Source organism: Pseudomonas sp. HMSC057H01, from assembly GCF_001836405.1.
Lineage (GTDB): Bacteria > Pseudomonadota > Gammaproteobacteria > Pseudomonadales > Pseudomonadaceae > Pseudomonas > Pseudomonas aeruginosa.
The window spans coordinates 115,274-170,769 of record NZ_KV828511.1 but is presented as its reverse complement, the minus strand read 5'-3'; the positions used below and the strand labels follow the sequence as shown (position 1 = coordinate 170,769).

The window sequence follows — 55,496 nt, the reverse complement described above, 5'->3', positions numbered from 1 at the left end:
TGCGCGGCCGTTGTAGCGGGCGCTCACCGGCGTGCGCGGGACCGGCGGGGCATAGTCGCGCAGCCGCCTGGGGCCCGCCGGGGCGCGCCATTCGCGCAGGTCGCTGTCGATGCGCTCGGCGATGAAGCGTGCGGGGCCGGCGGCCAGGTTGAAGCATCCCTGGACCTCGTCCAGTAGCTGGCTGGACAACTGCTCGATGCGCAGTTGACGAAACAACAGGAACAGCGGGATGGACGGCGCGACCTGGCGGAGTTCATCGAGGGCCGACAATTGTGCGGCCTCGTTCTCGCCTGTCGGCTCCGCGACGAGCAGGAGGATGCCGGCGGGGTGCGCGGCGTTGCCGAGAAAATCCAGGGCGACCTTGCGGCTTGGCGCCTGGAAGAGCCGATAGCCGCGTATTTCCAGTTGTCGACAAAGCTCGGAAAGACGATTCGCATCATTGGCCGCGTTTATGTTGGAAGTGACGAGTATTGAATGACGCGAAGGATTGTTTCGAGACATGCTGTTGTCCTTGTCCATTCGAACCGCTCGGTTTTGCCGGCAAAAGCGTCGCCCGGCACGCCGAAGGCTCTCGCGAGGCGCGACTAGTGATTGATGATGTACTTGGCGCTGGCGAAGGTCGGCGGGATATAGAAGTTCCACTTCTTTTGCCGGGCGAGTGCCTTGAAGGCGCCGATGCAACTGCAACCGACCTTCTGGAAGATGTTGCTCTTGTGAAACTTGACGGTACTCAGGGAGCGGCTGATCTGTTCGGCTATTTCTTTTTCCGAGAGACCGGAAAGCAGCAGGTAGATCACGTCCCATTCGCGCGAGGTGAACAACTCCGAGGGGGGCGTGAAGGTGAAGGTACCGATGCCGTCGGTGGCGATGAAGCCGCGCGGGGCGACCGAGGTCAGGGTCTTGGCATGGGCGATCACCCCGGTGCGGTTGCCGCGCCGGTCATACAGCGGCATGCGTTCGAAATACAGGCAGCAGGGCGCCGGATGATCGTCCGGCCTGAGCAGCGCCAGGGCCTCGATGCGCTTGCCGGTCTGGATGACCAGCTTGTCGTGCTCTTCGATGCTGGCACTGAAGGGGGATAGCAGGGAGTTCTTCTGGCCGAACCGCGGGGTGATCAGTTCGGTATAGCGACGATTGACATAGACGAAGTTGAGACAGTTGTCTTTCACACTCCAGGCCTCTTCGCTCTGCTCCCAGGAAATGATCAGTTCGATGGGAATGTGCACCGACATGTGGTGAGTCATGTCCAGCAGCTTTTCGATATCCAATAGCGTCATTGGCTACTCCACTCATTTACATGTGGGCGGGTCTTTGAATGGAAGAAAGATGGCGAGGCGAGTGCGTGCCGGGATGTTCGTTGGGTCCTGCGGAAGTTTCTCTGGCAAGTGCTATCTTCTTTTCGGTGGCGTTCGACTCCTGCGTCTGCGAAGTGTTACCGGAGCAACTACGCCGGAGCGCAATTCGATTTCAGGTTATATCCGCGACCTCATGCCCAGGCTGTACTTTTGATCGAGTTTTTTTGCGCTGTTCTAATAGGGGGCGGGCGCGTTGTTCGAAAAGTCGATTGACAGCTGACGGAGGTGGCCAGGGTCCTATCGAACAATTCCAGGAATTCCCTTTTTCCAATGCGCGATGCCGCTGGTCCGTACTTCGCTCGCCGGGGCCGTTGCGCGGCTATGGTGGAAGTCCCGAGGCCTATCGAGGCTTTGTCATGTCGCGTGTGCTTTTCCTGCTCCTGGCCATGGTGCTCGCCGGCCTGGGCCAACCGACCCTCGCCGCGCCCCTGCCGGACGAGCTGCCGGCAGCCTTGCCCGCCGCGCCGCCGGTCGCGCCGTTGCCCATGGGCGGCGCGCCACAGCCGCAACCGGAGGCCGCCGAGCCGGACCTGCCGGGCAGCGACGCGGCCAGCGCCGACGGGGAGGCGACGACCAAGGACGGCTTGAAGATCGGCAACGGCAGTCTCCGCCTGCGCCAGGACGATCCCGGGCCGACCCGGGAAAGCCCGCTGCGCGATCCCCGCCTGAATCCCTACGCACCGCGCCAGCCCTGACCGACGGCTCGCGCCCGGTGGCCGGGCGGGTCTAGGCTTGTGCTGCGGTCGGCGGCGTTCCACGGCGAGCGCCGACCGTTCGTCCGCGCCGCGGGCTTTTTTCCCCGCCGCTGTCGAAAGGCGCCCTCGCCGGGCGACTACCGAACGAACGGATCGTCGATCCGCACCAGGAGCCCACCGCCATGAAATACCTCTGCCTGATCTATTTCGACGAAGCGAAGCTGGCCGCCGTGCCGGCCGAGGAGCTTGCCGCCATCGTCGACGAGTGCATGACCTACTCCGACCAGTTGGGCAAGGCCGGCCACTACATCGCCTCGCACGCCCTGCAGTCGGTGCAGACCGCCACCACCCTGCGCCACCAGGGCGGGCGGCTGGCGATGACCGACGGGCCGTTCGCCGAGACCAAGGAGCAACTCGGCGGTTTCTACCTGATCGAGGCGCGCGACCTCAACCAGGCCCTGCAGATCGCCGCGAAGATTCCGCCGGGACGGCTCGGCTGCGTCGAAGTGCGACCGGTCAAGGAATGGGAGTGAGGGCGCCCGGCGCCGGAGGTGAAGCATGTGCCCCCTTTGCATCGCATCCCTGTCCCTGCTGTGCGCCGGCGGCGCTTCGCTGGCCGGCTTCGCCCTGGCGACCGGGCGCCGGCGCCGCTGGCGGAACGACCCCGGGCAGGCTGGAAAACCGAGAATTTCCGTGGAGAATCGGCAATGAATCCTTCTTTGCAGGACCACCCGGTGAGCAACCGGGAACAATGGCTGGACGCCCGTCGCCGTCTGCTGGCGCGGGAAAAGCAACTCACCCGCCTGCGCGACCAGGTCGCCGCCGAACGACGCGAACTGCCCTGGGTCAGGGTGGACAAGGACTACCGCTTCCAGGGCGAGCGCGGCGAGCGTTCGCTGGCCGAGTTGTTCGGCGGCAATAGCCAGCTAATCGTCTACCACTTCATGTTCGCGCCGGGCTGGAGCGAAGGCTGCGTCGGCTGTTCGTTCCTCGCCGACCACATCGACGGCGCCAACCGGCACCTGGCGCACCACGACGTCAGCCTGGTGGCGGTATCGCGCGCGCCCCTGGAGGAGTTCCAGGCGTTCCGCCGGCGCATGGGCTGGCGTTTCGACTGGTACTCCTCGTACGGCAGCGATTTCAACCGTGACTTCGGGGTGTCCTTCGACAAGGCGCAACTGGCCGCCGGCAGCGTCGACTACAACTACCAGCCGACCCCCGACGCCGGCGAGGAAATGCCGGGTGCCAGCGTGTTCCTGCGCAATCCGGCGGGCGAGGTGTTCCACACCTATTCGGCCTATGCGCGCGGCCTCGACATCCTGCTCACCACCTACACCTTCCTCGACCTGACGCCCAAGGGGCGCAACGAGGACGCGATCATGGACTGGCTGCGTCACCACGACCGCTACGACGAGGCGCCGAAAAGCGCCTGCTGCCACGCGCAGGCCAGCCATTGAGGGAGCACGGCGAGCCGTTGCGCAGCCGCATCGAGGCGCTGTACCGCGAGGAGTCGCGGCGCGTGCTGGCGACCCTGATCCGCCTGCTCGGCGATTTCGAGCTGGCCGAGGAAGCCTTGCACGACGCCTTCATCGCCGCCGTCGAGCAGTGGCCGCGCGACGGTATCCCGCGTAACCCGCGCGCCTGGCTGGTTTCCGCCGGGCGCTTCAAGGCCATCGACAACCTGCGCCGGCGAGCGCGCTTCGACGCCTCGCAGCGGCTGCTCGCCGAGCAACTGGAAGAGCAGGCCGAGGCGCCGGCGGAGGAGGGCGATGCGGTGGAAGACGACCGGCTACGCCTGATCTTCACCTGCTGCCACCCGGCGCTGACCCCCGAGGCACAGGTGGCGCTGACCCTGCGCGAGGTCTGCGACCTGCGCACCGAGGAGATCGCCCGCGCCTTCCTCGCCGCGCCCAGCGCCATCGCCCAACGCATCGTGCGGGCCAAGAACAAGATCCGCGAGGCCCGGATTCCCTACCAGGTACCGACCCTGGAGGAACTCCCCGAGCGGCTGGGCAACGTCCTGCAAGTGATCTACCTGGTGTTCAACGAGGGCTACTCGGCCTCCACCGGCACCAGCCTGACCCGCGCCGATCTCAGCGGCGAGGCGATCCGCGTCGGCCGCCTGCTGGTCGAACTGCTGCCCGACCCCGAGGCCCTCGGCCTGCTCGCCCTGATGTTGCTGCACGACTCGCGGCGCCAGGCGCGGACCTCGGCCAGCGGCGAACTGGTGCGGCTCGACGAGCAGGACCGCGCGCTGTGGGATCGTGGACTGATCGTCGAGGGGCTCGGCCTGGTCGAGCGGGCCCTGGCCAGCCGCCGTTTCGGGGCCTACACCCTGCAGGCGGCCATCGTCGCGGTGCACGCCCAGGCGCCGCGCGCCGAGGACACCGACTGGGCACGGATCGTCGCCCTCTACGACGCGCTACTGCGCCTGGCGCCATCGCCGGTGATCGAACTCAACCGCGCCGTGGCCTTGGCCATGTGCGATGGCGTCGAGGTCGGGCTGGCCGCGGTCGATGCGTTGCTGGCGCGGGGTGAACTGGCCGATTACCACCTGGTGCACTCGGCGCGCGCCGACTTCTGCCGCCGTCTCGGTCGCCGCCGCGAGGCCCGCGAGGCCTACCGCGCGGCGCTGGCCCTGGCGCGCCAGGAGCCGGAGCGGCGCTTCATCGAGCAGCGCCTGCGCGAACTCGATTGAGGCCGGCTCAGGCGCCGTTGGCGCAGGCCGTCCGCGCTTCGCCGCCAACGCCGCGGGTGAACCACCAGAACGCCAGGGCCGCCAGGCTGATCGCTGCGCCGAGCAGGCTCACCGCGTCCCAGCCGGCCCAGGCGTACATGGCGGTGCCGGCGCTGGCGCCGAGGCCGCTGCCGGCGGCGTAGAACAGCATGTAGCAACCCACCAGGCGGCTGTGGGCGCGCGGGTCGATGGCGAAGACCAGGCTCTGGTTGAGCACATGGATCGCCTGGCCGGCGAGATCGAGCAGCAGCACGCCGAGAATCAGCGCCGCCAGCGAATGCGCGCCGAGGGCGAGCGGCAGCCAGGACAGCAGCAACAGCAGCAGGGCGCCGCCGCTGAGCGCCTGGGCGTGGCCGCGATCGGCGAGGCTGCCGGCCCGCGCCGCGCCCAGCGCGCCGAGCGCGCCGACCAGGCCGAAGGCGCCGATGGCGCTGTGCGACAGCGAATACGGCGGCGCGCCGAGCAGCAATACCAGGCTGCTCCAGAACACCCCGAAGGCGGCGAACATCAACAGCCCGAGCAGGCCGCGCACCTGCAGCACGCGCTGGCTCGCCAGCAGGCCGAACATCGAGCCGAGCAGCTGCCGGTAGGACAGCCCCAGTTCGTTGCTCGGCTCCGCCGGCAGTACCCGCCAGAGCAGCAGGCCAAGCCCGCCCATGCTCGCTGCCGAGACCAGATAGACGCTGCGCCAGCCGCCGAGGTCGGCGAGCAGCCCGGCCAGGCTGCGCGCCAGCAGCAGGCCGATCACCACGCCGCCCTGCGCCGCGCCGACCACCCGCCCGCGCTCGCCAGGCGCCGCCAGCGCCGCGGCGTAGGCCAGCAGTCCCTGGGTCATGGCGGTGCCGAGCAGGCCCAGTCCGAGCAGCCCCAGCGCCAGGCCGAGGGTATCGCCGGCGAAGCCCACCAGCAGCAGCGACAGCACCAGCAGCAGGAGCTGGACGAACATCAGCCGGCGCCGCTCCAGCAGGTCGCCCAGCGGCACCACCAGCAGCAGCGCCAGGGCGCAACCGGCTTGGGTCGCGCCGAACAGCAGGCCGACCCCGGCCTGGCTGATGGCGAACTCGGCACCGAGGACGTCCAGCAGCGGCTGGGCGTAATAGACGTTGGCCACGCTGAGACCGCAGGCGACGGCGAACAGCAGCACCAGCGCGGAGGGGAGGGAGGATGGCGAGGATGGCATGCGAAGCGCTCCGTAAGGTTTCAATATGAAACTATGCGGAGGCTAGGAATTTTGGTTTTAAAATGCAACTTAAATTATCGCGGCAGTGCGTCTATCGATCGCGACTCGCGCACAGCGGAACGCGGGCCCGCCGCCGATTCACACCTGGCGGCGGGCCCGCGTAGCGGACGCTACCGGTCCTGCTCGCAGTTGACCATCCAGGCCACGCCGAAGCGGTCGGTGAACATGCCGAAGCTCGCCGCCCAGAAGGTCGGGCCCAGCGGCATCTGGACCGAGCCGCCCTCGGCGAGGGCGTTGAACAGGCGCTCGGCCTCGGCCTTGCTGTCGACGTTGAGGCTGATGGAACAGCCCTTGATGCCTTCGTAGGGATAGGCCGGGTGATTGTCCGAGGCCATCAGGGCGAAGCTGCCGACCACCAGCCGTGCGTGCATGATCTTGTCTTTCCAGTCGGCCGGGATGTCGCCGCACTCGGGGCTGTCGCCGAACGGCAGCATGGCCTCCAGGGTGCCGCCCAGGTGCTGGTGGTAGCAGCTGAAGGCCTCCCGGCAATTACCGTTGAAGATCAGGTAGGGGACGATTTGCATGGCGCTTTCCTCGTTCTTGGCGGAGTGCGGGGCGGTTCAGTTGCGTTTTTCCAGCTCGGCGCGCAGGCGCTCCTCGCGCTCGCGCAGTTCCGGGGTGAACTCCTCGCCGAAGTCCTCGGCCTCGAAGACCTGGCGGATCTCGATCTCGGATTCGCCGTCGAATGGGTTCGGGCATCGCTTGACCCACTCGATGGCCTCTTCCAGGGAGGCCACCTGGAACATCCAGAAACCGGCGATCAGCTCGCGGGTCTCGGCGAAGGGGCCGTCGATCACCGTCCGCGCGTTGCCGGAGAAACGCACCCGGGCGCCCTTGGCGCTGGGCTGTAGCCCTTCGCCGGCGAGCATCACCCCGGCCTTGACCAGTTCCTCGTTGTAGCGGCCCATCGCCGCGAGCAGTTCCTCGCTGGGCATCTCGCCGGCTTCGGAAGCCTGGGTGGCCTTGACGATCACCATGAATCTCATCTGCGTTCTCCTTGTTGTTCTGCGCAATGACGGCCCGTTCTGGCCCGCCTCCCGAACTGGTCGAACGGCGGGCCGGCGGATCGACAGGCGACGGCGGTTTTTTCGCTGGCCGGGGCAGTATAGGAGGCCCGCGCCGAGCGGCCGGGATGGGCGACGAGCGTCGCTGCGGAGTGTGCCGACCGCTGGGCGGGCCGCGCCAGCCGTGGCCTGCAGGGCTTCTACACTGTTCCAGCAGAACCATTTCCGCGAGCCTCGGCATGCCCCGTATCGTCTTCGCCCCGGCCATCCAGCGGCATGTCGCCATGCCCGCGCTGGATGTCGGCGCCGCCACCGTCGCCGCCGCCTTGCAGGCGGCCTTCGCCCGCGAGCCGCGCTTGCGCGGCTACCTGCTCGACGACCAGGGCAGCCTGCGCCGGCATGTGGCGCTGTTCGTCGATGGCGTGCAGGTCCGCGATCGCCGGGGATTGGGCGATCCGCTCCAAGACGATAGCGAGATCTACGTGGTGCAGGCGCTGAGCGGCGGTTGACCATGACAGAGGAGGACATCCGGTGAGCGAGCGACTCTATGTCGGCACCCGCAAGGGCCTGTTCGAGCTGCGGCGCAACGCGGCGGGCCAGTGGCTGCCGATGGCCAGCCACTTCCTCGGCGAGCCGTTGAGCATGCTCCTCGCCGACCCGCGCGACGGCGCGCTCTACGCGGCGCTGAACCTCGGCCATTTCGGCGTCAAGCTGTGGCGTCGCGACGCCGGCGCGACGGACTGGATGGAATGCGCGGTGCCGGTCTATCCGCCGCAGCCGCCAGCGGCCGAACCGCTGGAAGGCCAGGCGGCGGAGCCACCCTGGTCGCTACAGCAGTTGTGGATCCTCGAGCCAGGCGGCGCCGACCGGCCCGGCACGCTGTGGGCCGGGACCATCCCCGGCGGCCTGTTCCGCTCCGACGACCGTGGCGCCAGCTGGCGCCTCAACCGCGAACTCTGGGAACGACCCGAGCGCGCCCAGTGGTTCGGCGGCGGCTACGACCATCCCGGCATCCACTCCATCTGCGTCGACCCACGCGACAGTCGCCACCTCACTGTCGCGGTGTCCTGCGGCGGCGTCTGGCAGAGCCACGACGACGGCCGCAGCTGGACCTGCACCACCAAAGGCATGCGCGCCGACTACATGCCGCCGGAGCAGAGCGAGGAGGCGGCGATCCAGGACCCGCACCGCCTGGTGCAGTGCCAGGCGCGCCCGGAGTTCCTCTGGGTGCAGCACCACAACGGCATCTTCCGTTCCCGCGACGGCGGCCTGCATTGGCAGGGCGTGGTCGCCGAGCCGTCCAGCTTCGGCTTCGCCGTCGCCGTGCATCCGCGGCAGCCGGACACGGCCTGGTTCGTCCCGGCGACCAAGGACGAATGCCGCATTCCCAGGGACGCCCGTTTCGTGGTCACCCGCACCCGCGACGGCGGCCGCAGCTTCGAGACCCTCGAGCGCGGCCTGCCCGATGGCCCGGCCTACGACCTGGTCTACCGCCACGGCCTGGACATCGACCCCAGCGGCGAGCGCCTGGCCATGGGCTCGACCACCGGCGGCCTGTGGCTTAGCGAGAACGGCGGGGAGGACTGGCAGCAGCTCTCCGCCAACCTGCCGCCGATCTACTGCGTGCGCTTCGCCTGAGCGCGCGGCGCTGGACAGCCTCGGCGCGCTTGCATAAGTTCGTGGGTTTTCGCCAAGGAGCCCACCCCATGAGCCTCGAATCCGTCCGGCGGTTCTTCGCCGAGAAAGCCCCGGACCTGCGCATCATCGAGCTGGAAACCAGCACCGCCACCGTCGCCCTGGCCGCCGAGGCCCATGGCGTGGAGCCGGGGCGGATCGCCAAGACCCTGTCGCTGCGGGTCGGCGAGCGCACCGTACTGGTAGTGGCGCGCGGCGACGCGCGGCTGGACAACCGCAAGATCAAGGCCGCCTTCGGCGGCAAGGCGAAGATGCTCGGCGCCGAGGACGTGGTCGAGCTGACCGGGCACCCGGTCGGCGGAGTCTGCCCGTTCGGCCTGGCGACGCCGCTGGCGGTGTACTGCGACGTCTCGCTGCAAGCCTTCGACGAAGTGCTGCCGGCCGCCGGGGCGGTGCACAGCGCGGTCCGCATCGCCCCGCAACGGATGGCCGAGCTGGTGGATGCGCAGTGGGTCGATGTGTGCCAGGAAGTCCTCCAGGAAGCCTGACGGCAACTGCCGGGCTCAGGCCAGGTTGAGCTGCCAGGACACCCCGAAGCGGTCGGCCAGCCAGGCGAAACGCTGGCTGAAGCCGTAGTCGCCGAGCGGCATCAGGGCCTTGCCGCCGTCGCCCAGGGCTTCGGCCAGGCGCTCGATCTGCGCGTTGCTCTCGCAGTCGACGAAGAAGGAGAACGCCGGGGTGAAATCGAAGGCGTGCCGCACATGGCTGTCGATGCAATGCACGCTCTGGTCGCCGAGGCGGAACAGCGCCTTCAGCACCGAGCCCTCCGGGCCCGGCCCCTCGGCGCCGTAGCGCTGGATCTGGAGGATCTCGGCGTCGTCGAACAGCGACAGGTAGAAGTTCATGGCCGCCTCGGCCTGGACCCCCTGGAACATCAGGAAGGGGCGTACGCGTGTGCTCATCGCGGTCTCCTCTGGAAGGCTGGCTCGAGGCTAGAGCCTAGCTCACCACGTTGCGGGTGAAACGCACCACCTCGTCCCCATCGTTGACGTAGGCGTACGGCTGGTCGCTGGCGAAGGCATGGAAGTCGCCGGCCTCGATGCGCCGTTCGCCGTCGGCCAGTTCCAGGCGCAGGCGACCTTCGATGACCAGAACCATCTCCCGCCAGCCGGCGGCGTCGGGTTCCGATACGTAGCGCTCGCCCGGTCCCAGCGACCAGGCCCAGAGTTCCACCTCGCGCCGCGCCGGTGCGCTGGCGAGGAGGGTGGCGCGGCTCTCGGGGTGGTGGCCGACCCAGGCCACCGCATTGATCCGCGAGCGGTCGGTGGCCGGGGCCTGGACCAGGTCGGGGAACAGCACGCCGAGGGCGGCGGCGATACGGTCGAGGGTCGACAGGCTGACATTGACGTCGCCGCTCTCGATGCCCACCAGCATCCGCCGGCTGACACTGGCCGCGCGGGCCAGCGCTTCCTGGCTGAGGCCGGCTTGCAGGCGCAGGCGGCGGACGTTGCCGGAGACATGTTCGAGGACGCTGGGGCGTTCGGTAGGGCTGGGCAATATATTGCTCACTGTCGCGGTTTTGCGCATTATAGTGCACATCCCGTTTCCCGCAGTCCATCGGGCTGCTTCCCACTGCCGGACCTCTTCCATGACCTCCACCTCCCGCGGCCTCGCCGGAACGCTGTTGCCGGTCGGCCTGCTATTGATCGCCATGGCCTCGATCCAGAGCGGCGCCTCCCTGGCGAAAAGCATGTTCCCCCTGGTCGGCGCCCAGGGCACCACGGCCCTGCGGCTGTTCTTCGCCGCGCTGATCCTGCTGCTGCTCCTGCGTCCCTGGCGCAAGCGCCTGAGCCTGCAATCGCTGCGCTCGGTGGTGGTCTACGGCATCGCCCTGGGCGGCATGAACCTGCTGTTCTATCTCTCGGTGCGCACCGTGCCGCTGGGCATCGCGGTGGCCCTGGAGTTCACCGGGCCGCTGCTGGTGGCGATCCTCTCCTCGCGGCGCCTGCTGGACTTCCTCTGGATCGGCCTGGCGGTGTTCGGCATCTGGCTGTTGCTGCCGCTGGGCAACAGCGCCGAGCCGCTCGACCTGGTCGGTGCTGCCTATGCCCTCGGCGCCGGCGTGTGCTGGGCGCTGTACATCCTCTTCGGCCAGCGCGCCGGCGCCGACCATGGCGCCCAGGGCGCCGCGCTGGGGGTGCTGGTGGCGGCGATCCTGGTTGTGCCGATCGGCGTCGCCCACGCCGGCGCCGACCTCCTCGACCCGGCGCTGATCCCGTTGGCGCTGGGCGTCGCGGTGCTCTCCACGGCCTTGCCCTACACCCTGGAAATGGTCGCGCTGACCCGCCTGCCGGCGCGCACCTTCGGCACCCTGATGAGCATCGAGCCGGCCTTCGGCGCGCTCTCCGGGCTGCTGTTCCTCGGCGAGCGGCTGAGCCCGACCCAATGGCTGGCCATCGGCGCGATCATCCTCGCCTCGGTCGGCACTACCCTCAGCGTCAAGTCGCGTGGCGCCGCCCCGGCGCTACCGGCCAAGGACTGAGGCGGCCGCCGCGTCCTCCCGCTGCAGGCGCTCGTGCTGGCGGATGAAGCGCCGCGCGCTGCGCGCCAGGCGGATGCAGAGCATGATCGCCGCGCCGGTCAGGCCCACCACCAGGCCTTGCCACAGGCCGCGCGGTCCGGTGGGTTCCTGGAACCAGTCGGTGAGGCCGAGGCTGTAGCCCACCGGCAGGCCGATGCCCCAGTAGGCGAACAGGGTCATGATCATCGTCACCCGGGTGTCCTGGTAGCCGCGCAGGGCCCCGGCGGCGGTGACCTGCAGGGCGTCGGAGAACTGGAACAGCGCGGAGAACACGATCAGCGAGGCGGCGATGGCGATCACCGCCGGGTCCGGCGAATACATCGCGGCGATCTGCTCGCGCAGCAACAGCATCAGGCTCGCCGAGACGCAGGCGTAGCCCAGCGCCGCGGCCATCCCCACGCCGGCGGCGAAGCGCGCGTCGCGCGGCAGGCCGGCGCCGAGGTTGTGGCCGACCCGCACGGTCACCGCCATCCCCAGCGAATAGGGAATCATGAACACCAGCGCGCTGAAGTTCAGGGCGATCTGGTGGCCGGCCACCACGTTCTCGTCGAGCCCGCCGATCAGCAGGGCGATCACCGAGAAGATGCTCGACTCGGCGAACACCGCGATGCCGATCGGCAGGCCGACCGCCACCAGCGGGCCGATGGTCGCGCGATCCGGCCACTCCCAGCGCGAGAACAACTGGCTGGCGCGGTAGATCGAGGCCTTGTTCACCCAGAACAGCATGCCGAGGAACATGAACCACATCACCGAGCCGGTGGCCCAGCCGCAGCCGGGGCCGCCCATCTTCGGCATGCCGAAGTGGCCGTAGATCAGCGCGTAGTTGATCGGGATGTTCAGCAGCAGCCCGCCGATCCCCAGCACCATGCTCGGCCGGGTCCGTCCCAGGCCGTTGGTGTAGCAGCGTAGTACGTGGTACAGCGCCGCCGCCGGGAAGCCCAGGGCGATGCCCTTGAGGTACAGCAGGCTCGGCCCGATCAGTTCCGGGCGCACTTTCATCAAGCCGAGGATCGGCTCCGACAACCACCACAGCACCGCCCCCGACAGCGGTCCGATCAGCAGCGCCAGCCACAGCGCCTGGCGCACCAGCGGCCCGGTGCCGGGCTGGTCGCCGGCGCCGTAGCGCTGGGCGACCTTGGCCGTGGTGGCGAGCAGGGTGCCGGTCATCAGCAGGAACATCGGGATCCAGATCGAGTTGCCCAGCGCCACCGCTGCCAGGTCGTGCGGACTGGCGCGCCCGGCCATCACCGCATCGACGAAGCCCATGGCGGTGGTCGCCAGTTGCGCGATCATGATCGGCGCGGCGAGGGTCAGCAGTTCCTTGAGTTCGGCGCGGATGCGCAAGCCACGGGAAAGGGGCAGGGCGGGGCTGTTCACGGCAGTCCTTGTCTGGGCAGGGGAACCGCGTAGTTTACGGGTTGACGGAGTGGTCAGGAAGGGTCAGCAGGGTCGTGCCGATTACCCATGGCAGCGGCGGATAACGCCCATGGCGTCATTCGCCCCACCACCGCGCTACGCGCAGGCAAACGCCCCCGCGCTGCCCGCTTGAGGCCCGACCCCGTAGGGCGAATAACCGCCTAGCGGTTATCCGCCACATACCCGTGACAGCGGCGGATGACATGCCCTGGAAACGCCGGACATCTCCCCCAGACTTTTCCGCAGCCTCTCTCAGACGCCCAGGAATTGGATAAAAAACCAGTAGGAGGAAGATGGAGGGGTCGCCAAGTCCATCTGTTTTCTTGGGGGCAGAAAAGACGCGGGCCGCAGGTGCAGGAACACCTACGACCCGCTAACCAGAGACCAGCTTAAAAGGAGCTGACCCATGGCTAAGGCCGATGATACGTCGAATCCCGCAATAACCGCACAGTCCCCTTCCACCTTCATCCCCCTGCGACGCACCTCGCAATGCAACCAGCATCCCGGCTGCGCCACCCTCTACCTGGACTGCAGCGCAGCCAGCGAAGACCTGTTCGACACCGCCCGCCGCCGGCTGGAGTCGGCGATCGGAACGCTGAGCGTCCTCGACCTGCTCGACGAAACCGAAGAGCCCGGCGAAAGCATCTGCCGCATCACCGGTTCCCTGCTGTCGTTGCTCAGCGACGCCCTGTCGCTGTTCGAGGCGGAATACGCACGCAGACACCGATAACCGACGGAGGCGGTGCCCCCCGGCAAGGCCGGGGGGGGGAGTAGCGGGGCGAAAAGGGGATCCCTCTCCGCCCTGGCTCGGCAGTTGCGCGGGCGGGCGAAAGCCACCTGCCCGCTACGCACGCCAACCCAGGCAATCCCTGACGATGACCGGTCTTTCATCTGCGACTGTTTCTCATTTACACTCGTCCCCCATTCTTCGGAGCCAGGCTCCTTTCCTGGGTGCATCGTGCCGTTCGATCCCGCCAAGCCGACGCTGTTGTCCACATTGGTTCGTCACTACGAGGAACTGGTCGACCATGTTCGCCGGCGCTTCGGCGACCGGGGCATGGCGCGCGAAGTGGTGCACGACGTGTGCGTGCAGTTGCTCGAACGCGACGAGAAGGAGGACGTGCACACGCCCCTGGCCCTGCTGCGGAAAATCTCCCACGACACCGCCGTGAGCCGCTATCGTAGCGACCGTCGTCGAACCGCCTGGGTAGAAGCCGTCGCCGAGCTTCCGGAAGTCGCCTGCATGGCGGCGACGCCCATGGGTCGCCATGAGGCCGAGCGCGAGTTCCAGGCACTGGTCGACGCCATCGCCACGCTTCCTCCTCGCTGCCAGGCCGTTTTCGTCATGCACAAGATCCACGAAATTCCCCAGGCGCAAGTCGCCGACCGCCTCGGCATCTCCGTCAAGACCGTGGAAAAGCACCTGCGCCTCGGACTGGCGGCCTGCCGGGAACGGCTCGGCCGCGGCGAGGCACGGCCATGACCCAGCCCTCGAAACGGAATGGGCAGGTTCCGCTGGACGACGCCCTGGAGCGCCATCGCGACGCGCTGAAGGACCTGTTCCCGCTGCCGCCCTCCCGGCCGAAATCGCGCAAGGCAAGCAAGGCGGCCGGCGTCGCGCTATTGCTGGCGCTGGCCATCGGCGCCCTGACCTGGCTGGACCCGGCCTACAAGCGCGAGCGCTTCGCCACCGCCATCGGTGAGCGGCGCGACGTGACCCTGGCCGACGGCAGCCAGCTCCTGCTCGACAGCGGCAGCCAGATCGAGGTCAGTTGGCACCCGCTCAGCCGCCGGGTCGCGTTGCGCGCGGGGCAGGTGCTTTTCGAGGTATCCCCGGCGCGCTATCGGCCCTTCGTGGTGTCCGCGGGGTCGACCGACGTCCGCGTGCTCGGCACCCGGTTCAACGTGCGCCGCCTGGACGACGACGTCCGCGTGACCCTGGAGCGTGGCCGGGTGGAGGTCGGCACCTCGGCTACGGCGCAAGCGCCAGTCGTGCTCCTGCCGGGCCAGCAGGTCGATGCCATTGGCGGGCAACTGATGCCGCTGGCCAAGGTCGATGCCGCCACGGCGATGGCCTGGAAAGACGACCGCCTGGTCTTCGAGCGCACGCCCCTGGGCGAAGCCGTCGCGCTGCTACGCCATTACCGCAAGGCGCCCATTCTCCTGGACGACCCCAGCCTGGCCTCCCTCCGGCTGACCGGCGTCTTCGCCGCGCACAACGTCGACCGGCTGCTCGACCTGCTGCCGAGCATCCTTCCCGTGGCCGTGTCGCGGCAGGAGGACGGCAGTGTCGAGATCCAACGCAAATCGACTCGAAAATAATTCTCGGACGCAGGTAGGGTTTCCCGCGCGCCATGGCGGCTATCCAGGAAAAGCCAACCTGCATAGGAAATCGAGACGTGCATTTTTCCCTCCGCAGTCGCCACCTGCGTCCTTCATTGCTCGCCAGCAGCCTGCTCCTGGCGGTGTCGGCCCAGGGCCAGGAAAAGCTCGACGTGGATCTGCCCGCCGCGCCGCTCGGCCAGGCGATCAACGCCCTCGCGCAACAATCCTCGGTACAGATCCTTTTCGCCGGCGATCTCGGCGCCGGCCGCCAGGCGCCCGCGCTGAAGGGGCGTTTCACCCCCGAAGAGGCATTGCGCCAGTTGCTCAGGGACAGCGGCCTGAAGGCGCAGGCCAGGGACGAACATACCTTCATCGTCGTTCCGGCCAGCGAAGCCGCCGTGCCCGCTACGCAAGCCCGCAGCGAACCGCTGGACATGGAGCAGATGGAAATCACCGCCTCGCGCACCAGCAGCGACCTGGTCTCCGCCACGCGCCAGTCCACCGTCATCGAGCATGCCCAGCTGGAGGAGCTGCGCCAGGGCTCCGACAGCCTGGCCACCGTGCTGGCCAAGGCGGTGCCGGGGATGTCCGATTCCAGCCGCACCATCACCGAATACGGCCAGACCCTGCGCGGGCGCAGCATGCTGGTGATGGTCGATGGCGTGCCGCTGAACACCAATCGCGACTCCTCGCGCAACCTGGCCAACATTGACCCGGCACTGATCGAGCGGATCGAGGTGATCCGTGGCAGCAGCGCCATCTACGGCAGCGGCGCCACCGGCGGGATCATCTCCATCACCACGCGTCCGGCCGGCGGCGAGAACCGCGCGGAAACCCGCCTCAGCGCCACCTCGCCGCTGACCCGGCTGGGCAGCGATGGCCTCGGCGGCCAGTTCCAGCAATACTTCGCCGGCTCCCTGGGGGCGCTCGACTATTCGTTCGACTTCGGCACCCGCCACGTCGGCGCTTCCTACGACGCCCATGGCGACCGCATCGCCCCGGAACCCAGCCAGGGCGACCTGTTCGACTCGAACGTCTACAACATCGGCGGCAAGCTCGGCCTGCGCATCGACGAGAACCAGCGCGTGCAGCTCGCCCTCAGCCACTACGACGCCCGCCAGGACACCGACTACGCCACCGACCCGAGGGTCGCCAGGCTGCCGCCGGGCTCGGTCCCGGCCAACGCGATCAAGGGCCTGGAGCTGGACGAGCAGAACCGCATCCGCAACACCCTGGCGAACCTCGAGTACGAGAACCTCGACATCCTCGGCAGCCGGCTCTCCGCGCAGCTCTACTACCGCGACTACTTCACCCGCTTCACCCCGTTCGACGCCCGCGCCGTCTCCACCCGCGGCGGCAACGTCGACCAGATCATGCAGAACAGCGAAGTGTTCGGCAGCCGCCTGACCCTGCGCACGCCGCTGGGCGAAAGCGGCAATACCGAACTGGTCTGGGGCGGCGACTACAACCAGGAACGCAGCGACATGCCGCTCGACGTGTTCGACCCGGCGGCCTACGACGCCAGCGGCGGGCTGGTCTTCGACAAGATCGGCAAGCTCACCTACATGCCGCCGCTACGCACCCGCAGCGCCGGCGCGTTCGCCCAGTTGCAGCATCGCTTCGACGAACACTGGTCGATCGACGGCGGCCTGCGCTACGAATACTCCACCGCCGAATTCGACGACTTCATCCCGCTCTCCGAGTCCAAGGCCGCCTCGCCGGTGACCGTCAAGGGCGGCGACCTCGACTACGACGCGGTGCTGTCGAACCTCGGCATCGTCTATTCGCCGGTGGCTGGCCAGGAAATCTATGCCTCCTTCAGCCAGGGCTTCCAGCTGCCCGACGTCGGCATCCAGCTGCGCAACGCCCGCCGTGGCTTCGATATCGGCTCCTCGAACCTCGAACCGGTGAAGACCAACAACTACGAACTCGGCTGGCGCGGCGCCATCGGCGGCAACACCCTGGGCAGCCTGGCGCTGTTCTACACCACCTCCAAGCTGGGCGACGTGCAGAGCTTCAACAACGGCCTGATCCTCACCCGCACCAAGGAGCGCATCTACGGCGTCGAGGCCAGCGCCGACTGGCTCAGCGACGACGAAGTCTGGGGCGCGGGCGGCAGCGCCACCTGGATGCGCGGACGCGAGAAGCCGGACGGCAAGGACTGGCAGGACATGACCGGCTACCGCGTGCCGCCGCTGAAGCTGACCGCCTACCTGCAATACAAGCCGGATGCCGACTGGAACAACCGCCTGCAGGCCACCTTCTTCGACTCCAAGGACTACCGTCTCGACGGCGTGGAAAGCTTCGGCCGGCGCCAGGTCAGCACCTACACCACGGTCGACCTGGTCAGCCAGTACCGCATCACCCCCGACGACCAGTTGAGCCTGGGCATCCAGAACCTGTTCAACCGCGACTACTACCCGCTCTACAGCCAGTTGCTGCGCAACAACAACAACACCAGCCACCTGCCGGCGCCGGGCACGGTGCTGACGGCGAGCTATACGCACAACTGGTGAGGGGAGGGCGGAGCCACCGGGCCTGGGCGGCCCGGTGGGCAGGAAGGGTGCTTCCAGAGGAAAGGCGGCCCCGTTGTCATGGGCAGGCATTTCCGTCCAATGCCGGACGCCGATCCAGGTCGGCCAGGTAATGGGGAAGGACAGGGTACGCCGTCCCGCTCAGAACACGACCTGCCCCGACATGCCCGGCTGCACCTCACCGCCGATCCAGATATCGCCGCCGATCTGCTCGACGCTTATCCGCCCCCGGCGACCCAAGGCCGTGCCCTGGCTCGCCGTGTAGCGCCCGGGCATGACTCCCGTGCCGATCAGCCATTGCGCCAGGCTCGCGTTGAGGCTGCCGGTGACGGGGTCTTCATTGAGTTCCTCGCCCATGAAGGCGCGCACTTCCACATCCGCCTCCGCCTGGGGACCTTGCCAGGGTGCGACCACGCCCACGTTGAGCCCGTCGAGCTGCGCGTAGTCCGGGCGAATGGCCAGGACCTCGTCACGCGTGGCCAGCCGAACGGCGACCCAGCCGGGTCCGTTGTCCACCCATTGGCTGCCGAGTACCTGCCCCGGGGAAAGGCCAAGCCCGCTCTCGATCCGTCGCAACACCTCGTCTTCGACCGCTCCGCCACGAAGCAGGGGAGGCGCCGCGAACGACAGCAAGGCGCCCTTGCGGCGGATACGGATCAGGCCCGCCAGACACTCCTGGACGATCTCGTCAGCAGCATTGCCGCCCCCCTGGTTCAGCCAGACCTGGCAGCTCCCCAGCGTCGGATGCCCGGCAAAGGGCAACTCCCGCAGCGGGGTGAAGATTCTTACGCGGTAGTCTGCTTCGGCAGTGGTCGGCCGCAGCAGGAAGGTCGTCTCGCTCAATTGGGTCCAGGCGGCGAACTCGAGCATTTGCTGGCTGCTCAGGCGGTCGGCGCCAATCACCACGGCAACGGCGTTGCCTTTGAAGGGCTGTTCGGAGAAGACATCGACTTGCTCGAAGGGTAACGAAACCGGCATGGCGCCTCCTGGGGTTGTGGCGGGGGAGGATAGGGCAGGGGGCGGATGTCTGAAACCGGGGTGCGGACTTTCGAGGGGGCTTGGGGGCTCTCGTCAGGGGCTGCAATCGGCCAATAGCAGCCGCTCCTGGCCAGAGACAGCAGCTTGAAGGAGTCGACGAATCTATGGTCGATTCAGGCTACGATGTTGAGCACTTGCGCCAGTACTGCGACAGTTATCGGACGCAGCCTGTGATTCCGCTGCGGCCCCTAAAGCGCAAACACAAGCCTGGACCGAGCTGCCCCGGAGCAATTAAATGCTTATCCACCCGCGTGGTCGCTGCGACCGTGCGCGGCGATGAACATGGCGACGGCCGACCGGCAATAGGATTCTATTTCGTCCTCTGCTCTCGCCTGATCGAATCGGGCGATCATCAATAGATCGGAGCCTTTGAAGAGCGCGGCAAACAAGCGGGCGGCTTGGAGGGGATCGGGCACGTTGAGAAGCGCCTTCGCGTGAAGTTGGCGCAACAAGGCATCGATGTCGGCGATGACATGAGCGGCGCCGGCTTCGTAGTGGCACTTGCTCAGGGCGTTTTGACTCGTTTTATCGGCCATGACCATGGCTTCGATACTGCTGACGTCTGGTCTCAATAGCGTGCGCAGCAGTGATGTTCCCACCGCCATAAGTTGGTCTTCGACCGAACCTTCGACACCTTCAAGCAGGGCCTGTGGTGCAAACGACTGCTGGCAGCCGGCCGCGATGGCTGCGCTGAACAGCGCCTCCTTGTTCTCGAAACGTCTATAGATGCTGAGCTTGGATATCTTCGCCCGCTGGGCGACCTTGTCCAACGTCGTCGCTTGAAAACCCAATTCCACAAAAAGTTCGCTCGCGGCGTCGAGTATCGTTTGGGCAAGCGCCTCGTTGGTGGGCCGACCGCGCCGTGCCTGTATGGTTTCGGTCATGATATTGGTACTTTACAGTATCTTAATTTAAGATTTAGGATACCACTCAGTGTCTTAAATGAGCAATCCAAGGGCTTGGCTACAACCTGCCCTCCAGCGGAGCCCATCACCATGAATGACGTCATCATCATCGGCGGAAGTTTTGCAGGTCTCGCCGCCGCTTTGCAGCTCGGCCGTGCCCGTCGCAAGGTCATCGTTCTCGATACCGGTCGGCCGCGTAACCGCTTTGCCGGCCATTCGCATGGTCTGCTCGGTCACGATCACACGCCGCCGCTGGACATCCTGGCCGCGGCGCGGCAGCAGTTGACGCGCTATCCAACGGTCAGGCTAGTCAATGCCCGGGCAGAGAAGATTTCTGGCGTAATAGACGATTTCTGCGTTGTCACTGACGATCACGAAAGCCTAAAGGCCCGCCGCGTGATCCTGAGCTATGGCGTTGCCGATCAGATGCCTGATGTTCCAGGCTTTGCCGAGAGTTGGGGCACGTCCATCGTCCCCTGCCCCTATTGCGACGGCTTTGAAGCCGCCGGCCAGCATTGGGGCCTCGTGTGGTCCGGCCCGCAATCGCACAACCAGGTCAGGCTGTTCCTCGATTGGACCGACAGGTTGACTGTCTTTGCCGATGGTCACGACATTACACCTGATATCCAGGCCGATCTGGCGCACCGCAACATACCTGTCGTCGACGGACGGATCGTCGAGATCGCCCATCACCAGGGGCATATCGCTACCGTCAATCTCGACACTGGCTCCACTGTCGCGGTCGACATCCTGTTTGCTCATCCGCGCAACAAGCCGTCCGCAAACCTGCATGAATCGTTGGGCCTTGCCACGATGGATACGCCCACCGGCGTCGTGCTCAAGGTCGACGAGCGCCGCCAAACCAGCACGCCTGGCATCTATGCCGCCGGCGATCTCACCACCCCCATATTGCCCTCGGTCACCCAGGCATCATCGCAGGGCGCGATGGCGGGTATTTTCGCCCAGCAGTCGATGCTGGCTTGAGCCCATAGAGAGGAGATGAACATGGCCGTCGAGCCGGACAGCGCGGGGGTGCGCTTCCCTCCGCCCTTCATCTATCTGGGAGCGCTGCTGTTGGGGCTGGCGGCGGAGCGGTTCGTCGCCCTGCACTCTTTCGGCATCGATTGGTGGTTGCTGATCGCAATGGGCGCGCTGCCGTTCGCTGCCGGCGCGGTAATGATGCTTGCGGCGGCGGGGCTGTTCCGGCGTCTGGGCACCAACATTCCGCCGTCGCGACCAACGACCCTCATCGCAACGACCGGTCCCTATCGGTGGACCCGCAATCCCATGTATCTCGGCATGGCGCTTATCTATGCAGGCCTTGCGGTCGGCTTCGACGGACCGATCGCCTTCGCGTTGCTTCCGTTGGTGTTGGTCGCGATCCAGACGCAGGTGATCGCCCGCGAGGAGCGCTATCTCGAAGCAAAGTTCGGCGACGACTACCTCCGCTACAAGGCCGAGGTTCGCCGCTGGCTCTGACTATTCCGCAACTGCCGCCTGCGGGATTTTCTGATAACCAACACCGACTTTCTTGCCACGGCTACTGAATGGGCCCTGAGTTCGTAGATAACCAAGGGTCGCTTCTGGCCGGAAGCTGACACTAGTGGCGGGCAGCTACGGCCGTAATCGGACGCTCCAACCAATGTCAGAATCTAAGCTGACATCGCAAGTAGAGCGATAAAATGAAGTTCGTCTTCGCTTTGGGCACTTAGAGTTTCGATGTCTTAGACACGTCCAAATGGCCTATGCATAGACTTGGGCGAAGATTTCGACGGCTGCAGCTAGCCGCGCTTTGCTAACTGCCGAGGGGCTGCTGCAGTCTAGGCCCGAGTGGCCGGCCTGCAGGCGCGTCCATACCGTCTCGCTGCCACAGCATAGAGGGCTGACGATGCCCAGGCCGGTAACGACGATACGTGTGCTGTGTTCTCTGTGCATGGTGTGGTCTCGTACGTGAAGAGGTGAATCAGCCGAGGCCGAAGGTCTTGCGCAGGCCCGAGTCGACTGGGCCTGCCGGCATAAAGCGGCGCAGGCGTCTGAGCAGGGTGGCCTCGCCTTTGGGGGTGTGGCGCATTTTCCACGCGCCCAGGGCGGCCTCGACGATGGTCGCGGCGACCGCATCGGGCAAAGGTGCCTTCTGCACGTTCATCTGGATGGCCTGGGAGACGGTTGCCCGCTCGCTGTCGTAGGTAGCGATACGCAGGGCGGCCTGTGGCGCGTTGAGGTCGAGGCTGGTCTTGGTGAACGAAGGCTCGACCAACGCGACGCGAATGCCGAAGCGCCGCACCTCGTGATCCAGGGTCTCGGACAAACCCTCCACTGCATGTTTGGAAGCCGAGTACAGGCCCATGTAGGGTGCTGGCAGGAAGCCGAGCACCGAACTGACGTTGACGATGCGCCCTGCGCTTTGCTTGCGCATCTGCGGCAGTACCGCCTGGGTAACGCGCAGGACGCCGAAGACGTTGGTGTCGAACAGCGCCTGGGCCTCGTCGATGGCGGTTTCCTCTGTCGCACCGAGCAGTGTGGTGCCAGCATTGTTGACCAGTACGTCGATGCGCCCAGCTTCTGCAATCACATGTTCGATGCTCTGGCGAATCGAGGCTTCGTCACGAATATCCAGGTGAATCAGCTCGACACCGGGGATGGCCTGCGCAGTGGCCGGGTTGCGCACGCTGCCGAACACGCGGCAACCGCGTCCGGCGAACTGTTCGGCCGCCGTGCGACCGATGCCTGATGACACGCCGGTTATGACGACCACTGGGAAGTTGGGCATGGCAGTTACTCTCGATCAGGGAAGGGCTGTTCATGCAGGTTGTGCCTGCGCGAGTGGCTCGTGGGGGATGGGGCGGATGCCGAACCAGATGGCGTACATGGTCGGCAGGAACACCAGGGTCAGCACGGTGCCGGCGAAGGTGCCGCCGATCAGGGTGTAGGCGAGGGTGCCCCAGAACACGGAATGCGTAAGTGGGATGAACGCCAGGATCGCCGCCAGCGCGGTGAGGATCACCGGCCGAGCGCGTTGCACGGTGGCTTCGACCACGGCGCGGAACGGATCGAGACCCGCCGCTTCGTTCTGGCGAATCTGCCCGATCAGGATCAGCGTGTTACGCATGAGGATGCCGGACAGCGCGATCAGCCCGACCAGCGCGTTGATGCCGAACGGCTGCTGGAACAGGATCAGCGTCGGCACTACGCCGATCAGCCCCAGCGGGCTGGTGAGAAAGACCATGATCATCGCGGCGATCGAGCGCACCTGCAGGATGATGATGATCAACGTGACGGCCAGCATGATCGGGAACAGCGGCAGCATGGCCTTGCTGGCTTTGCCCGATTCCTCGATGGAGCCCGCTTGCTCGATGCGATAGCCGCTCGGCAGCCTGTCGATGATGGGTTGCAACTGCTGGCTGATGGCGGTCGACACGTCTGGCGGTTGCAAGCCTTCGGCGATATCGCCACGCACTGTGATAGTCGGCACCCGGTCGCGCCAGCGCATGATCGGCTCTTCCATGCGTACCTCCACTTCGCCAATCTGCGACAGCGGGATGCGCTGACCATTGGCGCCGGCCAGGGTGAAATCCATCACCCGTGCCGGGTCGAGGCGAATATCGCCAGCGGCACGGGCCATGACCTGCACCGTGCGGATGTCTTCGCGTACGGCGGTGACGGGCACGCCGCTGAGCAAAAACTGCAGCTGCTGCGCAACGGCACTGGAGGTTAGCCCCACCGCTTGCAGGCGATCTTGCTGCAGATTGAAGTGCAGCGTGGGAGCGCGGGTGCCCCAGTCGGTATTGACCGTCCGCATCAGCGGGCTGGCATCCATCACTTGGCGCACCTCGCTGGCGATCTCGCGCAGGCGTTGCGGATCCGGGCCGCTAATCCGGTAGGCCACCGGGTAGGGCGAGTAGGGGCCGAACACCAATTGACTGACGCGCACCTGCGCCTCGCTGGCCAGACCCTCGGCAATCGCCTTGCGCAGCCTGTGCTTGAGTGCCTCGCGCTCATCCGGGTTGTCGGTGCGTACGACGATCTTGGCGAACGACGGATCCGGCAGTTCCGGGCTCATGGCCATGAAGAAGCGCGGTGCGCCCTGGCCGATGTACGCCGTGACGATCTTCGCCTCTGCCTGCTGGGCCAGCCAGGCTTCGACTTTTTCCGCAGCTGCGCTGGTCTGGAGGATCGAGGTGCCATAAGGCATCTGTACCTCGACCATGACTTCGGGGCGGTCGGAGATGGGGAAGAACTGTTTCTTGACCAGCGCCATGCCGAGCACGGCCGTCACGAACAGCCCTATCACTGAACCTGCGACCAGCCACTTGTGGGCGATCACCTTACCCAGAATCCGACGAAAGTGGTTGTAGCGCGGAGTGTCGTAGATGGCGTCGTGACCGCCCTCGACCTTCTTGATCTCGGGCAGCAGCTTGACGCCGAAGTACGGCGTGAAGATCACCGCGACCAGCCAGGAAGCGATCAGCGCGATGCCGACGATCCAGAACATGTTGCTGGTGTATTCGCCGGCCGTGGAGCGGGCGAAGCCGTTGGGCATGAAGCCGACGGCGGTAACCAGGGTGCCGGAGAGCATCGGCGCCGCTGTGTGGCTCCAGGCATAGGCGGAGGCCCGCACACGGTCGTAGCCTTCCTCCATCTTCACCACCATTATCTCGATGGCGATGATGGCGTCGTCTACCAGCAGGCCAAGGGCGAGGATCAGCGAGCCCAGGGTTATGCGGTCGAAGTTCTTGCCAGTGGCGGCCATCACCACGAAGACCATCGCCAGGGTCAGCGGCACTGCCACCGCGACTACCACGCCGACGCGCCAGCCCATGCTGACGAAGCACACCAGCATCACCACCAGCAGCGCGACGAAGAACTTGATCATGAACTCGTCGACGGACGCGCTGATGTTGACGGCCTGGTCGGTGACCTTGCTCAGGCTCATGCCCAGCGGCAGCTCAGCGTTGATCTGCTGCACTTCATCGTTCAAGGCCTTGCCCAGGTCGAGCCCGTTCCAGCCTTCACGCATGATGATGCCGAGCAACAGGGCCGGTTCGCCGCCGTTGCGAATCAGAAAGGTGGCCGGGTCTTCGTAGCCGCGCTTGACCGTGGCAACATCGGAAAGCTTCAAGGTGCGGCCTTGGGCGATGATCGGAGTGTCACGAATCTTCTCTAGCTCATCGAAGGCACCGTCCAGACGCAGGAACACGTCGGGGCCACGGGTTTCCACGGAGCCGGCCGGGGTCAGGGCGTTCTGCCCGTTGAGCGCGGCGAACACGTCCTGGGGACCGATGCCCAGGGTGGCCAGGCGCTCGTGGGAGAACTCGACGAAGATGCGCTCGGCCTGTTCGCCGATGATGTTGACCTTCTTCACGCCCGGTACATGCAGCAGGCGCTGACGCAGGGTCTCGGCGTCGCGCACCAGGTGGCGTTGCGGCTCGCCCCTGGCTTTGAGCGCGAACAGGGCGAAGGTGACGTCCGAATACTCATCGTTGACCAGCGGGCCGATCACCCCGGTAGGCAGCGTCTTGGCCTCGTCGCTGATCTTCTTGCGCGCCTGGTAGAACTCCTCGAGCACCTCCGAGGGTGGGGTGGTGTCGAGCAGCGACAGGGTGGTGAAGGCCAGCCCCGGGCGTGTATAGGTTTCGCTGCGGTCGTACCAGCGCAGTTCCTGCAGGCGCTTCTCGATCTTCTCGGCGACCTGATCCTGCATTTCCTGGGCGGTGGCGCCCGGCCAGGCGGTGACGATGGTCATGACCTTGATGGTGAAGGCCGGGTCTTCGGCACGCCCCAGCTTGAAGAAGGCGACGAGACCCGCCAGGGAGATCAGGCAGACCAGGAACAGGGTGACGGAGCGCTCGCGCACGGCGAGGGCGGAGAGGTTGAAACGACTTTCGCTCATGGCTGGCCTTTCTCGACTGCCGCCACGGTGGCCGGCTCGGCCAGGCGAACGGCCTGGCCGTCGTGCAGCAGGTGCGCGCCCAGGGCGACGATCTGGTCGCCCGGCTTGATCGCGCCGCTGATGCGGGCGCTCTCATCATCCAGCGACTGAACGTTTACGGGCGTCCACGCCACCTCTACGGGCTCTCCGCGAATCATCCAGATGCCAGGCCCGTTGCCTGCGTCGTACAGCGCGGCGATGGGCACCTGCACTGTGCTTGGTGAAGCAGTTTGCGGATCGCTGATTTGCACGGTGATGGTGGTGCCCAGCGGCGCGTCGGACAGCTCGCCTTCGAGCACGTAACGCGCCTCGAAAGTGCGGGTCTGGCGGTCGGCGACATCCGACAGCTGGCGCAGTCGGGTGGCGACGCTGACGTCTTGCCTGCCGAAGAGCTTGGCCTCAGCGCTGGAACCGACTGCTGGACGCAGGGTTTCCGGCAGTTGCACCAGGGCTTCGCGTGGGCCGGCATGTGCAAGCCGTACCACGGCCTGGCCGGCGCTGACCACCTGGCCTGGCTCGGCCAGTGTCTCCATGACGATACCGTCGGCATCGGCGAGCAGCTCGGCGTAGCGGGTGGCGTTACCGGCAACCTTGGCTTGGGCCTCGGCTGCACTGAGTTGCGCGCGAGCCGCATCCGCCGCTGCCTTGTATTGGTCGTAGGCAGATGCCGATACCGCGCCAGTGCCGCGCAGGGCGCGGTAACGAGCTTCGTCATCGCTGGCCTGCTGAGCCCGTGCCCGCGCTGCGGTCACCGCCTCGCGCTGGGCATGGGCGGCGAGTTGCAGGTCGATAGGATCGAGGCGCAAAAGCACCTGGCCACGCTTGACGGTCTGGCCGGTATCGACCAGGCGCTGCAACACCTTGCCGGACACGCGGAAACCCAGGTCGCTCTGCACCCTGGCCGCGACGATGCCGGTGAAGGCGCGCGATGTAGCGGTTGCCGACTGGATGGTGGTGATGCGAACCAGTGGCGCGTCAGTGCGGGGATCGGGGGGCGTCTGGTCGCTACAGGCGAGCAGCACGAACGGAATTACACCGACCAGGGGGGACAGAAGGAGGTTGCGCCGGCGCATGAGGAACCCGTTGCGAAGCCGTAGGGAGCCTCACTTTGATTCTTGTGACCAATTTAGTCAATAGTCACTAATCAGGGTGACAGACTGCGCAACACCAGGCTGGACAGCAGGGCCGGCGCTTCATCGGTGGTTTCGAGCCCGTACTGGAGCAGCAGCGGGTTGAAATAGGGGCGCATGATCAGGTGGATCGCGCGGGTGGTTTCATCCAGAGGCGTCTTGCGCTCGAAGTCGCCGCTCTGCCGGCCCTGCTGCAGGATCTCGCGAAGGGTCTGCTCGATGAAGCCTTCGTAGAGCAGGGTTGCCGGCCAGCGCCCGGAGGCGGCGGAGGCGGCGATTTCGTAGAGTTTGCGATCCTGGAAGAACAGCCGCAGGCAGGCTTCCATCAGCACCTTGAGCATGCGCCTCAGCTTCTCCGGCGGGCTGTCCACCTCATGGATGGCAGCATTCACCTCGGTCTGTATCTGCTGCAGGCAGCTCGAGCAGATCATCTCGCCGATGGCCTGCTTGGACTCGAAGAACTTGTAGATATAGGCCTTGGAAAAACCGATGGCCTTGGCCAGGTCGGAAACCGTGGTCTTCTCGTAGCCATACAGGCGGAAGTGCTCGGTCGCCGCTGCCACGATCTGATCACGCACCTCGTGATCCACCGGACCACGTGCTGCAACTTTGGGGGAGGGGGTCTTGTTCATGGGGGATAGCCTACAGAGCGGCAGGGTGATAGACAATTAGTGACCAAAAAGTATTATGGTCACAATTTCTGCAATCTCCTCCCTTGCCCTGGAAGAACATCCATGCTGTCGAAGCGACTCCTCGTTGTACTGATCAGTACCGACCTGGTGGCAGGCTGCGCGGTTGGCCCCGATTACCAGCGTCCCGAGATTTCCCTGTCCGAGCGCTTCCTGGGGCAGGAGGCTGTCGAGCAGCGGCCTGTGAGTTCCATGGGCGATTTGATCGATTGGTGTGCTGGGGCTGCGTTGGCGCCTGTTTGACTTCGGCCGCATCGATGCCCAGATCGACCTGGCCAAAGGGCAGGAAGCCGAGCAACTGGCGGCTTACCGCCTCGCCGTGCTGCGCGCCACCGAGGACGTGGAAAACGCCTTCTCGGCACTGGTCAAGCGTGAGCAGCAGGCCAACGTGCTTGAGCAGGGCGTGGATTCGCTCAGCCGCGCGCGGCAGGCATCGTTCGAGGCCTACCAGCAGGGCGTCGTCAGCTTGATCGAAGTGCTGCAGGCCGACGACAACCTGCTGCGCGCCGCCGATGCCCGAGCCCAGGCGCAAACCGAGTCGGCCCGCACTGGCGTTGCGGCATTCAAAGCGTTGGGCGGTGGCTGGAAGGTGCCCGAGGCGCTTGCGGCCAAGTGATTGCAATGCTGTATCAGGTAGTTGCTTTGTGCTGATCTTCAGTAACTAGTGATGGCGATGCCGACAGTCCGTTATTGGCCGTAGCTGCCCGCCACTAGTGTCAGCTTCCGGCCAGAAGCGGACAGTCGAAGAACTTATCAGATGTCAAAAAACTAGCGAGCGTTACTCCAGCGGTGGGCAACTCATTGGAGTGAAGTTCACGTCGTAGCAGACGTAGAACTCGTTGCCGTCGATCTGGATCTCCTTGTCCGCAAGAGAGGGATTCTTTTCCTTGAGCCACTGGAGCAGCTCCTTGTCTGGTAGCCGGCTTTCGGGTAAGGAAAGGTCTGCGAAAAGCTGGCCTTGTCTCGAGAAGTATTCCGACGCCGATGCGAAGTTACATGCTCCGTGTTTTTCCCACTCTCCCTGCAGGAGCGCCGCCCCCGGGGATTGGCATAGGTGGCTTTTGATCTCCTCGTAATCGACAGCAGGAAGGTCGCCTCGGCATAGCCGTGGATGGGTCTGGATTGCCTTCCAGTCCCGGCAGTCTTCCCAGTTTTTACCATTGCAGGTCTGTGCCCAAAGCCCATGGAGGATCCACCCAAACTTGTTATTGGAAAAGCATTGGAATGCGTTCCTATTACGGACGGTTTCAGCAGCTTCAAACTTCCCCTTCTTCTTTAGGTTTTCGATCTCCTTCGCCTTTTCCGCACAGTGGGCTCCTGACCAGTTTATGGCGAGCTTGTAGTAGTCAGTCGTCGCGGAGTCATTTTTCCCGTAACTGTCCCGGTTCGTGTTGTAGTCGTAGCCGCTTTCGGCCTTTTCAGGAAGGATACAACTGGGAGCAGCGTGCGCGACGAAGACCATATGCGCCATAACGAAGCCGAGGAGGAATTGAGGAACTCTGATCATTGCGCCCTCCTTGGTGGGAGCCTGAATGGCTTATTCCAATCTATATCCGTTCCGCATGTAAGCGGGGACTACCATGCTCACTGAGTTGAGCGTCACGATCCTGCCATGTTGAATTCCACCAGCCCGGGTCAAGCGCTACCGGTTCTAACCGTCAGCAGGTTCAAAGCTCTCGCCACAAGCCGCGGCAGCCCAGAAGAAGTACAGCAGATCAGAGACGACCACATTGGTATTTTTCATGGATGCGAGGGCGAAACTCTCACCTCGGCCTGGGTCAGAAGCAGTCAGGCGGTAACGAGTGACTGCCCGTCTCGTAAACGACGATTCGCTAGGTCGTCGAAGATATCTACTTTCGTCTGTCGCCTCCGCAACTAAGGCGCTCTCAACGCTATTACCCGTTCGAGGTCGGTGCGCAAGCCGTCCATGGCTCCCCAGTTCTCAATGGAGAGGTGGAAGCAGGACGGGCTTCCGCTGCTACTGACTGAACAGCTTGCGATCCCGTTCCTTGTGGTGCCCCTTTCTGTAGTAAGAGGCGAACCATGGATCCTCTCCCTCAGTTGGTGGTTTTGCCAAGTGTATTGGGGGGGCATTCTCGCCAGGCTTGGTCTTTACCCTGAAATGGAAATGGTCGAAGAGGCGCAGTGCTTCGATTGCGTAGACGATAGCAATCCGGCGGTCCTCGATGCATATCAGGTGATCACCATTCTCCTTCTCGCCGCCGGCTGCCAGATTCGACGAGCCGGTGAAAACGACAGGGCGCTTTCCATTGAAGTCCGTCACGACGAACTTGTGATGGACCATATTGGAAAATTCAGTTGTGTCGCCGTTCCACTCCGATTTGAAAGGCTCTGGAGCGGTTTCTCCGAGGTATGCAAAGGGAAGCAGGCCGACACTTCCATCAGGCTTCGTGACGGAGAGACCACCTGTTCGCTGCGCAACACCATAGGAGAACAAGGAGCGCTGCATAAGCGCCTCAAGCTCATTGCGCACTGTGCCTTTGAGGATGTTCAGGAATACCACCGAATACAGAACTGAGCTGTCGGCTTGCGCAATTGCATCAGCGACCGGGTCTAGTGACAGGCCACTATCCGTGTGTGGAGAGAAGCATAGGGACACTCGCGATTCGGGTTCATCACGAACGACCCACCATTGCTTCGATAGCTGGTTTTCTCTGAAATCTTTAGAGGTGTTCCAGTACGCATCAAACAGCTCGCTGAATTTTTCGGATACCGTTGCATCCTCGAACAAGAGTGCGTTGTTTGCCTGGATGTAGAGGCCGCGCATGGCGAAGTTGGTCGAACCGGCCAGCACCTTCGCGGCCGAGCCGTCTGCTCGGCGCACGAGGAGCACCTTGTTGTGCTGTTGGCGACGGAAGTGCATGCGCTTCACTTGTGCGCCCTTCTGTTTTAGGCGGTTAGCGCTGATGGTCTCGCAAGAATCTGGATCTCCCTGCTCATCATGGTCGTCGATGATTACCCGGAGGCGATTACCAAGACGCTCCAAGCGCTGGAGGATGTCTGGCTCCTTGCATTCGTACACGAGCGCGTCCAGGCGGAGGCCCGGATCATGCTCAACCTCCTCGAGCGTTTGCAGGATCAACCGGCGAGCTTCAAAACCCAGCCACTCATAGTGCTTCTGGAATGGGGTCATGTCGTGGTTGAGGTACTTTTCTGCTGGCGTCCCACGCGGTGGGAGGATCCCTTTGTCGTTCTCGAAACGATCTGCGTAGGCTTGTGAGCTAGCGAAGCCGCGAGTAAACCCTACGTTCACAAAGTCCTCAATCGTCTGTGGTGACAGCGAGATTTTTCCCGTCACTTGCGGTCCGTTGTGCAGCGTCTCGTTTTCAGACATGTACCGTGCTGTAACGCGGTATTCGAAGTTGCCCTCCGGAGTTTCGGTGGGAACGTGTATCCAGCGGAATTTCTGGAGCGGTGCTTCAGTGGACTTATAGGTCCGCTCTCTATGCTCAGTCGGTGGGTATTCGAAATGCAGGCGATTTCGGATTGCCCCCCACTTCAGGGAACCTGGGTATCGCACCTCGATGGTGAAGCCAACGAAATCTCGGGTAGCCCTCTCTTCATCGAGATCGAATGCGAGCAGAGCCGCTCCTTCGCCGCGATACAGTTTCAGAGTAAGGCCATCTGACGTGTTCTTGCTTTCGTAGCTGGAAACCATGACCACACCCACCTCGAGTCCACTCGACGAGTTAGGTCTAGCACAATTTTGATCAACCTTTTCTGCCCAACCTACCTATGTTGACAAACGGAAAGAACCGTCTAAACAAAGTGAAGGCAGATTGACACTACGAACACGGAGGTTCTCAAATGCATCGTGCACTTTCGTCCGTGGCGCTAGTTTGCGTAGCATTTTTCTACGCCTTTTCGGCTCAAGCGATGGTGCGTGTCGATCAGCGCTTCAATCAAGCATTTCAGCTTGATGAGTACAGCTGTCTCTCATTCCAGATCAACTTCCCTCAAAATCAGGGTATGCCGTATCGGGACCGGACGGGGCAGTGTTACATGCGCCTTCCGGCAGCGAATCCCATGGCGGAGGCCTACTTTGCTGCCTGGAGCGACCAGCTAGTTCTGCTGAATATAAATGCCCCCGGACCGCAGGTTATTGGTCTCTGCCAGCAACAGGCGGCGATGCCTGCTCCTCCCCAGCCCAGGATGCACAATCTTCAACCAAGCAACTATCAGGTAGTGGGGCACCGCAGGGAGCGGCTACATCATGCCTGCGCTTGCAACTAGGTAGCACTCGGCAGCGCTTGACCGTGAGTCGATGAACAAACCCACCTGGGAGAACGGCTTCATGCGAAACATAACCATGGTTGTTGCGGCGGCTTACTTCTGCAGTGGCTGCGCCGGCGTCACTGTGCATTCACTGGGATCATCATCCAGTGCGGACTCACAGGCACGCGGCTTCCGCTACTGGCAGACGGCCCCTTTCCTCTTTGTTCGATCAGATGGGCAGGGCGGGCTCTCGGGTGAAATCAAGTGGCTTCCCGACACGACACAGAAGATGTCCGCGCGGCCATTCGCCATCTTTTCAAGCAACGAATCGAAGTTGGATTTCACCAACGGCGTGCTGACAAGTGCAACGATCAAGGCCAATGAGACGGAAGTCGTCAATGCGTCGCTGACGGCCCTCAGCAAGGTATTCGTGGCTGCTGCAGATGGTTCTGCACACACACCTCCGGGCAGGCTGCCCCTTCCGCACGTCTACAAGATCGTCATCGAAGGGGGCAAGATCAGCCTGATCGGAGGTGCCGCAAAAAGCATGGATGGCATTACGGACGCTGTCATCCTTGCGACTCCCGAGAAAGGGGGGCAGCAATGAAACGGCACACAACCTTGGCCCGCTATTTCGGGTGTGCCCTGCTGACGCTCAGTGTCCAAGGATGCGTGACCTGGGTTGATGTGGAGAAATTCAAGCAACCTGCGCCTGACCCCAGGACTCCCAGCGAAGTGCCATCATCGAGCCAGAAGGGGTTTCGGTACTCGATGCCGGAGCCCTACCTGTTGGTCAAGCCCAAGGCCGATGGCACTGCAACCTACGAGTGGGTCTTCCTGCCTGACCGGAACAACGAGTACGTGGTAGCACCCAAGTCCCTCTTTGCCACCTACAAGATGACGGTCGCGACCGAGAACGGCTTTCTAACGTCCGCCAGCTTTGATGGCACGGCGAACGAGGTGGCGAGCAAGCTGGCTAGCGTCGTTGGCGACGTGAATGCAGCAAACAAGACATCGGAGTCGGCTGCCCAGAAGGCCATTGAGCAAGCAGCCCAGACCAAGGCAGCAGCGGATGAGACGGCTTTCAACACCAAGCTGGCGGCTGCGCAAAAGGCAGTGGCCGATGCGGAGGCTACACAAACAAGTGCCGAGGCCGAACTTAAGTTTTACGAGTCGGACGCTGGCAAGGGCGCAAAGGACGAGGTGAAGCTGGCGGCCCAGCTCGCGAAGCAGAAAGCGGACGCAACGCTCGCTTTGATGAACAAACGCCTCCAGGACTTGCTTGTCAGCAGCAGTGGCGCAAAGGACGCCGGCGCTGCCGAGCCAGGCATTAAGCACGCCATGGGGCCGGTACTGTTCAAGCTCGTGCAGACGGCGAACTCGGTCTCCCTAGTGCAGGTCGACATCCAGCGCACCTTCGAGACTTCCGGCACGCCGGCCAAGGAGACTTCACCACCCGCTGGAGCAGCGCCTACGCTCACCGCGAAGAATGTGAGCAATACCGCAGGAACAACGGTTGTCGACTTCTCGGCATCGGCCGCAATCGAGATCGTCAACGACGCTTTGCTAACTTTAAACAAGGGGAATGTCGCCTACGACAAGTCCAAGGTTGTCTACAAGAAGGGAGCCGGGGACAAACAGTACCAGGCCACCTTCAAGCCCACGCTGCCTGCGGGCAAATACACGCTGCTGGTCGTGTACGACAAGGACAAGTCGGCGCAGCTGGAGTTCACCGTCAAGTGATCTCCTACGGTCTAAGGCTTGGGGCCGTCAACGCGGGGTACGACGGGCTGGATCCTCTGGGCAACTACGTCGCCAAGCACATCGGGCGAGGGTCGGCAGGTGTCATCCGGTTGCTGCCTTCAGCACTATCCACAGTGCCGCAGGCTGTTGCGCAAGGGCAGCCCGTGACCCCGCTACGTCTGCATCAGGCGCTGGCACAGGTTCTTGGCAACACCACGCAGCTTCCGGTGCAGAACATCGGGCTGTTGTTCGCACATAGCTATCAGCCGGCCCCGCGCATTTTCGGACTCATGTTTGACCTGGGCTTCCGCACCCCCGAGGATCAGGCCGTCGACATGTTCACGCAGGTTCCGCGGCAAGGCTGCGTCGTATTCCTTGGGGCCATCGCGGCGGCCCGAGCCGGCGCTGAGTTTGATCGGCAAGTGGCGTTCACTAGCGTGCATGAGGTTGGCCACGTCTTCAACCTGATCCACCAGACCTCCCCGTTGACGTTCATGGCGAGCAGCAAGAAAGACGCCACCTATGGCGATGGCGCGTATTTTTTTGGCCCGAACCAAACGAACTGGCTGATGAGGTGCGCCACCGACGTGGATGTGATGCCAGGCGGATCGATCTTTCGCGACTTTGGATATCAAGACAAGAGGGCGGGAAGGGCTGCCGCCAGCGGCCAACTGGCCTTGGATGTGAGCACAAGCAGCGACGAGTTTTGGCCGATGGAGCCGATCATGCTTAACATCCGGCTGAGCGTTACCGGGACGTCAAAAGCAGTGGTCCCTGCGGAAGTCGATCCTGGGTACAAACGGTTCCGGGTCATGATTCGGGATCCTGACGGAAGCGTGCGACTGTATCGGTCGCCTTTGAGGTTTTGCTCGCAGGGAGCATCCATCGAGATATCTGCCGAAAGTCCATTCGTCCGAGATCTGCCGCTCTTCGGGCAAGCAGGCGGCTATACATTCAAGGCTGCCGGTCTTCATCAGGTGTGGGCAGAGTTGGACGTCACGGGCCGCAAGCTGCTTCGCTCCAACGTATGCGAGATCAACGTCCTCCCGGAGTTTCGTCGGCGGCCCAAGTGGGCTGAGATTGCCTCCCCCAGCAACGCGCGGACGCTGTTCTACCGAGCCGGTGGGATCGACGAGTTTTCATCGATCTTGCACTCTGCAAGATTGGCCCGACCGATGACTCGGGCCATGGCGCTGTATGTCTGCTCAAGGGCGGCGTTGTCGGCGGGCTGCATAGATCGGCGGCGGAATGAGTGGGCCCGCGAACATTTGCAGCGGTGCCTGGATCTGGCGGTACTTCCTCCCCATCAACAATCGCGAGCGGAACAGTCATTGGCACTGATATCTTCAGCCTGAAGGTATCGCCTAAGATGGGGACGCATCCGCTTTTCTTCTGGGCAATCCACTCAGCCGGTACTGCTCACTGCACCACAAGCACCCCTCTCCTGTGGCACTGGCAGCCCCCCTCCGATCCAGCCGGCAGGCTTCGTCGCCAATCTCCGCAATGGGTTGAATACGGTCATGCATAACAGACTGCTTCTGGCCGAAAGCGGTCATTGAACGCCCACTCCACAAGCAATTGCCCCACGAATCCAGATCGCGCCTAGACCATCACGACGCAGTTACAGCATAGGAAAAACCACACGCTCTGGGGCAATGCGACATGAGTGGCTTCCCCTCCGCCAGCGTGCTCAGGAACGACTGGCAGAGGGGTCGCCCACCCTACACCCAACGCCGGAACAACAGGCTGGCATTTACCCCGCCGAAGCCGAAGCCATTGGACAGCGCGTGTTCCATCGGCCAGCGCTGGGCTTCGCCGCGAACCAGGTCGAGGCCCTCGGCGTCGGTGTCGGGCGTTTCCAGGTTGAGCGTGGCGGGGGCGAGCTGGTCGCGCAGTGCCAGGACCGTGAAGATCGCCTCGATGCCGCCGGCGGCGCCCAGGAGGTGGCCGGTGGCAGATTTGGTCGCGCTGATGGCGAGCCCGCTGCCGGTGCCGAACACGGCCTTGATGGCGGCCAGTTCGCCCTTGTCGCCTACCTGGGTGGAGGTGGCGTGGGCATTCAGGTGCTGCACCGCGGCCGCTTCCACGCCGGCCTGGCGCAGCGCCTGCTGCATGGCCCGGCGGGCACCGCTGCCATCTTCCGGCCCGGCGGTCATGTGGTAGGCGTCGGCGCTGGTGCCGTAGCCCACCAGCTCGGCGATGGGCCTGGCGCCGCGCGCCAGGGCGTGCTCCAGTTCCTCGATGACCAGTAGGCCGGCGCCTTCGCCCATGACGAAGCCGTCGCGGGCCTGGTCGAAGGGGCGCGAGGCGCGTTCGGGGCTGTCGTTGAAATCGCTGGACAGGGCGCGCGCGGCGGCGAAGCCGGCCAGGCTGACCCGGTGGACGGTCGCTTCCGCGCCGCCGCAGAGCGCCACGTCGACCTCTCCCGCGCGGATCATCCGCGCCGCGTCGCCGATGGCTTGCACGCCCGCCGCGCAGGCGGTCACCGGGGCGCCCAGCGGTCCCTTGAAGCCATGGCGGATCGACACATGGGCGGCCGCCATGTTGCAGAGAAAGGACGGGATGGTGAAGGGCGACAGGCGTCGCGGTCCCTTGCCGTCTGTGGTCCGCACCGCTTCGGCGATGGCATGGAAGCCGCCCACCCCGGAGGCGATGACGGTCGCCGTGCGCTCCTGCGCCTCGGCGCTCTGCGGCGCCCAGCCGGCCTGGGCCAGGGCCTCTTGCGCGGCGGCCAGGGCGAAGAGGATGAAGCGGTCCATCTTGCGTTGTTCCTTGGCGGCCAGCAGCAGGTCGGGATCGAAGCCGGCCTGCGGGTCCTGGACACGGTCGGGGACCTGGCCGCCGATGCTGATGGGCAGGTCGCCGATCAGCTCCGCCGGGAGCGTGGCGATGCCCGATTGCCCGGCCAGCAGGCGTTGCCATATGGGTTCGACTCCGCAGCCCAGCGGGCTGACCGCGCCCATGCCGGTGACGACGATACGTTTGCTCATGAGGGTCCGAGTCCTTCTGTTCCGATGGAATAGCAGTCAGTGGACGTAACTATCATCATGAAAGTAACATGCGGACCAGCACTTTGTGAGCCTCGCCAAGGAAGAACCATGCAACGCAAGACCTTCGCCGATGCCGAATGCCCCATCGCCCGCAGCCTGGAACGGGTCGGCGAATGGTGGAGCATCCTGATCATGCGCGATGCGCTACAGGGCCTGCGCCGCTTCGACGAATTTTCCCGCAGCCTGGATATCGCGCCGAACATGCTCACCCGGCGCCTGAACGCGCTGGTGGAGGCGGGCCTGCTCGAACGCCAGCCCTACAGCCAGCGCCCGCTGCGCTATCAGTACGTGCCCACGGCCAAGGGCGAGGATTTTCGCGTCGTGCTCATGGCTTTCGTCGCCTGGGGCAATCGCCACTACGCAGAGGAAGGGCAGAGGGTGCAGCTCGTCGAGCGAACAAGCGGGCGGCCGGTGCGCTCGTTCATGGCGGCTCTCGCCGATGGCCGAACGGTACCGCTGGAGCAATGCACCGTGCAGGCCGGGCCTGCCGCCAGCGAGGAAATGCGCCAGCGCCTGGCGGCCATGCCGGAGCGGAGCGAGCTACCGGCTCGATGAACGGGCTCCCTGGCGTCCGCCGCCTGGTCGAGGAGGCGGACGAGGCGTTCGCGGTTCTGTTCCTTGTAGCTGGCCATCGTTCGCGGTCGTGGTTGGGAGAAACGCGATCGTCGAGGCTTGCGCATGGCGCTGGCAGGTCCGCCTCGCGAGCCGTTCGCCAACACCGCGAGCCCTCGGCCTGCTAGAGTGTGCAGCCTCGTTCGCGGAGGTCTGCATGCGTATTCTCGCCGATGAAAACATTCCCGTGGTCGACGCCTTCTTCGCCGACCAGGGCTCCATTCGCCGCTTGCCCGGGCGCGCCATCGACCGCGCGGCGCTGGCCGAGGTCGACGTGCTGCTGGTGCGCTCGGTCACCGAGGTCAGCCGCGCCGCGCTGGCCGGCTCGCCGGTGCGCTTCGTCGGCACCTGCACCATCGGCACCGACCACCTCGACCTCGACTACTTCGCCGAGGCTGGCATCGCCTGGTCCAGCGCGCCCGGCTGCAACGCCCGTGGGGTGGTGGACTACGTGCTCGGCTGCCTGCTGGCGATGGCCGAGGTGCGCGGCGCCGACCTGGCCGAACGCACCTATGGGGTGGTCGGCGCTGGGCAGGTCGGTGGGCGGCTGGTGGAGGTGCTGCGCGGGCTGGGCTGGAAAGTGCTGGTCTGCGATCCGCCGCGCCAGGCACGCGAGCCGGACGGCGAATTCGTCTCGCTGGAACGGCTGCTGGCCGAGGCCGACGTGATCAGCCTGCACACTCCGCTGAACCGCGACGGCGAACACCCGACCCGCCACCTGCTGGATGAACCCCGCCTGGCCGCCCTGCGTCCCGGCACTTGGCTGGTCAACGCCAGCCGTGGCGCGGTGGTCGACAACCAGGCCCTGCGCCGCCTGCTCGAAGGCGGCGCCGACCTGGAAGTGGCGCTGGACGTCTGGGAAGGCGAACCGCAGGCCGACCCCGAACTGGCCGCGCACTGCCTGATCGCCACCCCGCACATCGCCGGCTACAGCCTGGAAGGCAAGCTGCGCGGCACCGCGCAGATCTACCAGGCCTACTGCGCCTGGCGCGGCATCGCCGAACGTGTGAGCCTGCAAGACGTGCTGCCGGAAACCTGGCTCGCCGGCCTGCAACTCAACCCCGGCTGCGACCCGGCCTGGGCGCTGGCCACGCTGTGCCGCGCGGTATACGACCCGCGCAGCGACGATGCCGCCTTCCGCCGCAGCCTGACCGGCGACAGCGCCACCCGCCGCGCCGCCTTCGACGCCCTGCGCAAACACTACCCGCCGCGCCGCGAGATCACCGGCCTGCGCGTCGCCACCGGTGGGCGGGTGGAGTTGCAGCGGGTGGTGCGGGCGCTGGGGGCGCAGTTGGTCTAGGGGCGTGCGGCTGGTTCGATTCCTGCCTCTGCACGAGAAGTCAACAAGACTGGCTGCTGCTTGGGCTCGGTGTATGTTCGCAACCATCACCGTAGATCAAGATCAGCCTTTCTTTTCTGAATCAATCAATTAGCGCTTACGTTAAGTGCTATTCAAATTCGTCCCCTTTTTCCCGCAAGTATAGGTCGACAGTTTTCGTCGACCACGGCTAAGATCGGTGTCTCACTTTTCAAGGACGATCATCCGCGATGTACCGTACGATTGATGTTCATGTCGATGAGTCCAGTTGGCCTGGCGTCGGCAAGACTCCAAGTTTTCCACCTGCTTTCACAGCAGGTACCAATAATTTCAATCTGAATATCAACGCGATGTTATTGATGATCGGTTACTTGACAACACCGACATCTGTCACTGGCGTTTCGCTTGCAGAGTTCTGGGCGTGGGTTAGGTATCTGGCAGCGATCACCCCCCATGATGCGGATCTGCGTTTGACAAGAAGTTATGCAGATCTTGATGCGCATCAGAAAACCATTCTGAGCGATGACTTCGGAATGGGAGTGCCGATCGTCTGGCTCATTAAACATTTGCCATTGGTTGAAATTGTTGATGGCCGCTATTTTTTGCAACGCTATGGTGCGAGACATGGCGCACACCAGCATCGCACGGCAAAGCGAGGACCAAATAAGACGCCTGACTTCGTGGCGCGAGACCGCGATGGCAACTGGCACATTTTAGAATGTAAGGGCACCCAATCTGGCGAGGCTTTCAGGAATCGTCAAATCAATTCGGGCGTATCCCAGAAACTCTCAATCATATTTCCGTCTGGACATACAGGCCAACGGTTGGTCTCAGGTCTTAGTATAGGCATTGAAGATGGCAATTCAAGTCACCTGAGGATCATTGATCCAGTACCCGACGATCCCGTAACAATTGCTGAAAGTGAACTGGAGTTTGCTCAAGATGCAGCAACCCGTGGCGTAATGGCTAAACTGCTTCGGTCGACAGGTTTCGAAATTTCGGCAGAGGCTGTAGCTGCACCGTTCGGCAAACCACAAGCTATGCCTCCCTCGAAAAGAAAGGCGGATAAGAAACGCGTCGAGTACATAGCAGATCGAGACCGTCGTGCACGAGAAGAGCTGTTGGAAAGCACCTCAAGAGATCATCTTTTCAACGGTCGCTATCGCGGTCGTGAGGTTACTTTCCAGTTGCCGAGGCCAATCTACATTCGTGACGTGGCGATTTCAAAAGTTACTGTAAGACAAGGTATCAACCTGGATGCACTAGACCTGCTCCGTGAGCAACCTACCATCGATGCGCTGGTTGACCCATCCCGCAACAATTGGATCGACATGATGGGCACAAACATCATCAGCGATGACGAGCAAGCCGCGACGTTGCAGATCGGGGATATTTTCCGGTCCGAGATGATTCTTGAATGATGGCCTGATAGCTCGCTATAGTTCATTTTAGATAGTTCTGGTTGCGCGATGCCGTAAAGTTTTATCTTGCGATACAGAGTGGAGTGCGAAATCGGCTATCGCGCTTATTATTCCAGCAGGGGATGGCTTCCCATGGCTTCCCATGGTTTTCACATACGATTCCAGTTGTTGGGGTGGTGCCGGGTTTGTAGGTATGTCCTCCGGCAGGCAGTTCGCTCCGATCAGGGTGTCTGATGTGCTGATATATATTAAAAAGGTTGGCGGCTATTTCAAAATCCGCGTCAGATAATTTTTATCGCTTGGGCATGGCGGAATGTTTGCCGAGAGGCTATAACCATATTGAAAATCAGGCCTGCCGGAGGCGTCGACGGCGTTTCAAAGGTTTCACACCACGTAGTCGAGGTAAACAAAGATGCCAGGAATGTACGCATCTTATGTTGAGTGTAGGCTATTTGCTTTCGGTTTGTAACGGAAAGTTACTGCTTCCGCTGTGCCCCTTCAGAACTCGTCAGAGTAAACTCTATTTTTGTAGGATATCAATGAATTCACAATTCGACGCCATGGAAGGCCAACTCTAGCTGAGGTTTTTTAGATACTTTATGAGGTAAAGCTAAAATCCACCAAATTCCAGCCCCGCGAAAACAGGCATATGACGGCCAACAACCGTCCGTCTGTCTCCGCACCTACCCGAGCAACTGTTCAGGCGTCTCCTGCCGCCGATAGGGAAACACGTCGATCACCTTGCCCTCGCGGATCTGCTCCTGCAGGCCCTGCCAGTATTTGGCGTCGTAGAGGTTGCCGTGCAGCTTGGCGAATAGCCGGCGCTGGTTGAGGTCGACGAACAGGAAGCGCGGGAATTCTTCCGGGAACACGTCGTTGGGCCCCACCGAATACCAGGGCTCGGACGACATCTCGTCCTCGGGGAAGCGCGGCTCGGGGATGTAGCGGAAGTTCACCTCGGTGAGGTAGCAGATCTCGTCGTAGTCGTAGAACACCACCCGGCCATGGCGAGTCACGCCGAAGTTCTTCAGCAGCATGTCGCCGGGGAAGATGTTCGCTGCCGCCAGTTGCTTGATCGCCAGCCCGTAGTCGTTCAGCGCCTCGCGGGTCTGCGCCTCGCTGGCGTTCTCCAGGTAGATGTTCAGCGGGGTCATGCGCCGCTCCGTCCAGCAGTGGCGGATCAGCACCACGTCGCCTTCCATCACCACCGTCGACGGCGCCACTTCCAGCAGTTCTGCCAGGCACTCCGGCTCGAACTTGCTCACCGGGAAGCGGAAGTCGGCGAACTGCTGGGTGTCGGCCAGGCGTCCGACCCGGTCGTGGTTCTTCACCAACTGGTACTTCTGGATCACCGTGGCGTGGTCGACGCTCTTCGAAGGGTTGAAGCGGTCCTTGATGATCTTGAACACCGTGTTGAAGCCGGGCAGGGTGAACACGCTCATCACCATGCCGCGCACGCCGGGGGCCATGACGAAGCGGTCGTCGGTGGTCGCCAGGTGGTTGATCAGGGCGCGGTAGAACTCGCTCTTGCCCTGCTTGTAGAAGCCGATCGAGGTGTACAGCTCGGCCAGGTGCTTGCCCGGCAGCAGGCGCTTGAGGAAGGCCACCAGCTCGGCCGGCACCGGCACGTCGACCATGAAGTAGGAGCGGGTGAAGGAGAAGATGATCGAGACTTCCGCCTCGTCGGTGATCACCGTGTCGAACTGGATGCCGTGGCCCTCGCGGTGCAGCAGCGGGAACACCAGCGGCCACTGCTCGTCCGGGGTGAACAGGCGACCCACCAGGTAGGCGCCCTTGTTGCGATAGAACACCGAGCCGATCAGCTCGATGGCCAGGTCCGGGTCCTTGCACACCCAGTCCGGCAGGTTGCTGTGCAGCAGTGCGTCGATCCGTTCGAGGTCGCGCTCGCGGTCGTCGTAGGGCACGTCGAAGCGGTAGTCGTCGAAGATCTTCTCCAGCGCCTGGCGCAGGTCGCCGCCCGGCCGGTAGGTGCGGGTGTAGGGCGCGCGGGCGTGGGCGCGCAGCGAGGGCCGGGTGGTGTGCACGAACATCGTGCCGTCGCTGATGTTGTCGTGGCTGAACAACCCGCAGAAGATCGAGTTGAACCAGGTCTCGGCCAGCTCGTCGTCCAGCCGCAGGTCGATCTGCGCGATGTAGGCGCTCTTGATGATCGGCCAGCGCTCCACGTCCAGCAGCTCGCTGTCGGCCAGCCCCACGCGCAGCCCGGCCACCGTCTCGGCGACCTTTTCCTCGTAGAGGTTGATCCGCTGCGTAGAGGCGCGCTGCGCTTCCTGCCACTGCGCCTGCTCGAAGCGGGCACGGGCGCCGTCGGTGATCTCGCGGAACTGCTCTCGGTAATCGTCGAAACCGCGCAGGATGAGGGCGGCGATTTCGCTGGCTGGGGCGCTCTGGACCATGCTGGCGTCCTTTCGTTGTTCGAAGGTCGAGCTTAGCCAGAGCCGCGCGGCAGGGAAAGCGCGATCTCCGACCGGCTGGTCGAGCCCGGCGCAGACGCTTATGCTGGGTGGCCAGACAGCCCAGGGATGACCGCAATGACCGCCGAATCGCCGACGATCCGCCTCGAACGCTACAGCGAACGCCACGTGGAAGGCCTCACCGCCCTGTACAACGACCCCGCCGTGGCCCGCCAGGTCCTGCAGATGCCCTACCAGTCGGTGGAGCAGCGCCGCAAGCGCCTGCACGACAGCGCGGACGACGACCGCCTGCTGATCCTCGTCGCCCTGCACCAGGGGGACGTCATCGGCAGCGCCAGCCTCGAACAGCACCCGCGCATCCGCCGCAGCCACAGCGGCAGCATCGGCATGGGTGTCGCCGTCGCCTGGCAGGGCAAGGGAGTCGGCAGCCGCCTGCTCGGCGAACTGCTGGACATCGCCGACAACTGGATGAACCTGCGCCGCGTCGAACTCACCGTCTACACCGACAACGCCCCGGCGCTGGCGCTGTATCGCAAGTTCGGCTTCGAGACCGAAGGGGAGATGCGTGACTATGCGGTGCGGGATGGGCGCTTCGTGGACGTGTACAGCATGGCGCGCTTGAGGAGGGTCGAGGGGCGGGTGGGGGAGTGAGGAGCGGGCGCGACGAGAGGCTGCGGACCGGCGCGACCTCCTGGCTCGCCGGGCTTCCGTTCCACGACAGGTTCGTCCTGGGCTTCGGGCATACGGTGACAGTGGACAAGCAGCGCGGCTGTTATCTGGGAGGCGAGGGCGCGTGACGAAGGATCCTGCGACGGACAGCGGCCTGAACGTGCGCCTGGTCGCCGCGTTCGCCGGCTGGAAAGGCATTCCCTGGCTATGCTGGGCCCACAGCGACCTGTCCCCGCGGCTGGTCCTGCATGCGGACCGTGTCGAGTTCCGCGTCATCCGCACGCGCTCGAAGCCGTATTCCAGCATTTCCCGGGTGGACTATCGGAAATGGCACTACACCGAGAACATCGTGCTGGAGTTCACCGACTCGCTGACGACCTTCATCGGCAATACGATGAATCCCGCCACGGCACGGCAGGCGATTCGGTACTTGCAGGAAAAGGGCTGTCCGTTGTCGGAGCGGGCCAGCAACCTGGCCATGGCGTAGGGCGGATAACCGCAGTGCGGTTATCCGCCGGTTCGGCGCGGTATCGGCGGATAATGCCGTGGAATTATCCGTCTACGACTTTCCAAATCTCATCCATCCGTCGACCGCGTGACCTCTTCCCACGCCGCGATTTCCTCCTCCAGCGCCTTCAGCTTCTGCCGCACCAGCCCCAGTGCATCGCTGCCCAGCAGCAGGTGCGCCGGCGGGTTTTCCGCGTCGATGGCCTGGAGCATGGCGCGCGCGGCCTTGCGCGGGTCGCCCGGTTGCTTGCCGCTCTTTTCCTGGCGCGCCTGGCGGACCGGGTCGAAGAGCGCGTCGTAGTCGGCGATGGTGCGCGGGCTGCGGACCATCGAGCGGCCCGCCCAGTCGGTGCGGAAGGAGCCGGGGGCCACGGCGGTGACGGCGATGCCGAGGCCGGCCACCTCCTTGCCCAAGGCTTCGGAAACCCCTTCCAGGGCGAACTTGCTGCCGCAGTAGTAGGCGATGCCGGGCATGGTGATGTAGCCGCCCATGGAAGTGATGTTGAGGATATGACCGCGGCGGCGCCGACGCATGTAGGGCAGCACGGCCTGGATCATCGCGACCGCGCCGAACAGGTTGACCTCGAACTGCCGGCGCATCTCGGCCAGCGGCGACTCCTCGAGGATGCCTTCATGACCATAGCCGGCACTGTTCACCAGCACGTCCAGCGGACCGATGTCGCGCTCGATGGCTGCGACCGTCGGCTCGATGGCGGCGAGGTCGGTGACATCCAGCAGCCGGCCGAAGGCCTGGCCCGGCGCCACGGCTTCCAGTGCGCTCCTGGCCTCCTCGCTGCGCACCGTGCCCACCACGCGGTGACCGGCATCCAGGGCCTCGCGGGCCAGGGCCTGGCCGAAGCCGCTGCTGGCGCCGGTGATCAACAGGGTCTTGCGAAACGACATGGTGTGACTCCGTTATGGGGGAATGAGTGCACAATACGCAGAAATGTCCCTATCTCAGAGACCGGAATCTCTCGTTTCATTGCCTGATTCTATGAGCGCATCACCGCCTGATTCAGAAGCCATCCGCTCCGCCGACCGACAGCGCATGGTCGCGTTGCTTGAAAACCTGGCGCCCCAGGAGGGCTACAACCTCACCGGGCTCGACAGCGTCCGCCTGCTGCGTTCGGATCGTCCGCTGGCGCGGACGCCGGTGCTCTACGATCCGGGGATCGTCATCGTTTGCCAGGGGCGAAAGCGCGGCTATTTCGGCGAGCAGATCTACCTGTACGACGAGCAGCACTACCTGGCCGTGGCGGTGCCGGTGCCGTTCACCATGGAGACCGATGCCACGCCAGAGCGACCGCTGCTGGCGATCTACCTGCACCTGGATTTCCCGCTGGCGGCCGGGCTGGCGGTGGAGATCGACCGTCAGCGCGCGCTTGCGCAGGTCGAAGCGCCACGCAGTCTGATGTCCAGCCCTATGGACGCGCCGCTGCGGGCATCGGTGTTGCGCTTCCTGGAGGCGCTGGGCGATCCGCTGGAGACAGCGATCCTCGCGCCTGCGCTACTGCGCGAGCTGTACTTCCGCGTGCTCACCGGCCCTCAGGGCGGCGCCATGCGCGCGGCACTGGCCATGCGCGGGCGCTTCGGCAACATTGCCCGGGCGCTGCGCCGCATCCACGCGCAATACGCCGAGCCGCTCGAGCTGGCGCAACTGGCGGGCGAGGCGGGGATGAGCGTGCCGTCGTTCCACAGCCACTTCAAGGCGATCACCCAGACCTCGCCGATGCAGTACCTGAAGTGCACACGCCTGCATCAGGCGCGTCTGCTGATGGTGCGCCAGGGCATGAGCGCCCAGGCCGCCTGCCATGCGGTCGGCTACGCCAGCGCTTCGCAGTTCAACCGCGAGTTCAAGCGTCTGTTCGGCCGCTCGCCGCTGGCAGAAGCCCGGCGCCTGCGCGCGGGGTTCTCGCTGCCGCCGGCGCAGGGGGGAGAGGAGTACGTGTCGTCGCATTAGTGGGGAGCGGACGCTGAGGTGGGCCCTTGCCATAGAAAATCGGCCTAGTGGCGCCCGGATGGGTTCGGACGAGGAAAAAGGAACGGATCCAACCGGTCATGCAACACTTTTCAGTTCCACTACAGGCAGATTGAGCTCGGACGACACGACCCCGTCGCGTTGCAAGGCCCGCCACAAGCTTCAACAGGGGCTGCTTTGAAGTGGCTGCGTGGTCAAGGGCCCGAACCGAAAATAGTACCTCTGTGCTATTCGAGCTTCTTCGCCGCGACGCTATAGTCCCGCCCTTGATCCCCGCGTTTCGCGGAAACCGGTTGTGCAGGACGCACGCGACTTGGAAGGAACCATGACTCGGCAATCCGTACTCGCCACCGGCCCGGAGGCCAGCGATTGGTGGTGCTTCGGCAGCGGCGACGAGCCGGCGCGCGAGTCGTTCTCTGCCGGTGGGCGTTCGCTGGCGGCGTCGAGAAAGCCTGCCGCCGCACCGCGCGGAATGGCCGTGGGCGAGCAGGCGAACCGCGCGCAAGCGTCCGGGCAGGACGCCGCGCCGGGCCTGCGAGCCTTCGACCTGCTGCCTGGCAACCCGCCGAAGAACCCCTAGACACGGAGTCAACCCATGCGCCGGATATTCATCGCGCCGTTACTGGCGTCGCTTTCCCTGGGCGGCTGCATCCAGATGGACACGCTGCCCGAGGTCTACGCCCGCAGCCAGTGGAAGGGCCGTTCCGCCGAGGAAGCGATAGCCTTCTTCGGTACGCCGCAGAACATGGAGCGCACCGCCGACGGCTCGCAGGTGGTGATGCAGTGGTACACCGACACCAGCTATTCCCGCTATGAAGTGGTGGGCTCCAGCTCGGAGATGCAGGGCAACGTGATGGTGAACACCAACTACTGGGATACCGTCAACCACCCCAATCGCTGCATCATTTCCGTCACCGTCGACAAGAGCAAGCGGATCACCCAGTTCGAGGCCGACGACGGCGAGTTGCTGCTGTCCCACGGCTGCGCCGGCATGAAGTACGGCCCGCCGTAGGCCTGCGCTCCTCGACCTGCCTTGCCTCAGGAAGCGTGGCTGGCGGCCTCCGGGCGCTCGCGCAGGGCGCGCAGGGTGGCGCGCAATTCCGTGGGGCGCACGGGCTTGGAGAGCAGGGCGATGTCGGTGTCTTCGACGCTGGCCTGGATACGCTCGATGTCGTGGCCGCTGATCACCAGCGCCGGTATCGCCTCTCCGCGTTGCCGCCGTACCCGCTCGATGCACTCGACGCCGGAGGCGTGGGGGCCGAGGTCGTAGTCGACGACGAGTATGTCGCAATCGGTTCGCCAGCCGTCCGCCTCGGTTTCCGCCTGGACCGTGCAGCCCCAGCGTTCGAGCAACGCCGAGGTGGCGCGCAGGACGTTGCGATCATCTTCCACCAGGCACACCCGCAAGCCGGTGAGCAGGCCGGCCTGCAGGGGATCGTCGCGGCGGGGCAGGGCTTGCGCGGCGACTGCCGGCAGGCCGTGCAGGGTCACCGCGGTGCCGCGTCCGACCCGCGAGCGCAGCGTCACCTCGATCCCGGTCAACTGCCCCAGGCGGCGGACGATGGACAGCCCCAGGCCGATTCCCTCGACGTCGCGGTCGCGCGTCTCGCGTACCCGGTAGAACTCCTCGAACACCCGCGGCAGGTGTTCCTCCGCGATCCCCCGGCCCTGGTCGTAGATGGCTACGGCCAGGCCGTCGCCTCGCCGCCGCACGCCGATCAGCAGCGGGCGCTCGGCGGCGTACTTGAGGCTATTGGAGAGCAGGTTCTGCAGCATGGTCGACAGCAGCCCCGGATCGGTTCGCGTCCACAGGCGGCAAGGGCGCAGGCGCAACTCCACCCCGGCCCAGCGCGCCGCCTCGGCGTTGCGCCGGACCAGGTCGCGCAGCAACTCGCCCAGGTGGACGTTCTCCTGCTTGGGCTGGAGCCGGCCGTTGTCGAGGGTGTAGAGATCGAGGATGGAGCGGAACAGTTGCGAGACGTTGAGCAGCGAGCGGTCGATGTTGTCCACCAGGCGCCGTTCCTCGTCGCCCAGGCGGGCGTCGCGCAGGCAGGCGGTGAACAGGCCGATGGAGTGGATCGGCTGGCGCAGGTCGTGGCTGGCCTGGGCCAGCAGGCGCGATTTCTCCTGGTTCGCCTGCAACGCTTCCTCGGTGGCCTTGCGCGTGCGCTCCAGCAGGAGGTGCGCGTAGAAGGGAATGACGGTGCTGGTGGTCATCAGCATCAGCACCATGAACGGCTGAGCCTGCCAGGCCGGGGTCAGGCGATAGATGACCAGTAGCGCGAGCAGCGCCAGGGCGGTGGCGATGGCCAGGTAGCGCGAGCCGTAGCGCATGCCGTTGCCCAGGTTGATCCAGACCATCACCGCGTACAGCGGCAGCGCCGCCTCGCCGCCCACGATCAGGCCGAACGAGGTGCCGGCGTAGTCGTGCAGCATGCAGAAGATCCGCCGCGCCGGGTAGTGCCCCGGCCAGCGCACGATGGCCTGGCGCAGCAGTATGGAGGCGATCAGGAACAGGCCGTAGTAGGCAACGATCGGCAGGTAGGTCTCGACCTTCAGGCCGGGCAGCAGGCCGATCAGCACCACGTAGAGAATCGCGCAGGTGGCCACGATCAGTCGCAGGTTGGCCTGGTCCAGCTCGGTATTCTTCTCGAACTTCATGTGCACCTCCGTGTGCATGGGAGCGCCGCGCGCCTTTTCCTCTGTTTCGCCCCCTTCGTCACGAAGACGGACGAAGGGTGGGCGCGGCGGTAGCGGGCTAAGGTAGCATGCGCGGCGGAAACTGCGACTCCTGGAGACTACAAGAATGACTGGCCGCATCATCGTCGCCGATGATCATCCGCTGTTTCGCGAGGGCATGCTGAGTATCCTCCAGCGCCTGCTGCCCGAGGCCAGGATCGAGGAGGCCGGCGATCTCGCCGGGGTCCTGCGCCTGGCTGGCGAAGGCGAGCAGCCCGATTCGCTGATCCTCGACCTGCGTTTCCCCGGCCTGACCCGCATCGAGATGCTCGCCGACTTGCGCCGCCGGTTCCCGCGCACCACCCTGATCGTCGTCTCGATGGTCGACGACCCGCAGCTCATCGGCGAAGTGATGAATGCAGGGGCCGACGGCTTCCTCGGCAAGAGCATCGCGCCCGAGGAACTCGGCCAGGCGATTCTGGCCATCCGCGCCGGGGAAGTGCTGGTGCGCTACGAACCCTCCGGTCTCCTGCCGCTGCAGCCCAGCCCGCGCCTGGAGGGGCTCACCGAGCGCCAGCTGGATGTCCTGCGCCTGCTGGCCCAGGGCAAGAGCAACAAGGAGATCGGCCGCGCCCTGGACATCTCCCACTACACGGTGCGCATCCATGTGTCGTCGCTGCTGCGGGCGCTGGACGTGCCGTCGCGGACCGCGGCGGCGGTGAAGTATCGGGCGCTGCTGGGGCAGGGGGATGCGGAGTAGCACCATGGGCACGCCGCGGGTGCGCCGAGGCGCCGGGGCTGTTTTAATGGCGCACTCTCCATGGCCAAGGAAACGGACACATGCGTAGCCCGCTTGCCACGATCGCCTGCGCCTGCCTGCTGCTCGGCGGCTGCTCCAAGTCCGCCGAGGACAGCGCCAACCCGTTGCTGGGCAAGGATGCCGAGTGCCTCGAACTGTTCGCCCGCAGCAATGCGCTGTACTGCGACATCCGCGAGGACGAACGCGAATCCCAGGCGAAGGGTACGCCGCGCCGGCACACCGACTACGAGGTAGCCGATGCCGCCTACCTGCTCAAGGCCACCGGGGAGCGCTGCGCGATCGATACGACCTATGTCACGGAGTGTTCGGCGAAGGCCGGGCAGTGGCTGCAGAAGGCCCGCGCCAAGGCGGCGAAGCCCTAGTCGCAGCGCCCGCGCTCAGCGCAGGCGCGTCGCCAACTCCGCCAGTTCGCCGCGCAGCCAGAGGCTGCCGGCTTCGTCGTCGGCCTGGCGCGACCAGTAGAGATTCAGAGTCACCGCTGGCAGGGCCAGCGGCATCGGCAGCAGGCGGTTGCCCAGGCCGCGGTTGATCAGTTCGGCGTAGCCTCGGGTCAGGGTCAGCAGGTAGCTGCCCTGGGCCACCAGCAACGCCGCCGACAGGTAGTGCTGGCAGCGCTGGCGCACCTGGCGGGTCAGGCCGAGGTGGCCGAGGGCCAGGTCTTCGATGCAGATGCCGCGTCGCCGCGAGGTCACCGCGACATGGTCCGCCGCCAGGTACTCCTCCGCACTCAGGTCGCCGGCGAAGCCCGGCCCGGCCATCACGCACAGGCTGTCGTCGAGCAGGTGCTGGCGGCGCAGGGCGGCGTCGGTGGGCCGGGCGATCTCGATGGCGAGGTCGATGCGTCCGGCGCCCAGTTCCGCCTTCAGGTCCGCCCAGTGCAGGCTGTTGCAGCGTATCTCGATGCGCGGCGCGGCCTGGCGCAGGTGGTCGAGGATCGCCGGGAGCACCAGCGGCTCCAGTTGCTCCGGCATGTTCAACTGGAAGGTCCGCGCGTCGCGCCGAGGGTCGAATGTCTGGCAGCGATTCATGCTGCGGTGCAGGCCGGCGAGGGCGTCATGGATGCCCGGCGCCAGTCGATCGGCCAGCGGCGTCGGCGCAACCCCGCGCCCCTGGCGAACGAACAGCGGGTCGCCGAGCTGGTCGCGCAGGCGCGCCAGGGCGTGGCTGACGGCCGACTGGCTGAGATGCAGGAGGCCCGCCGCGCGGGTCAGGTTGCGTTCTCGATAGACCACTTCGAAGACCCGGAACAGGTTCAGATCGAAACGGCTGAGGGGCGACCATTCATGTGGCTGATTCATGTTTGCGCGCGCCTGTCTGGGGAAGGCGCCAGCCTAGCAGGCATGCTCGCCGATAGAACCATGCATAGGCTTCATGGATGGCGATGAATAAGCCTCAGTTCTGCCGCTTCCTTCGGCTGCCTAAGATGCCTGCGACTATGACCAACGCGCCGCCGGGCCAGCTCCTTTCGCCGGCCGCCTGACCCGCTCCCCGGAGAACCTGCCGTGACCGCTCCCTTCAACGCCTTGCTGATCGCCAACCGCGGCGAGATCGCCATTCGCATCGCTCGCGCCTGCGCCGACCTGGGTATCCGCTCGGTGGCGGTGTTCGCCGAGGACGATGCCGCTTCCCTGCACGTGCGCAAGGCCGATGTCGCGCTGCCGCTGGCCGGCCGTGGCGTGGCGGCCTATCTCGACATGGATCGGCTGGTCGCGCTGGCCTTGGAGCAGGGCTGCGAGGCGATCCATCCGGGCTACGGTTTCCTCGCCGAGAACGGCGAATTCGCCCGGCGCTGCCAGCGCGCGGGCATCCACTTCGTCGGGCCGCAAGCGGAAGTGCTCGACCTGTTCGGCGACAAGGCTGCCGCGCGTGCCCTGGCCGAGCGCCTGGAGGTGCCGCTGGTGGCCGGGGTCAACCGCGCGGTCAGCGTCGAAGAGGCCGAAGCGTTCCTGGAAGGGCTGGGCGATGGCGCCGCGGTGATGCTCAAGGCTCTTGCCGGCGGCGGCGGACGTGGCATGCGCGCAGTGGAGGAGGTCGCGCAACTGGCCGATGCCTACCGCCGCTGCCGTGCCGAGGCGCAGGCGGCGTTCGGCCGGGACGAGTTATACGTCGAGCAACGGGTGGCGCGGGCGCGGCACATCGAGGTACAGGTGCTCGGTGACGGCAGCGGTGCGGTCAGCCACCTCTGGGAGCGCGATTGCAGCCTGCAACGGCGCCAGCAGAAGCTGCTGGAGATCGCGCCCAGCCCGGACCTGCCGGAGGCCACCCGCGAGGCGCTGATCGATTGCGCCCTGCGCATGGCCGGCGCGGTGCGCTATCGGGGGATCGGTACCTTCGAGTTCCTGGTCGACGAGGAGCGCCCCGGGCACTTCTATTTCATGGAAGCCAATCCGCGTATCCAGGTGGAGCACACCGTCACCGAGGAAGTCACCGGGGTTGACCTGCTGCACGCCCAGTTGCGTCTCGCCGCCGGTATGGAGCTTGCCGCCCTCGGCCTGGAGCGACCGCCGGCGATCGGCGGCTGCGCGGTGCAACTGCGGATCAACCTGGAGACCCTGGCGGCCGACGGCAGCGCCCGTCCGGCGGTGGGCACTATCGGCGCCTACGAACCGCCCAGCGGTCCCGGCCTGCGGGTGGACGGCTACGGCTATGCCGGCTATCGGGTCAGCCCCAGCTACGATTCGCTGCTGGCCAAGCTGGTCGTGCGCGGTGCGGATTATCCCGCCGCGTTGCGCCGGGCCTACCGGGCGCTCTGCGAATTCCGCCTGGAGGGCGTGGCGAGCAACCTGGATCTGCTGCGCAACCTTCTGCTGCATCCGGCGGTACAGGCCAACCGGGTCGACACCCGCTTCGTCGAAAGCCACCTGGAGACACTGCTGGCGCCTATCCCGGCGAGCCATCCGCGGCTCCGCGCCGAGTGCCCGCTCGCCAAGGACGCCGCGCCTGCGCGGGTCGAGGCGCCACTCGGCAGCCTGCCGCTGCCTGCGCCGAGCAGCGGGGTGCTGGTGGCCCTGGAAGTGTCCGAGGGCGAGCGGGTGCGTGCCGGCCAGCGGGTCGCGATCCTGGAAGCGATGAAGATGGAATTCGAGGTCAAGGCACCCGGCGGCGGTATCGTCCGGCGGCTCGCGGCGAGCCTCGGGGAGCCTCTGGAGGAGGGCGCGACGCTGCTGTTCCTCGAACCGACGGAGGATGACGACGAGCAGGCACCGACCGAACAGGCGCTGGACCTGGCGCATATCCGCGCCGATCTCGCCGAGGTACTCGAGCGCCAGGCAGCGCTGGGCGACGAGCGTCGTCCGCAGGCGCTGGCCAGGCGGCGCAAGACCGGACAGCGTACCGCGCGGGAGAACGTGCTCGACCTGCTGGACGAGGGCAGCTTCAGCGAATATGGCGGTTTCGCCCTGGCCGCCCAGCGTCGCCGGCGCTCCGCCGAGGAGTTGTTGGAGCTGAGCCCCGCCGATGGCCTGGTCGCCGGCACCGGTACGGTGGGGGCCGCCAGCTTCGGCGCGCAGGCCGCGCGTTGCCTGGTGCTGGCCTACGACTACACGGTGTTCGCCGGCACCCAGGGGGTGATGAACCACAAGAAGACCGACCGCCTGCTCGGCCTGGCCGAACAGTGGCGCTTGCCGCTGGTGCTGTTCGCCGAGGGTGGCGGCGGGCGCCCGGGCGATACCGATTTCGTCGGCGTCGCCGGCCTCGATTGCCATACCTTCGTCGGCATGGCCCGGCTCTCCGGGCTGGTGCCGCTGGTGGGAGTGGTCTCCGGTCGCTGCTTCGCCGGCAATGCCGCGTTGCTGGGCTGCTGCGATGTGATCATCGCCACCCGCGACGCCACCATCGGCATGGCCGGCCCGGCGATGATCGAGGGCGGCGGCCTGGGCCGTTTCGCCGCCGAGGAGGTCGGTCCGACGGGCGTGCAGGGGCCCAACGGAGTGATCGACGTACTGGTGGCGGACGAGGCCGAAGCGGTCGCGGTGGCCAGGCGCTACCTCGGCTATTTCCAGGGCCCGCTGGCCGACTGGAGTTGCGCCGACCAGCGCGAGTTGCGCCACCTGGTGCCGGAGAACCGCCTGCGTGCCTATGACATCCGCCAGGCGATCGAGGTCCTGGCCGACCGGGGCAGCGTGCTGGAACTGCGGCGCCAGTTCGCTCCCGGCCTGGTCACCGCGCTGCTGCGGATCGAGGGCCGGGCGTTCGGCCTGATCGCCAACAACCCTGGCCATCTCGGCGGCGCCATCGATGCCGCGGCCGGCGACAAGGCCGCGCGCTTCATGCAGTTGTGCGACGCCTTCGACATCCCGATCGTCTCGCTCTGCGACACCCCTGGCTTCATGGTTGGCCCGGAGGCGGAAAAACAGGCCACGGTGCGCCACGTCTCGCGGATGTTCGTCAGCGCCGCCAGCCTGACGGTGCCGTTCTTCACCGTGGTCCTGCGCAAGGGCTACGGACTGGGAGCCCAGGCCATGGCGGCGGGCAGCTTCCATTCGCCGCTGTTCACCGTCGCCTGGCCCAGCGGCGAGTTCGGCGCCATGGGCCTGGAAGGCGCGGTGCGGCTGGGCTTCGCCAAGGAGCTGGCGGCCGAGAAAGACCCCCAGCGGCGCGAGGCGCTGTTCCGCGGCATGGTGGACAAGGCCTACCGCAATGGCAAGGCGCTGAACATGGCCAGCTACCTGGAGATCGACGCGGTGATCGACCCGGCGGAGACCCGCGCCTGGCTCCTGCGCGGCCTGGCGGTCGCCGGAGAACCGGCGCCGAGGACGGGGCGCAAGCGGCCGTTCGTGGATACCTGGTAGATGGTCGGCCCGCAGTGCCCTGGCGCCTCAGGACGACGGCGACGCCACCTGTACCTGCGCGGCGACCGCCGCCTTGTCGATCACCGACCAGACGCCGGCGATGCGCTCGTCTTCGAATTCGTAGAAGACGTTCTCGGCGAAGCGTACCCGCTGGCCGTTGACCGGGATGCCGAACAGCCGGCCGCCGGGTGTGCAGTCGAAGTGCAGGCGGCAGGCGACGCCCGGCGGATCGACGAGCAGGCGTTCGATCTCGAAGCGCAGGTCGGGGATTGCCAGGAAGTCGCCTTCGAGCATCCGCAGGTAGCCGTCGAGTCCGATCTGCACGTCGTTGTAGCGCACCCGGTCATGGACGAAGTCGCCCAGGCGCGCCCAGTCCTGGCGGTTCAGGCAGTCGATGTAGGCGCGGTAGCGCTCGGCGAGTCGGTCACGGGTCATGCGGGTCTCCTTCGAGCTGTCCGGGCGGCATGAGCCAGACCCTAGCAAACCCGCGAGACGCCGTCAGTCGCTAGGCTTCAGCCCAGGCGCATGGACAGCTCGACATCCTCGGCGAAGGGCGTCGACAGGTAGCCGTTGGCCGGCGAGCGGACATGGGCCAGGTACTCGGGACTATGCTCGGCGTTGTCGGCGATCACCAGCGCGCCGGGGCGCAGGCGGCTTTCCAGCAGGGCAAGGACCTCCGGGTAGAGCGCCTTGGCGCCGTCCAGCAGGACCAGGTCGATGCTGTCCGGCAGGTCCTTGGCGAGGGTTTGCAGGGCATCGCCCTCGCGCAGTTCCACCAGGTCGAGCAGCCCCCCGGCGGCCAGGTTGTGCCGTGCCCGCTCGGCCTTGGAGGGTTCGAACTCGCTGCCGATCAGGCGGCCGCCGCCGTTGTCCCGCAGCGCCGCGGCGAGGTGCAGGGTGGACAGGCCGAAGGACGTGCCGAACTCGACGATGCTGCGCGCCGAGCTGCTGCGCGCCAGCATGTAGAGCAGGCAGCCGGTTTCGCGGGAGACGGGCAGGGCCAGGTCCTTCAGGCGACCGTAGAGCTCGCGGTATTCGGTCTTGCTGCCCATGAGGCGCTTCAGCTCGGCCTCCGAGAGGTCGGCGAGGGCGGGACTGTCGCCCGGTGCGCTGGCCTCGGCTTCGGCGAACAGGCGTTGCAGGAGATCGGCGAGCGGGGCGTTGGTGAGGGTATTCATGGATGGCTCCGGGAATGTTTGAGCGCGTAAGTGCGTGGACCTAGAATGCGACGGATTCATCGCATTCCGCCATTCGCATTCCGGAGCCTTCCATGAGCGACAAGCGAAACCCGCGTATTTCCTCGCGCAAGCAGCCGCAGCAGGCCCGTTCCAGCGAACTGGTGGCGAGCATCCTGGAGGCGGCTGTTCAGGTTCTGGCCAGCGAAGGTGCGCAACGTTTTACCACCGCGCGGGTGGCGGAGCGCGCCGGGGTGAGCATCGGTTCGCTGTACCAGTATTTCCCGAACAAGGCGGCGATCCTCTTCCGCCTGCAAAGCGACGAGTGGCGGCGCACCACGCGTCTGCTCGGCGAGATCCTCGAGGATACCGCCCGGCCGCCGCTGGAGCGCTTGCGCCGGCTGGTGCTGGCATTCGTGCGCTCGGAGTGCGAAGAGGCGGCGATACGCGTGGCGCTGAGCGACGCGGCGCCGCTGTATCGCGACGCCGACGAGGCGCGGGAGGTGAAGGCGGAGGGCGCGCGGGTGTTCCAGGCGTTTCTCCGGGAGGCCTTGCCGGAGGTCGCCGAGGTCGAGCGCGGCCTGGCCGGCGAATTGCTCACCACCACCCTCGGCGCGGTCGGCAAGCAGTTCTCCGAACAGCCACGCAGCGAGGCGGAGATCGAGCGTTACGCCGAGGCCCTGGCCGATATGCTCTGCGCCTATCTCGCCGCCCTTGGCGAGCGCTGAGGTGCCGTGTGGCCGGAGCAAAACCGTCGCTTGGTCCAGCGGCCCCAGGTACGCGGCTGGCGCGTGCGTAGGCTTGGCGGAGCAGGCGTGTATCGGCGGAAGCGACCGGCGTCTGCCGGTCG

53 protein-coding genes and 1 pseudogene (1 of these 54 cut by a window edge) are annotated in these 55,496 nt (G+C 65.2%); 31 read left to right on the top strand and 23 right to left on the bottom strand.

Going from position 1 to position 55,496, the window contains the following annotated elements; genetic code table 11:
- Together HMPREF2581_RS23630 and HMPREF2581_RS23625 are read right to left on the bottom strand one after the other, a co-directional pair.
- Positions 1-519: the 5' end (the start) of an aminotransferase class I/II-fold pyridoxal phosphate-dependent enzyme gene (locus HMPREF2581_RS23630; protein WP_016254137.1), read on the bottom strand. 1,047 nt of this gene lie to the left of the window's left edge; 519 of the gene's 1,566 nt are visible here — the first part of the coding sequence; its start codon is at positions 517-519; its stop codon lies beyond the left edge, outside the window.
- A 65-nt stretch (positions 520-584) separates the two neighbouring features.
- Positions 585-1,277: a helix-turn-helix transcriptional regulator gene (locus HMPREF2581_RS23625; protein WP_003082787.1), complete on the bottom strand. Its 693-nt coding sequence runs from the start codon at positions 1,275-1,277 to the stop codon at positions 585-587.
- 434 nt (positions 1,278-1,711) lie between these two features.
- On the opposite strand from HMPREF2581_RS23625, the gene HMPREF2581_RS33360 reads away from it, so the two are divergent.
- From HMPREF2581_RS33360 to HMPREF2581_RS23605, 4 genes are all read left to right on the top strand, one after another.
- Positions 1,712-2,050 carry a hypothetical protein gene (locus HMPREF2581_RS33360; RefSeq protein ID WP_016254138.1) on the top strand — a complete coding sequence of 113 codons (339 nt, stop codon included), beginning with the start codon at positions 1,712-1,714 and terminating at the stop codon, positions 2,048-2,050.
- Between the two features lie 182 nt (positions 2,051-2,232).
- The gene (locus HMPREF2581_RS23615) at positions 2,233-2,583 is read left to right on the top strand and encodes a YciI family protein (protein WP_003082795.1); all 351 of its coding nucleotides are present in this window, start codon (positions 2,233-2,235) and stop codon (positions 2,581-2,583) included.
- A 174-nt stretch (positions 2,584-2,757) separates the two neighbouring features.
- Positions 2,758-3,507: a DUF899 domain-containing protein gene (locus HMPREF2581_RS23610; RefSeq protein WP_003086907.1), complete on the top strand. Its 750-nt coding sequence runs from the start codon at positions 2,758-2,760 to the stop codon at positions 3,505-3,507.
- Between the two features lie 17 nt (positions 3,508-3,524).
- Positions 3,525-4,748, top strand: a complete 1,224-nt coding sequence (locus HMPREF2581_RS23605; RefSeq protein ID WP_003140360.1) for an RNA polymerase sigma factor — start codon at positions 3,525-3,527, stop codon at positions 4,746-4,748.
- A gap of 7 nt (positions 4,749-4,755) precedes the next feature.
- Here the strand turns inward: HMPREF2581_RS23605 and HMPREF2581_RS23600 are convergent, their stop codons facing one another.
- From HMPREF2581_RS23600 to HMPREF2581_RS23590, 3 genes are all read right to left on the bottom strand, one after another.
- A complete protein-coding gene (locus HMPREF2581_RS23600) occupies positions 4,756-5,967 on the bottom strand; it encodes an MFS transporter (protein ID WP_003140359.1) in 1,212 nt (403 codons plus the stop codon).
- 170 nt (positions 5,968-6,137) lie between these two features.
- Positions 6,138-6,551: a VOC family protein gene (locus tag HMPREF2581_RS23595; protein WP_003082839.1), complete on the bottom strand. Its 414-nt coding sequence runs from the start codon at positions 6,549-6,551 to the stop codon at positions 6,138-6,140.
- 36 nt (positions 6,552-6,587) lie between these two features.
- The gene (locus HMPREF2581_RS23590; RefSeq protein WP_003086910.1) at positions 6,588-7,013 is read right to left on the bottom strand and encodes a YciI family protein; all 426 of its coding nucleotides are present in this window, start codon (positions 7,011-7,013) and stop codon (positions 6,588-6,590) included.
- A gap of 257 nt (positions 7,014-7,270) precedes the next feature.
- On the opposite strand from HMPREF2581_RS23590, the gene HMPREF2581_RS23585 reads away from it, so the two are divergent.
- From HMPREF2581_RS23585 to HMPREF2581_RS23575, 3 genes are all read left to right on the top strand, one after another.
- Positions 7,271-7,540: a MoaD/ThiS family protein gene (locus HMPREF2581_RS23585; RefSeq protein WP_003086912.1), complete on the top strand. Its 270-nt coding sequence runs from the start codon at positions 7,271-7,273 to the stop codon at positions 7,538-7,540.
- A 22-nt stretch (positions 7,541-7,562) separates the two neighbouring features.
- Positions 7,563-8,669 (top strand): WD40/YVTN/BNR-like repeat-containing protein, encoded by a 1,107-nt coding sequence (locus HMPREF2581_RS23580; RefSeq protein ID WP_003109596.1) that lies wholly within the window; start codon positions 7,563-7,565, stop codon positions 8,667-8,669.
- Between the two features lie 68 nt (positions 8,670-8,737).
- Entirely contained in the window at positions 8,738-9,214 is a 477-nt protein-coding gene (locus HMPREF2581_RS23575; protein WP_003086914.1) for a YbaK/EbsC family protein, read from the top strand.
- Positions 9,215-9,229: 15 nt separating this feature from the next.
- Here the strand turns inward: HMPREF2581_RS23575 and HMPREF2581_RS23570 are convergent, their stop codons facing one another.
- Together HMPREF2581_RS23570 and HMPREF2581_RS23565 are read right to left on the bottom strand one after the other, a co-directional pair.
- Positions 9,230-9,628, bottom strand: a complete 399-nt coding sequence (locus tag HMPREF2581_RS23570) for a VOC family protein (protein ID WP_003140346.1) — start codon at positions 9,626-9,628, stop codon at positions 9,230-9,232.
- 37 nt (positions 9,629-9,665) lie between these two features.
- A complete protein-coding gene (locus HMPREF2581_RS23565) occupies positions 9,666-10,316 on the bottom strand; it encodes a helix-turn-helix domain-containing protein (protein WP_003133347.1) in 651 nt (216 codons plus the stop codon).
- Here HMPREF2581_RS23565 and rhtA point away from each other — a divergent pair.
- Positions 10,315-11,208, top strand: coding sequence for a threonine/homoserine exporter RhtA (gene rhtA, locus HMPREF2581_RS23560; RefSeq protein ID WP_003086919.1), 894 nt, complete (start codon positions 10,315-10,317; stop codon positions 11,206-11,208). The two genes, HMPREF2581_RS23565 and rhtA, sit on opposite strands and share 2 nt — an antisense overlap.
- Here the strand turns inward: rhtA and pmpM are convergent.
- On the bottom strand, positions 11,191-12,624 hold the full coding sequence (pmpM, locus tag HMPREF2581_RS23555; protein ID WP_003140343.1) for a proton-coupled multidrug efflux MATE transporter PmpM: 1,434 nt from the start codon (positions 12,622-12,624) through the stop codon (positions 11,191-11,193). The two genes, rhtA and pmpM, sit on opposite strands and share 18 nt — an antisense overlap.
- A 445-nt stretch (positions 12,625-13,069) precedes the next feature.
- Between pmpM and HMPREF2581_RS23550 the strand changes: the two genes are divergently transcribed.
- From HMPREF2581_RS23550 to HMPREF2581_RS23535, 4 genes are all read left to right on the top strand, one after another.
- A complete protein-coding gene (locus HMPREF2581_RS23550) occupies positions 13,070-13,393 on the top strand; it encodes a hypothetical protein (RefSeq protein WP_048272296.1) in 324 nt (107 codons plus the stop codon).
- A 228-nt stretch (positions 13,394-13,621) separates the two neighbouring features.
- Positions 13,622-14,146 carry an RNA polymerase sigma factor gene (locus HMPREF2581_RS23545; RefSeq protein ID WP_003109590.1) on the top strand — a complete coding sequence of 175 codons (525 nt, stop codon included), beginning with the start codon at positions 13,622-13,624 and terminating at the stop codon, positions 14,144-14,146.
- Positions 14,143-14,985 carry a FecR family protein gene (locus tag HMPREF2581_RS23540; RefSeq protein ID WP_003140338.1) on the top strand — a complete coding sequence of 281 codons (843 nt, stop codon included), beginning with the start codon at positions 14,143-14,145 and terminating at the stop codon, positions 14,983-14,985. Before HMPREF2581_RS23545 ends, HMPREF2581_RS23540 begins: the two co-directional genes overlap by 4 nt.
- A gap of 77 nt (positions 14,986-15,062) precedes the next feature.
- Positions 15,063-17,504: a TonB-dependent receptor gene (locus HMPREF2581_RS23535; protein ID WP_003086926.1), complete on the top strand. Its 2,442-nt coding sequence runs from the start codon at positions 15,063-15,065 to the stop codon at positions 17,502-17,504.
- A gap of 159 nt (positions 17,505-17,663) precedes the next feature.
- On the opposite strand, the gene HMPREF2581_RS23530 is transcribed toward HMPREF2581_RS23535, so the two are convergent.
- Positions 17,664-18,500, bottom strand: a complete 837-nt coding sequence (locus HMPREF2581_RS23530; RefSeq protein WP_003140336.1) for a PhzF family phenazine biosynthesis protein — start codon at positions 18,498-18,500, stop codon at positions 17,664-17,666.
- Between the two features lie 299 nt (positions 18,501-18,799).
- Entirely contained in the window at positions 18,800-19,444 is a 645-nt protein-coding gene (locus HMPREF2581_RS23525) for a TetR/AcrR family transcriptional regulator (RefSeq protein ID WP_016253668.1), read from the bottom strand.
- Between the two features lie 111 nt (positions 19,445-19,555).
- Between HMPREF2581_RS23525 and HMPREF2581_RS23520 the strand changes: the two genes are divergently transcribed.
- On the top strand, positions 19,556-20,449 hold the full coding sequence (locus HMPREF2581_RS23520; RefSeq protein WP_003086934.1) for an NAD(P)/FAD-dependent oxidoreductase: 894 nt from the start codon (positions 19,556-19,558) through the stop codon (positions 20,447-20,449).
- Positions 20,450-20,470: 21 nt separating this feature from the next.
- Positions 20,471-20,944 (top strand): methyltransferase family protein, encoded by a 474-nt coding sequence (locus HMPREF2581_RS23515; protein ID WP_003140334.1) that lies wholly within the window; start codon positions 20,471-20,473, stop codon positions 20,942-20,944.
- Between the two features lie 484 nt (positions 20,945-21,428).
- Here the strand turns inward: HMPREF2581_RS23515 and HMPREF2581_RS23510 are convergent, their stop codons facing one another.
- The 4 genes from HMPREF2581_RS23510 to HMPREF2581_RS23495 all read right to left on the bottom strand — a co-directional run bounded on the left by HMPREF2581_RS23510 (position 21,429) and on the right by HMPREF2581_RS23495 (position 27,156).
- Complete coding sequence (locus tag HMPREF2581_RS23510) at positions 21,429-22,235, bottom strand: oxidoreductase (RefSeq protein WP_003140332.1); 807 nt, start codon at positions 22,233-22,235, stop codon at positions 21,429-21,431.
- 30 nt (positions 22,236-22,265) lie between these two features.
- A complete protein-coding gene (locus HMPREF2581_RS23505) occupies positions 22,266-25,355 on the bottom strand; it encodes an efflux RND transporter permease subunit (RefSeq protein WP_003140331.1) in 3,090 nt (1,029 codons plus the stop codon).
- A complete protein-coding gene (locus HMPREF2581_RS23500; protein ID WP_003140330.1) occupies positions 25,352-26,467 on the bottom strand; it encodes an efflux RND transporter periplasmic adaptor subunit in 1,116 nt (371 codons plus the stop codon). Before HMPREF2581_RS23500 ends, HMPREF2581_RS23505 begins: the two co-directional genes overlap by 4 nt.
- Positions 26,468-26,538: 71 nt before the next feature.
- Entirely contained in the window at positions 26,539-27,156 is a 618-nt protein-coding gene (locus HMPREF2581_RS23495; RefSeq protein ID WP_003133334.1) for a TetR/AcrR family transcriptional regulator, read from the bottom strand.
- A gap of 102 nt (positions 27,157-27,258) precedes the next feature.
- Between HMPREF2581_RS23495 and HMPREF2581_RS23490 the strand changes: the two genes are divergently transcribed.
- Together HMPREF2581_RS23490 and HMPREF2581_RS23485 are read left to right on the top strand one after the other, a co-directional pair.
- Positions 27,259-27,456: a hypothetical protein gene (locus tag HMPREF2581_RS23490; RefSeq protein WP_022580670.1), complete on the top strand. Its 198-nt coding sequence runs from the start codon at positions 27,259-27,261 to the stop codon at positions 27,454-27,456.
- Positions 27,419-27,829: pseudogene (locus HMPREF2581_RS23485) on the top strand (TolC family protein); the annotation flags it as partial. The gene HMPREF2581_RS23490 and the pseudogene HMPREF2581_RS23485, both read left to right, overlap by 38 nt.
- A 162-nt stretch (positions 27,830-27,991) precedes the next feature.
- On the opposite strand, the gene HMPREF2581_RS23480 reads toward HMPREF2581_RS23485, so the two are convergent.
- Positions 27,992-28,720, bottom strand: coding sequence for a ribonuclease T2 family protein (locus tag HMPREF2581_RS23480; protein ID WP_003140329.1), 729 nt, complete (start codon positions 28,718-28,720; stop codon positions 27,992-27,994).
- Positions 28,721-29,191: 471 nt separating this feature from the next.
- Entirely contained in the window at positions 29,192-30,892 is a 1,701-nt protein-coding gene (locus tag HMPREF2581_RS23475; protein ID WP_003140328.1) for a phospholipase D-like domain-containing protein, read from the bottom strand.
- A 606-nt stretch (positions 30,893-31,498) separates the two neighbouring features.
- Here HMPREF2581_RS23475 and HMPREF2581_RS23470 point away from each other — a divergent pair.
- Genes HMPREF2581_RS23470 through HMPREF2581_RS23460 form a run of 3 tightly spaced genes read left to right on the top strand, consistent with a single transcriptional unit; the run spans position 31,499 to position 34,547 of the window.
- Positions 31,499-32,056 carry a hypothetical protein gene (locus tag HMPREF2581_RS23470; RefSeq protein WP_031632551.1) on the top strand — a complete coding sequence of 186 codons (558 nt, stop codon included), beginning with the start codon at positions 31,499-31,501 and terminating at the stop codon, positions 32,054-32,056.
- Positions 32,053-33,192, top strand: a complete 1,140-nt coding sequence (locus HMPREF2581_RS23465; RefSeq protein WP_003140326.1) for a hypothetical protein — start codon at positions 32,053-32,055, stop codon at positions 33,190-33,192. The genes HMPREF2581_RS23470 and HMPREF2581_RS23465 overlap by 4 nt, the downstream gene beginning before the upstream one ends.
- The gene (locus HMPREF2581_RS23460) at positions 33,189-34,547 is read left to right on the top strand and encodes a hypothetical protein (RefSeq protein WP_003140325.1); all 1,359 of its coding nucleotides are present in this window, start codon (positions 33,189-33,191) and stop codon (positions 34,545-34,547) included. Before HMPREF2581_RS23465 ends, HMPREF2581_RS23460 begins: the two co-directional genes overlap by 4 nt.
- A gap of 366 nt (positions 34,548-34,913) precedes the next feature.
- Here the strand turns inward: HMPREF2581_RS23460 and fabF are convergent, their stop codons facing one another.
- Complete coding sequence (gene fabF / locus HMPREF2581_RS23455; RefSeq protein ID WP_003140323.1) at positions 34,914-36,182, bottom strand: beta-ketoacyl-ACP synthase II; 1,269 nt, start codon at positions 36,180-36,182, stop codon at positions 34,914-34,916.
- 108 nt (positions 36,183-36,290) lie between these two features.
- On the opposite strand from fabF, the gene HMPREF2581_RS23450 reads away from it, so the two are divergent.
- The 3 genes from HMPREF2581_RS23450 (at position 36,291) to HMPREF2581_RS23440 (ending at position 39,593) form a co-directional block, all read left to right on the top strand.
- Entirely contained in the window at positions 36,291-36,797 is a 507-nt protein-coding gene (locus HMPREF2581_RS23450; protein ID WP_003140322.1) for a winged helix-turn-helix transcriptional regulator, read from the top strand.
- Positions 36,798-37,011: 214 nt separating this feature from the next.
- Positions 37,012-38,154, top strand: coding sequence for a 4-phosphoerythronate dehydrogenase PdxB (pdxB, locus tag HMPREF2581_RS23445; RefSeq protein WP_003140321.1), 1,143 nt, complete (start codon positions 37,012-37,014; stop codon positions 38,152-38,154).
- Between the two features lie 368 nt (positions 38,155-38,522).
- Positions 38,523-39,593 (top strand): hypothetical protein, encoded by a 1,071-nt coding sequence (locus HMPREF2581_RS23440; protein ID WP_031632548.1) that lies wholly within the window; start codon positions 38,523-38,525, stop codon positions 39,591-39,593.
- A gap of 683 nt (positions 39,594-40,276) precedes the next feature.
- On the opposite strand, the gene aceK is transcribed toward HMPREF2581_RS23440, so the two are convergent.
- A complete protein-coding gene (aceK, locus tag HMPREF2581_RS23435) occupies positions 40,277-42,010 on the bottom strand; it encodes a bifunctional isocitrate dehydrogenase kinase/phosphatase (protein WP_003140319.1) in 1,734 nt (577 codons plus the stop codon).
- 135 nt (positions 42,011-42,145) lie between these two features.
- Between aceK and HMPREF2581_RS23430 the strand changes: the two genes are divergently transcribed.
- Complete coding sequence (locus tag HMPREF2581_RS23430; RefSeq protein ID WP_003082887.1) at positions 42,146-42,679, top strand: GNAT family N-acetyltransferase; 534 nt, start codon at positions 42,146-42,148, stop codon at positions 42,677-42,679.
- A 142-nt stretch (positions 42,680-42,821) separates the two neighbouring features.
- Positions 42,822-43,184: a hypothetical protein gene (locus HMPREF2581_RS23425; protein ID WP_003082890.1), complete on the top strand. Its 363-nt coding sequence runs from the start codon at positions 42,822-42,824 to the stop codon at positions 43,182-43,184.
- A gap of 89 nt (positions 43,185-43,273) precedes the next feature.
- Here HMPREF2581_RS23425 and HMPREF2581_RS23420 read toward each other — a convergent pair whose 3' ends face one another.
- Positions 43,274-44,107 (bottom strand): oxidoreductase, encoded by an 834-nt coding sequence (locus tag HMPREF2581_RS23420; RefSeq protein WP_003112398.1) that lies wholly within the window; start codon positions 44,105-44,107, stop codon positions 43,274-43,276.
- 91 nt (positions 44,108-44,198) lie between these two features.
- Between HMPREF2581_RS23420 and HMPREF2581_RS23415 the strand changes: the two genes are divergently transcribed.
- The 3 genes from HMPREF2581_RS23415 (at position 44,199) to HMPREF2581_RS23405 (ending at position 46,194) form a co-directional block, all read left to right on the top strand.
- Complete coding sequence (locus HMPREF2581_RS23415) at positions 44,199-45,164, top strand: AraC family transcriptional regulator (protein WP_003140318.1); 966 nt, start codon at positions 44,199-44,201, stop codon at positions 45,162-45,164.
- A gap of 343 nt (positions 45,165-45,507) precedes the next feature.
- Positions 45,508-45,762 carry a hypothetical protein gene (locus tag HMPREF2581_RS23410; protein WP_003140317.1) on the top strand — a complete coding sequence of 85 codons (255 nt, stop codon included), beginning with the start codon at positions 45,508-45,510 and terminating at the stop codon, positions 45,760-45,762.
- A gap of 15 nt (positions 45,763-45,777) precedes the next feature.
- Positions 45,778-46,194, top strand: a complete 417-nt coding sequence (locus HMPREF2581_RS23405; RefSeq protein ID WP_003086969.1) for a hypothetical protein — start codon at positions 45,778-45,780, stop codon at positions 46,192-46,194.
- A 26-nt stretch (positions 46,195-46,220) separates the two neighbouring features.
- On the opposite strand, the gene HMPREF2581_RS23400 is transcribed toward HMPREF2581_RS23405, so the two are convergent.
- Positions 46,221-47,843 carry a two-component system sensor histidine kinase gene (locus HMPREF2581_RS23400; RefSeq protein ID WP_003140316.1) on the bottom strand — a complete coding sequence of 541 codons (1,623 nt, stop codon included), beginning with the start codon at positions 47,841-47,843 and terminating at the stop codon, positions 46,221-46,223.
- Between the two features lie 145 nt (positions 47,844-47,988).
- Between HMPREF2581_RS23400 and HMPREF2581_RS23395 the strand changes: the two genes are divergently transcribed.
- Together HMPREF2581_RS23395 and HMPREF2581_RS23390 are read left to right on the top strand one after the other, a co-directional pair.
- Positions 47,989-48,621: a response regulator gene (locus tag HMPREF2581_RS23395; RefSeq protein ID WP_003086978.1), complete on the top strand. Its 633-nt coding sequence runs from the start codon at positions 47,989-47,991 to the stop codon at positions 48,619-48,621.
- 80 nt (positions 48,622-48,701) lie between these two features.
- Complete coding sequence (locus HMPREF2581_RS23390; protein WP_003086981.1) at positions 48,702-49,043, top strand: hypothetical protein; 342 nt, start codon at positions 48,702-48,704, stop codon at positions 49,041-49,043.
- Between the two features lie 15 nt (positions 49,044-49,058).
- Here HMPREF2581_RS23390 and HMPREF2581_RS23385 read toward each other — a convergent pair whose 3' ends face one another.
- Positions 49,059-49,979 carry a LysR family transcriptional regulator gene (locus tag HMPREF2581_RS23385; protein ID WP_003140315.1) on the bottom strand — a complete coding sequence of 307 codons (921 nt, stop codon included), beginning with the start codon at positions 49,977-49,979 and terminating at the stop codon, positions 49,059-49,061.
- Positions 49,980-50,183: 204 nt separating this feature from the next.
- On the opposite strand from HMPREF2581_RS23385, the gene HMPREF2581_RS23380 reads away from it, so the two are divergent.
- Positions 50,184-53,471, top strand: coding sequence for an acetyl-CoA carboxylase family protein (locus tag HMPREF2581_RS23380; RefSeq protein WP_003140313.1), 3,288 nt, complete (start codon positions 50,184-50,186; stop codon positions 53,469-53,471).
- A 27-nt stretch (positions 53,472-53,498) separates the two neighbouring features.
- On the opposite strand, the gene HMPREF2581_RS23375 is transcribed toward HMPREF2581_RS23380, so the two are convergent.
- On the bottom strand, positions 53,499-53,906 hold the full coding sequence (locus tag HMPREF2581_RS23375) for an ester cyclase (protein ID WP_003140311.1): 408 nt from the start codon (positions 53,904-53,906) through the stop codon (positions 53,499-53,501).
- Positions 53,907-53,983: 77 nt separating this feature from the next.
- Positions 53,984-54,649, bottom strand: a complete 666-nt coding sequence (locus HMPREF2581_RS23370) for an O-methyltransferase (RefSeq protein ID WP_003140309.1) — start codon at positions 54,647-54,649, stop codon at positions 53,984-53,986.
- Between the two features lie 92 nt (positions 54,650-54,741).
- Here HMPREF2581_RS23370 and HMPREF2581_RS23365 point away from each other — a divergent pair, with 92 nt between their 5' ends.
- Complete coding sequence (locus HMPREF2581_RS23365) at positions 54,742-55,374, top strand: TetR/AcrR family transcriptional regulator (RefSeq protein WP_003140307.1); 633 nt, start codon at positions 54,742-54,744, stop codon at positions 55,372-55,374.
- Positions 55,375-55,496: the final 122 nt, after the last annotated feature.

Coding starts and splice junctions, on each gene's coding strand:
- HMPREF2581_RS23480 (WP_003140329.1), bottom strand. CDS start 28,720: ATGATCAGAGTTCCTCAATTCCTCCTCGGCTTCGTTATGGCGCATATG.
- HMPREF2581_RS23505 (WP_003140331.1), bottom strand. CDS start 25,355: ATGAGCGAAAGTCGTTTCAACCTCTCCGCCCTCGCCGTGCGCGAGCGC.
- HMPREF2581_RS23375 (WP_003140311.1), bottom strand. CDS start 53,906: ATGACCCGTGACCGACTCGCCGAGCGCTACCGCGCCTACATCGACTGC.
- pdxB (WP_003140321.1), top strand. CDS start 37,012: ATGCGTATTCTCGCCGATGAAAACATTCCCGTGGTCGACGCCTTCTTC.
- HMPREF2581_RS23470 (WP_031632551.1), top strand. CDS start 31,499: ATGAACAAACCCACCTGGGAGAACGGCTTCATGCGAAACATAACCATG.
- rhtA (WP_003086919.1), top strand. CDS start 10,315: ATGACCTCCACCTCCCGCGGCCTCGCCGGAACGCTGTTGCCGGTCGGC.
- HMPREF2581_RS23365 (WP_003140307.1), top strand. CDS start 54,742: ATGAGCGACAAGCGAAACCCGCGTATTTCCTCGCGCAAGCAGCCGCAG.
- HMPREF2581_RS23495 (WP_003133334.1), bottom strand. CDS start 27,156: ATGAACAAGACCCCCTCCCCCAAAGTTGCAGCACGTGGTCCGGTGGAT.
- HMPREF2581_RS23490 (WP_022580670.1), top strand. CDS start 27,259: ATGCTGTCGAAGCGACTCCTCGTTGTACTGATCAGTACCGACCTGGTG.
- HMPREF2581_RS23510 (WP_003140332.1), bottom strand. CDS start 22,235: ATGCCCAACTTCCCAGTGGTCGTCATAACCGGCGTGTCATCAGGCATC.
- HMPREF2581_RS23370 (WP_003140309.1), bottom strand. CDS start 54,649: ATGAATACCCTCACCAACGCCCCGCTCGCCGATCTCCTGCAACGCCTG.
- HMPREF2581_RS23600 (WP_003140359.1), bottom strand. CDS start 5,967: ATGCCATCCTCGCCATCCTCCCTCCCCTCCGCGCTGGTGCTGCTGTTC.
- HMPREF2581_RS23500 (WP_003140330.1), bottom strand. CDS start 26,467: ATGCGCCGGCGCAACCTCCTTCTGTCCCCCCTGGTCGGTGTAATTCCG.
- HMPREF2581_RS23420 (WP_003112398.1), bottom strand. CDS start 44,107: ATGTCGTTTCGCAAGACCCTGTTGATCACCGGCGCCAGCAGCGGCTTC.
- HMPREF2581_RS23465 (WP_003140326.1), top strand. CDS start 32,053: ATGAAACGGCACACAACCTTGGCCCGCTATTTCGGGTGTGCCCTGCTG.
- HMPREF2581_RS23400 (WP_003140316.1), bottom strand. CDS start 47,843: ATGAAGTTCGAGAAGAATACCGAGCTGGACCAGGCCAACCTGCGACTG.
- HMPREF2581_RS23585 (WP_003086912.1), top strand. CDS start 7,271: ATGCCCCGTATCGTCTTCGCCCCGGCCATCCAGCGGCATGTCGCCATG.
- HMPREF2581_RS23520 (WP_003086934.1), top strand. CDS start 19,556: ATGAATGACGTCATCATCATCGGCGGAAGTTTTGCAGGTCTCGCCGCC.
- HMPREF2581_RS23625 (WP_003082787.1), bottom strand. CDS start 1,277: ATGACGCTATTGGATATCGAAAAGCTGCTGGACATGACTCACCACATG.
- aceK (WP_003140319.1), bottom strand. CDS start 42,010: ATGGTCCAGAGCGCCCCAGCCAGCGAAATCGCCGCCCTCATCCTGCGC.
- HMPREF2581_RS23610 (WP_003086907.1), top strand. CDS start 2,758: ATGAATCCTTCTTTGCAGGACCACCCGGTGAGCAACCGGGAACAATGG.
- HMPREF2581_RS23525 (WP_016253668.1), bottom strand. CDS start 19,444: ATGACCGAAACCATACAGGCACGGCGCGGTCGGCCCACCAACGAGGCG.
- HMPREF2581_RS23530 (WP_003140336.1), bottom strand. CDS start 18,500: ATGCCGGTTTCGTTACCCTTCGAGCAAGTCGATGTCTTCTCCGAACAG.
- HMPREF2581_RS23405 (WP_003086969.1), top strand. CDS start 45,778: ATGCGCCGGATATTCATCGCGCCGTTACTGGCGTCGCTTTCCCTGGGC.
- HMPREF2581_RS23390 (WP_003086981.1), top strand. CDS start 48,702: ATGCGTAGCCCGCTTGCCACGATCGCCTGCGCCTGCCTGCTGCTCGGC.
- HMPREF2581_RS23590 (WP_003086910.1), bottom strand. CDS start 7,013: ATGAGATTCATGGTGATCGTCAAGGCCACCCAGGCTTCCGAAGCCGGC.
- HMPREF2581_RS23475 (WP_003140328.1), bottom strand. CDS start 30,892: ATGGTTTCCAGCTACGAAAGCAAGAACACGTCAGATGGCCTTACTCTG.
- HMPREF2581_RS23595 (WP_003082839.1), bottom strand. CDS start 6,551: ATGCAAATCGTCCCCTACCTGATCTTCAACGGTAATTGCCGGGAGGCC.
- HMPREF2581_RS23430 (WP_003082887.1), top strand. CDS start 42,146: ATGACCGCCGAATCGCCGACGATCCGCCTCGAACGCTACAGCGAACGC.
- HMPREF2581_RS33360 (WP_016254138.1), top strand. CDS start 1,712: ATGTCGCGTGTGCTTTTCCTGCTCCTGGCCATGGTGCTCGCCGGCCTG.
- HMPREF2581_RS23410 (WP_003140317.1), top strand. CDS start 45,508: ATGACTCGGCAATCCGTACTCGCCACCGGCCCGGAGGCCAGCGATTGG.
- HMPREF2581_RS23450 (WP_003140322.1), top strand. CDS start 36,291: ATGCAACGCAAGACCTTCGCCGATGCCGAATGCCCCATCGCCCGCAGC.
- HMPREF2581_RS23565 (WP_003133347.1), bottom strand. CDS start 10,316: ATGGAAGAGGTCCGGCAGTGGGAAGCAGCCCGATGGACTGCGGGAAAC.
- HMPREF2581_RS23440 (WP_031632548.1), top strand. CDS start 38,523: ATGTTATTGATGATCGGTTACTTGACAACACCGACATCTGTCACTGGC.
- fabF (WP_003140323.1), bottom strand. CDS start 36,182: ATGAGCAAACGTATCGTCGTCACCGGCATGGGCGCGGTCAGCCCGCTG.
- HMPREF2581_RS23540 (WP_003140338.1), top strand. CDS start 14,143: ATGACCCAGCCCTCGAAACGGAATGGGCAGGTTCCGCTGGACGACGCC.
- HMPREF2581_RS23575 (WP_003086914.1), top strand. CDS start 8,738: ATGAGCCTCGAATCCGTCCGGCGGTTCTTCGCCGAGAAAGCCCCGGAC.
- HMPREF2581_RS23550 (WP_048272296.1), top strand. CDS start 13,070: ATGGCTAAGGCCGATGATACGTCGAATCCCGCAATAACCGCACAGTCC.
- HMPREF2581_RS23415 (WP_003140318.1), top strand. CDS start 44,199: ATGAGCGCATCACCGCCTGATTCAGAAGCCATCCGCTCCGCCGACCGA.
- HMPREF2581_RS23385 (WP_003140315.1), bottom strand. CDS start 49,979: ATGAATCAGCCACATGAATGGTCGCCCCTCAGCCGTTTCGATCTGAAC.
- HMPREF2581_RS23570 (WP_003140346.1), bottom strand. CDS start 9,628: ATGAGCACACGCGTACGCCCCTTCCTGATGTTCCAGGGGGTCCAGGCC.
- HMPREF2581_RS23615 (WP_003082795.1), top strand. CDS start 2,233: ATGAAATACCTCTGCCTGATCTATTTCGACGAAGCGAAGCTGGCCGCC.
- HMPREF2581_RS23395 (WP_003086978.1), top strand. CDS start 47,989: ATGACTGGCCGCATCATCGTCGCCGATGATCATCCGCTGTTTCGCGAG.
- HMPREF2581_RS23515 (WP_003140334.1), top strand. CDS start 20,471: ATGGCCGTCGAGCCGGACAGCGCGGGGGTGCGCTTCCCTCCGCCCTTC.